This window comes from Phaeobacter sp. G2, assembly GCA_025163595.1.
Lineage (GTDB): Bacteria > Pseudomonadota > Alphaproteobacteria > Rhodobacterales > Rhodobacteraceae > Pseudophaeobacter.
Genome location: CP104100.1, coordinates 55,977 through 112,694, shown reverse-complemented (window position 1 = coordinate 112,694; position 56,718 = coordinate 55,977). Strand labels below are relative to the sequence as shown.

At 58.6% G+C, this 56,718-nt stretch carries 56 protein-coding genes and 1 tRNA gene (2 of these 57 running past the window's edge); 25 read left to right on the top strand and 32 right to left on the bottom strand.

Going from position 1 to position 56,718, the window contains the following annotated elements:
- Positions 1-689: the 5' portion of a molecular chaperone DnaJ gene (gene dnaJ / locus N1037_00570; GenBank protein ID UWS79543.1), read on the bottom strand. Its footprint begins 475 nt before the window's first position; the window shows 689 of its 1,164 coding nt (coding positions 1-689); its start codon is at positions 687-689; its stop codon lies off the left edge, out of view.
- A 78-nt stretch (positions 690-767) separates the two neighbouring features.
- A complete protein-coding gene (gene dnaK / locus N1037_00565; GenBank protein ID UWS79542.1) occupies positions 768-2,687 on the bottom strand; it encodes a molecular chaperone DnaK in 1,920 nt (639 codons plus the stop codon).
- A gap of 210 nt (positions 2,688-2,897) precedes the next feature.
- On the opposite strand from dnaK, the gene N1037_00560 reads away from it, so the two are divergent.
- Positions 2,898-3,500: an alpha-ketoglutarate-dependent dioxygenase AlkB gene (locus N1037_00560; GenBank protein ID UWS79541.1), complete on the top strand. Its 603-nt coding sequence runs from the start codon at positions 2,898-2,900 to the stop codon at positions 3,498-3,500.
- Here the strand turns inward: N1037_00560 and N1037_00555 are convergent.
- Positions 3,497-4,108 (bottom strand): SH3 domain-containing protein, encoded by a 612-nt coding sequence (locus tag N1037_00555; GenBank protein ID UWS79540.1) that lies wholly within the window; start codon positions 4,106-4,108, stop codon positions 3,497-3,499. The genes N1037_00560 and N1037_00555 overlap by 4 nt on opposite strands.
- A complete protein-coding gene (locus tag N1037_00550) occupies positions 4,105-4,926 on the bottom strand; it encodes an ABC transporter permease (protein ID UWS79539.1) in 822 nt (273 codons plus the stop codon). Before N1037_00550 ends, N1037_00555 begins: the two co-directional genes overlap by 4 nt.
- Positions 4,927-5,060: 134 nt before the next feature.
- On the opposite strand from N1037_00550, the gene cysQ reads away from it, so the two are divergent.
- From cysQ to N1037_00510, 8 genes are all read left to right on the top strand, one after another.
- Positions 5,061-5,858 (top strand): 3'(2'),5'-bisphosphate nucleotidase CysQ, encoded by a 798-nt coding sequence (gene cysQ / locus N1037_00545; GenBank protein UWS79538.1) that lies wholly within the window; start codon positions 5,061-5,063, stop codon positions 5,856-5,858.
- Entirely contained in the window at positions 5,858-6,658 is an 801-nt protein-coding gene (locus tag N1037_00540) for a 3-deoxy-manno-octulosonate cytidylyltransferase (GenBank protein ID UWS79537.1), read from the top strand. The genes cysQ and N1037_00540 overlap by 1 nt, the downstream gene beginning before the upstream one ends.
- A 241-nt stretch (positions 6,659-6,899) precedes the next feature.
- Positions 6,900-7,802, top strand: a complete 903-nt coding sequence (locus N1037_00535; GenBank protein UWS79536.1) for a UTP--glucose-1-phosphate uridylyltransferase — start codon at positions 6,900-6,902, stop codon at positions 7,800-7,802.
- 65 nt (positions 7,803-7,867) lie between these two features.
- Entirely contained in the window at positions 7,868-8,851 is a 984-nt protein-coding gene (gene galE / locus N1037_00530) for a UDP-glucose 4-epimerase GalE (GenBank protein ID UWS79535.1), read from the top strand.
- A gap of 1 nt (position 8,852) precedes the next feature.
- Positions 8,853-9,893 (top strand): glycosyltransferase family 2 protein, encoded by a 1,041-nt coding sequence (locus N1037_00525; protein ID UWS79534.1) that lies wholly within the window; start codon positions 8,853-8,855, stop codon positions 9,891-9,893.
- Between the two features lie 231 nt (positions 9,894-10,124).
- Entirely contained in the window at positions 10,125-11,111 is a 987-nt protein-coding gene (locus N1037_00520) for a glycosyltransferase family 2 protein (protein ID UWS79533.1), read from the top strand.
- Positions 11,108-12,811: a beta-1,6-N-acetylglucosaminyltransferase gene (locus tag N1037_00515; GenBank protein ID UWS79532.1), complete on the top strand. Its 1,704-nt coding sequence runs from the start codon at positions 11,108-11,110 to the stop codon at positions 12,809-12,811. The genes N1037_00520 and N1037_00515 overlap by 4 nt, the downstream gene beginning before the upstream one ends.
- Before the next feature lie 3 nt (positions 12,812-12,814).
- On the top strand, positions 12,815-14,248 hold the full coding sequence (locus N1037_00510; GenBank protein UWS79531.1) for a sulfotransferase family protein: 1,434 nt from the start codon (positions 12,815-12,817) through the stop codon (positions 14,246-14,248).
- Positions 14,249-14,722: 474 nt separating this feature from the next.
- Here N1037_00510 and N1037_00505 read toward each other — a convergent pair whose 3' ends face one another.
- From N1037_00505 to N1037_00465, 9 genes are all read right to left on the bottom strand, one after another.
- The gene (locus N1037_00505; GenBank protein UWS79530.1) at positions 14,723-15,187 is read right to left on the bottom strand and encodes a PTS sugar transporter subunit IIA; all 465 of its coding nucleotides are present in this window, start codon (positions 15,185-15,187) and stop codon (positions 14,723-14,725) included.
- Positions 15,188-15,232: 45 nt separating this feature from the next.
- Positions 15,233-15,802, bottom strand: a complete 570-nt coding sequence (gene raiA / locus N1037_00500) for a ribosome-associated translation inhibitor RaiA (protein UWS79529.1) — start codon at positions 15,800-15,802, stop codon at positions 15,233-15,235.
- Positions 15,803-16,123: 321 nt separating this feature from the next.
- Positions 16,124-16,885 carry an LPS export ABC transporter ATP-binding protein gene (lptB, locus tag N1037_00495; protein ID UWS79528.1) on the bottom strand — a complete coding sequence of 254 codons (762 nt, stop codon included), beginning with the start codon at positions 16,883-16,885 and terminating at the stop codon, positions 16,124-16,126.
- Positions 16,885-17,397 (bottom strand): LptA/OstA family protein, encoded by a 513-nt coding sequence (locus N1037_00490; GenBank protein ID UWS79527.1) that lies wholly within the window; start codon positions 17,395-17,397, stop codon positions 16,885-16,887. The genes lptB and N1037_00490 overlap by 1 nt, the downstream gene beginning before the upstream one ends.
- Positions 17,398-17,400: 3 nt before the next feature.
- Entirely contained in the window at positions 17,401-17,997 is a 597-nt protein-coding gene (locus N1037_00485; GenBank protein ID UWS79526.1) for a hypothetical protein, read from the bottom strand.
- Positions 17,998-18,014: 17 nt separating this feature from the next.
- Complete coding sequence (locus N1037_00480; GenBank protein UWS79525.1) at positions 18,015-18,983, bottom strand: KpsF/GutQ family sugar-phosphate isomerase; 969 nt, start codon at positions 18,981-18,983, stop codon at positions 18,015-18,017.
- The gene (locus N1037_00475; GenBank protein ID UWS79524.1) at positions 18,980-19,594 is read right to left on the bottom strand and encodes a ribonuclease D; all 615 of its coding nucleotides are present in this window, start codon (positions 19,592-19,594) and stop codon (positions 18,980-18,982) included. Before N1037_00475 ends, N1037_00480 begins: the two co-directional genes overlap by 4 nt.
- Before the next feature lie 398 nt (positions 19,595-19,992).
- Positions 19,993-20,079 (bottom strand) — tRNA-Leu (locus N1037_00470).
- Positions 20,080-20,200: 121 nt separating this feature from the next.
- Positions 20,201-20,632 (bottom strand): globin, encoded by a 432-nt coding sequence (locus N1037_00465; protein ID UWS79523.1) that lies wholly within the window; start codon positions 20,630-20,632, stop codon positions 20,201-20,203.
- A gap of 244 nt (positions 20,633-20,876) precedes the next feature.
- Here N1037_00465 and N1037_00460 point away from each other — a divergent pair, with 244 nt between their 5' ends.
- On the top strand, positions 20,877-21,866 hold the full coding sequence (locus N1037_00460; GenBank protein UWS79522.1) for a complex I NDUFA9 subunit family protein: 990 nt from the start codon (positions 20,877-20,879) through the stop codon (positions 21,864-21,866).
- 191 nt (positions 21,867-22,057) lie between these two features.
- On the opposite strand, the gene N1037_00455 is transcribed toward N1037_00460, so the two are convergent.
- Both N1037_00455 and N1037_00450 read right to left on the bottom strand, forming a co-directional pair.
- Positions 22,058-23,185, bottom strand: a complete 1,128-nt coding sequence (locus tag N1037_00455; protein UWS79521.1) for a hypothetical protein — start codon at positions 23,183-23,185, stop codon at positions 22,058-22,060.
- A 584-nt stretch (positions 23,186-23,769) separates the two neighbouring features.
- Positions 23,770-24,576, bottom strand: coding sequence for an undecaprenyl-diphosphate phosphatase (locus N1037_00450; protein UWS79520.1), 807 nt, complete (start codon positions 24,574-24,576; stop codon positions 23,770-23,772).
- Positions 24,577-24,828: 252 nt separating this feature from the next.
- Between N1037_00450 and N1037_00445 the strand changes: the two genes are divergently transcribed.
- The 8 genes from N1037_00445 to N1037_00410 all read left to right on the top strand — a co-directional run bounded on the left by N1037_00445 (position 24,829) and on the right by N1037_00410 (position 37,015).
- Positions 24,829-26,274 (top strand): NAD(P)-dependent oxidoreductase, encoded by a 1,446-nt coding sequence (locus N1037_00445; GenBank protein ID UWS79519.1) that lies wholly within the window; start codon positions 24,829-24,831, stop codon positions 26,272-26,274.
- Between the two features lie 33 nt (positions 26,275-26,307).
- A complete protein-coding gene (locus N1037_00440; protein UWS79518.1) occupies positions 26,308-26,748 on the top strand; it encodes a GFA family protein in 441 nt (146 codons plus the stop codon).
- A gap of 26 nt (positions 26,749-26,774) precedes the next feature.
- Positions 26,775-27,611, top strand: coding sequence for a hypothetical protein (locus N1037_00435; GenBank protein ID UWS79517.1), 837 nt, complete (start codon positions 26,775-26,777; stop codon positions 27,609-27,611).
- A 12-nt stretch (positions 27,612-27,623) separates the two neighbouring features.
- Positions 27,624-32,156: a glutamate synthase large subunit gene (gene gltB / locus N1037_00430; protein UWS79516.1), complete on the top strand. Its 4,533-nt coding sequence runs from the start codon at positions 27,624-27,626 to the stop codon at positions 32,154-32,156.
- A 152-nt stretch (positions 32,157-32,308) separates the two neighbouring features.
- Positions 32,309-33,049 carry a monofunctional biosynthetic peptidoglycan transglycosylase gene (mtgA, locus tag N1037_00425; GenBank protein UWS79515.1) on the top strand — a complete coding sequence of 247 codons (741 nt, stop codon included), beginning with the start codon at positions 32,309-32,311 and terminating at the stop codon, positions 33,047-33,049.
- A 69-nt stretch (positions 33,050-33,118) separates the two neighbouring features.
- Positions 33,119-33,784 carry a glutathione S-transferase family protein gene (locus N1037_00420; protein ID UWS79514.1) on the top strand — a complete coding sequence of 222 codons (666 nt, stop codon included), beginning with the start codon at positions 33,119-33,121 and terminating at the stop codon, positions 33,782-33,784.
- 102 nt (positions 33,785-33,886) lie between these two features.
- Positions 33,887-34,939, top strand: a complete 1,053-nt coding sequence (gene queG, locus N1037_00415) for a tRNA epoxyqueuosine(34) reductase QueG (protein UWS79513.1) — start codon at positions 33,887-33,889, stop codon at positions 34,937-34,939.
- Between the two features lie 69 nt (positions 34,940-35,008).
- Entirely contained in the window at positions 35,009-37,015 is a 2,007-nt protein-coding gene (locus tag N1037_00410) for a hydantoinase/oxoprolinase family protein (GenBank protein ID UWS79512.1), read from the top strand.
- A gap of 70 nt (positions 37,016-37,085) precedes the next feature.
- On the opposite strand, the gene msrA is transcribed toward N1037_00410, so the two are convergent.
- The 7 genes from msrA to N1037_00375 all read right to left on the bottom strand — a co-directional run bounded on the left by msrA (position 37,086) and on the right by N1037_00375 (position 44,054).
- Complete coding sequence (gene msrA / locus N1037_00405; GenBank protein UWS79511.1) at positions 37,086-37,595, bottom strand: peptide-methionine (S)-S-oxide reductase MsrA; 510 nt, start codon at positions 37,593-37,595, stop codon at positions 37,086-37,088.
- A complete protein-coding gene (msrB, locus tag N1037_00400; GenBank protein UWS79510.1) occupies positions 37,592-38,041 on the bottom strand; it encodes a peptide-methionine (R)-S-oxide reductase MsrB in 450 nt (149 codons plus the stop codon). Before msrB ends, msrA begins: the two co-directional genes overlap by 4 nt.
- Before the next feature lie 133 nt (positions 38,042-38,174).
- Positions 38,175-39,047 (bottom strand): DMT family transporter, encoded by an 873-nt coding sequence (locus N1037_00395; protein UWS79509.1) that lies wholly within the window; start codon positions 39,045-39,047, stop codon positions 38,175-38,177.
- A gap of 218 nt (positions 39,048-39,265) precedes the next feature.
- Complete coding sequence (locus N1037_00390) at positions 39,266-39,559, bottom strand: HU family DNA-binding protein (GenBank protein ID UWS79508.1); 294 nt, start codon at positions 39,557-39,559, stop codon at positions 39,266-39,268.
- Positions 39,560-39,701: 142 nt separating this feature from the next.
- Positions 39,702-41,186 carry an AMP nucleosidase gene (locus N1037_00385; GenBank protein UWS79507.1) on the bottom strand — a complete coding sequence of 495 codons (1,485 nt, stop codon included), beginning with the start codon at positions 41,184-41,186 and terminating at the stop codon, positions 39,702-39,704.
- Complete coding sequence (ade, locus tag N1037_00380) at positions 41,183-42,997, bottom strand: adenine deaminase (GenBank protein UWS79506.1); 1,815 nt, start codon at positions 42,995-42,997, stop codon at positions 41,183-41,185. The genes N1037_00385 and ade overlap by 4 nt, the downstream gene beginning before the upstream one ends.
- Before the next feature lie 127 nt (positions 42,998-43,124).
- On the bottom strand, positions 43,125-44,054 hold the full coding sequence (locus N1037_00375; GenBank protein ID UWS79505.1) for a LysR substrate-binding domain-containing protein: 930 nt from the start codon (positions 44,052-44,054) through the stop codon (positions 43,125-43,127).
- Positions 44,055-44,168: 114 nt separating this feature from the next.
- Between N1037_00375 and N1037_00370 the strand changes: the two genes are divergently transcribed.
- Complete coding sequence (locus N1037_00370) at positions 44,169-44,924, top strand: class II aldolase and adducin N-terminal domain-containing protein (protein ID UWS79504.1); 756 nt, start codon at positions 44,169-44,171, stop codon at positions 44,922-44,924.
- Between the two features lie 61 nt (positions 44,925-44,985).
- Here N1037_00370 and N1037_00365 read toward each other — a convergent pair whose 3' ends face one another.
- Positions 44,986-45,942: a helix-turn-helix domain-containing protein gene (locus N1037_00365; GenBank protein UWS79503.1), complete on the bottom strand. Its 957-nt coding sequence runs from the start codon at positions 45,940-45,942 to the stop codon at positions 44,986-44,988.
- 78 nt (positions 45,943-46,020) lie between these two features.
- Between N1037_00365 and N1037_00360 the strand changes: the two genes are divergently transcribed.
- From N1037_00360 to N1037_00345, 4 genes are read left to right on the top strand one after another with little or no spacing between them, the layout of a single operon-like run.
- The gene (locus N1037_00360; protein UWS79502.1) at positions 46,021-47,184 is read left to right on the top strand and encodes an acyl-CoA dehydrogenase family protein; all 1,164 of its coding nucleotides are present in this window, start codon (positions 46,021-46,023) and stop codon (positions 47,182-47,184) included.
- Between the two features lie 6 nt (positions 47,185-47,190).
- Positions 47,191-47,499 carry a SelT/SelW/SelH family protein gene (locus tag N1037_00355; protein ID UWS79501.1) on the top strand — a complete coding sequence of 103 codons (309 nt, stop codon included), beginning with the start codon at positions 47,191-47,193 and terminating at the stop codon, positions 47,497-47,499.
- 6 nt (positions 47,500-47,505) lie between these two features.
- The gene (locus N1037_00350) at positions 47,506-49,542 is read left to right on the top strand and encodes an acetate--CoA ligase family protein (protein ID UWS79500.1); all 2,037 of its coding nucleotides are present in this window, start codon (positions 47,506-47,508) and stop codon (positions 49,540-49,542) included.
- Between the two features lie 11 nt (positions 49,543-49,553).
- Positions 49,554-50,339, top strand: a complete 786-nt coding sequence (locus tag N1037_00345) for a carnitinyl-CoA dehydratase (protein ID UWS81412.1) — start codon at positions 49,554-49,556, stop codon at positions 50,337-50,339.
- A 194-nt stretch (positions 50,340-50,533) separates the two neighbouring features.
- Here the strand turns inward: N1037_00345 and N1037_00340 are convergent, their stop codons facing one another.
- The 9 genes from N1037_00340 to N1037_00300 form a co-directional block, all read right to left on the bottom strand.
- Positions 50,534-51,058 carry a flagellar basal body-associated protein FliL gene (locus N1037_00340; protein ID UWS79499.1) on the bottom strand — a complete coding sequence of 175 codons (525 nt, stop codon included), beginning with the start codon at positions 51,056-51,058 and terminating at the stop codon, positions 50,534-50,536.
- Positions 51,059-51,066: 8 nt separating this feature from the next.
- Entirely contained in the window at positions 51,067-51,807 is a 741-nt protein-coding gene (flgH, locus tag N1037_00335; protein UWS79498.1) for a flagellar basal body L-ring protein FlgH, read from the bottom strand.
- Entirely contained in the window at positions 51,807-52,223 is a 417-nt protein-coding gene (gene flgA / locus N1037_00330) for a flagellar basal body P-ring formation chaperone FlgA (protein ID UWS79497.1), read from the bottom strand. The genes flgH and flgA overlap by 1 nt, the downstream gene beginning before the upstream one ends.
- Positions 52,223-53,008 carry a flagellar basal-body rod protein FlgG gene (gene flgG / locus N1037_00325; protein UWS79496.1) on the bottom strand — a complete coding sequence of 262 codons (786 nt, stop codon included), beginning with the start codon at positions 53,006-53,008 and terminating at the stop codon, positions 52,223-52,225. The genes flgA and flgG overlap by 1 nt, the downstream gene beginning before the upstream one ends.
- A 10-nt stretch (positions 53,009-53,018) precedes the next feature.
- A complete protein-coding gene (locus N1037_00320; GenBank protein ID UWS79495.1) occupies positions 53,019-53,735 on the bottom strand; it encodes a flagellar hook-basal body complex protein in 717 nt (238 codons plus the stop codon).
- Positions 53,735-53,947 carry a flagellar biosynthetic protein FliQ gene (locus N1037_00315; protein ID UWS81411.1) on the bottom strand — a complete coding sequence of 71 codons (213 nt, stop codon included), beginning with the start codon at positions 53,945-53,947 and terminating at the stop codon, positions 53,735-53,737. The genes N1037_00320 and N1037_00315 overlap by 1 nt, the downstream gene beginning before the upstream one ends.
- A 64-nt stretch (positions 53,948-54,011) precedes the next feature.
- On the bottom strand, positions 54,012-54,311 hold the full coding sequence (gene fliE / locus N1037_00310; protein UWS79494.1) for a flagellar hook-basal body complex protein FliE: 300 nt from the start codon (positions 54,309-54,311) through the stop codon (positions 54,012-54,014).
- 23 nt (positions 54,312-54,334) lie between these two features.
- A complete protein-coding gene (flgC, locus tag N1037_00305) occupies positions 54,335-54,727 on the bottom strand; it encodes a flagellar basal body rod protein FlgC (GenBank protein UWS79493.1) in 393 nt (130 codons plus the stop codon).
- Positions 54,728-54,742: 15 nt separating this feature from the next.
- Entirely contained in the window at positions 54,743-55,129 is a 387-nt protein-coding gene (locus N1037_00300) for a FlgB family protein (protein ID UWS81410.1), read from the bottom strand.
- Between the two features lie 88 nt (positions 55,130-55,217).
- Between N1037_00300 and N1037_00295 the strand changes: the two genes are divergently transcribed.
- Together N1037_00295 and N1037_00290 are read left to right on the top strand one after the other, a co-directional pair.
- Positions 55,218-56,546 carry a FliI/YscN family ATPase gene (locus N1037_00295; protein ID UWS79492.1) on the top strand — a complete coding sequence of 443 codons (1,329 nt, stop codon included), beginning with the start codon at positions 55,218-55,220 and terminating at the stop codon, positions 56,544-56,546.
- A gap of 24 nt (positions 56,547-56,570) precedes the next feature.
- Positions 56,571-56,718 carry the 5' portion of a hypothetical protein gene (locus tag N1037_00290; protein ID UWS79491.1) on the top strand. 20 nt of this gene lie beyond the right edge of the window, so 148 of the gene's 168 nt are visible here — the first part of the coding sequence; its start codon is at positions 56,571-56,573; its stop codon lies off the right edge, out of view.

Here is a 56,718-nt window from a genome sequence, read left to right as displayed (position 1 = left end):
ATGTTCACCGACAGAGAGCGGTCCTTTTCGATCCGGCCATGACCGTGGCAGGTTTTACACGGGTTCTTGATGATCTGGCCCAGACCGGAACAGGTCGGGCAGCTGCGTTCCACGGTAAAGAAGCCCTGTTGCGCGCGCACCTTGCCCATACCGGAACAGGTAGGGCAGGTGGTGGGCTCTACGCCACCTTCAGCACCGGAGCCGTCACAAGAGGTACAAGAGACCGACGTGGGCACCTTGATGGTCTTGTGCAGCCCAGAGAAGGCCTCTTCCAGAGAGACGCGCAGATTGTAGCGCAGATCAGCCCCACGAGAGGCGCGCTGACGCCCACCGCCGGCCTGACCACGGCCGCCCATGAAGTCCCCAAACAGATCATCAAAGACATCGGAGAAGGCCGAGGAGAAGTCCCCGTTGCCGCCACCGGGACCGCCGGGTCCACGACCGCCGCCGCTGCCCATGCCGTTTTCAAAGGCAGCATGACCAAAGCGGTCATATGCGGCCTTCTTCTCGGCGTTTTTCAGGACGTCATAGGCCTCGTTGGCCTCTTTGAACTGTGCTTCTGCATCCGGGTTATCGCTGTTGCTGTCCGGGTGCAGCTCTTTGGCCTTCTTGCGAAAGCCTTTTTTGATTTCATCAGCGCTGGCGCCTTTGGCCACACCGAGAATATCGTAATAATCGCGTTTCGACATCGGTTTACCCCTGCTGCCTCAACGACAACGAGCCGGTCCGTGGTCGGACCGGCCCGTTGCGGCCAAGTAGTTCAGACCTTAGCGCTTGTCGCCGTCCAGATCTTCGAATTCGGCGTCGACAATGTCGTCGTCACCGGGAGCGGCACTGTCGTCAGCGGCAGAAGGCTCATCGCCCGCGTCTTCCTGAGCAGCCTTGTAGATGGCTTCGCCCAGACGCATGGAGGCCTCGGTGACGTTCTGGACGCCTGCCTTGATCTTTTCGGCGCTGGCGTCGTCCCCTTCCAGATCATCCCGCAGCGCGGCCAGAGCCAGCTCGATGGCTTCGACAGTGGAGGGATCCACCTTGTCGCCATGCTCTTCGACGTGCTTTTCGGTCGAGTGGATCAGGCTTTCGGCCTGGTTCCGCGCTTCGATCAGCTCGCGACGCTCTTTGTCCGCCTCGGCGTTGTCTTCCGCGTCCTTGACCATCTGGTCGATGTCGGCATCGGACAGGCCACCAGAAGCCTGGATGGTGATAACCTGCTCTTTGCCGGTGCCTTTGTCTTTGGCCGAAACCGAAACGATGCCGTTGGCGTCGATGTCAAAGGTCACTTCGATCTGTGGCAGGCCACGGGGCGCTGGTGGGATCTCTTCGAGGTTGAATTGACCCAGCATCTTGTTGTCCGCCGCCATTTCGCGCTCACCCTGGAAAACCCGGATGGTCACAGCCGACTGGTTGTCTTCGGCGGTCGAGAAGACCTGAGACTTTTTGGTCGGGATGGTGGTGTTGCGGTCGATCAGGCGGGTGAAAACACCGCCCAGGGTTTCGATACCCAGCGACAGAGGCGTCACGTCGAGCAGAACAACGTCTTTGACATCGCCCTGCAGAACGCCGGCCTGAATGGCGGCACCCATGGCAACCACTTCGTCAGGGTTCACACCCTTGTGGGGCTCTTTGCCAAAGAATTTGGTGACCTCTTCGATCACTTTTGGCATCCGGGTCATACCACCAACCAGAACAACCTCGTCGATGTCAGAGGCCGACAGGCCAGCGTCTTTCAGAGCGGCAGCGCAGGGCTTCATCGAGGCTTTGATCAGGTCGTTGACCAGCGATTCCAGCTTGGCACGGGTCAGTTTCATAACCATGTGCAGCGGCTGACCCGAGGAGGGATCCATCGAGATGAATGGCTGGTTGATTTCTGTCTGGCTGGAAGACGACAGTTCGATCTTGGCTTTTTCAGCGGCTTCTTTCAGACGCTGCAGGGCCATTTTGTCTTTGGTCAGATCAACGCCGTGTTCTTTTTTGAACTCACCCGCCAGGTAGTTGACGATGCGCATGTCAAAGTCTTCACCGCCGAGGAAGGTGTCGCCGTTGGTCGATTTTACTTCGAACAAGCCGTCGTCGATTTCCAGGATGGTCACGTCGAAGGTACCACCACCAAGGTCATAAACCGCGATAGTCTGGGTTTCTTCCTTGTCGAGACCATAGGCCAGCGCGGCGGCTGTTGGCTCGTTGATGATGCGCAGCACTTCGAGGCCAGCAATTTTGCCGGCGTCTTTGGTGGCCTGACGCTGGGCGTCGTTGAAATAGGCAGGAACCGTGATCACCGCCTGGGTTACGTCTTCGCCCAGGTAGGATTCTGCGGTTTCTTTCATCTTGCCGAGGATGAAGGCGGAGATCTGCGAAGGAGAGTATTTCTCATCCTTGGCTTTGACCCATGCATCGCCATTGCCACCGCTGATCAATTCAAACGGCAGGTTCTTTTTGTCTTTTGCGAGGTCTGCATCGTCAAACCGGCGACCGATCAGGCGCTTGACGCCAAAGACGGTGTTGTCCGGGTTGGTGACGGCCTGGCGTTTGGCGGCCTGACCAACCAGACGCTCGTCGTCGGTGAAGGCGACGATCGATGGTGTGGTGCGTGCGCCTTCGGCGTTTTCAATAACGCGCGGCTGCGAGCCATCCATGATAGCAATACAAGAGTTGGTGGTTCCGAGGTCAATCCCGATAACTTTGCTCATTTTGATCCCTTTACTTACTAAGGCGATTACCCGCGGCCTGAACCCGTTGTGGCATCCAGGCCCCGATTTTGTTGCAGCGGGGTCTGCACCTCACTGCGTCACGGCGTATATAGGGAGCAGAAATTGACCCTGCAAGCGCCAGAACGCACCGAGAAATGCGATTCAGTGCGCTTTTTTGCATGTGATGTAGTTAAGAATGGAATAATCGGCATGAGCTTGTTGCGATTGCGTGGGTTTGAAATCCACAAGGGCTATCTGGATCTCGCCTCTCAGCGCGCCCTGATTGAGGTCCTGCGCCCGATTTTACGGACTGCCCCGCTGTTCTCTCCTACCGCGCCGGGGGGAAGAAAATTGTCGGTGCGTATGACATCGGCAGGGAAATTCGGCTGGATTGCGGATGAGACCGGCTATCGCTACGTCGAAAATCACCCCAAGGGCATGGGCTGGCCTGCGATCCCTGACAGGCTGCTGGAGCTTTGGCATGGGGTTACGGGTTTGCAGCGGCAACCGGAGTCCTGTCTGCTGAATTATTTTGGCCCGGATGCCAAGATGGGGCTGCACCAGGACAAGGATGAGGCGGATTTTTCTTTTCCCGTGGTGTCGGTCAGCCTGGGGGACGATGGGCTGTTTCGGATGGGTGACACCCGGCGCGGCGGCAAAACGGATAGTATCTGGCTCAATTCTGGCGATGTGGTGGTGATGGGTGGCGCGGCGCGGCTTGCCTATCACGGGGTGGACCGGATCCGGTTCCAATCATCGCGACTGCTGCCCAAGGGCGGGCGCATAAACCTGACCCTGCGGGTGGTAACCTAGTTAGAACTTAGCGAGCAACAACCCGAGTACTGAACCCATTCACCATTCTGGTTGATCAAGAAATCGGCCGTCAGGCCAAACACCCTGTCCGACATCCCGTCTGAACAGACCTGACGTGAGATTACGTAGTGGCCGGAAAGCGACTGCCCAGTGAAGCTGCCGCTTTCGCGCGTTTGATTGTTGCGCGAGCGACGCTCGATCAGCGGAACCGTCTCTTTTGGACCTCCGAGCAGCGAAAAGGTCAGCGTTCGGCCTTGATATTGCGAGAGGGCACGGGCTGACCAGAACGGTTCGGTGCCAAAACAGCTGGGGCCGTGATTGTTTGGTTGTGAAGCGGTGAGAAAACGCATGGAGACCCAGCCTGAGGTTTCACCAACATTCACCAGCCCCCAGTTTCCGGTCTCATCTTGGGTTATGACCTCGATTTGATCTTCAGCGGGAGCGAAGAAGCCAATGATCTGCGATTTTGCGGATGCAGTTGAGCGTATGTTCAGAACGTCATTATCAGCCACACCGACGACGTGAAACAGCGCCGGGAGATCTTGCGCTGCGACGGGAAAAGCCAGGCAGGTCAATCCAAAGAGGACGGCAGCCAGACTTTGCCTCATCGCCGCGCGCTCCAGCTGATCGAGACATGCCGACGGGTATAGAACTCTCCCATCAGGCCAATCACAACCAGGATCAGCGCCACCCAAGCGGCGTATTCCCAGTTGCTGTAATGGGGGTTGTAGTTGATAAAAACAAAGCCCCGCGCCTGATCAATACAGTGAAACAGCGGGTTCCAGTCAAACATCGCCAACATGAAACTGGGCAGGGTATTGGCCAGGAACATCTTGCCCGAAGCGATCATATTGGCACGTTGATAGATGGTGGTCATGATGCCCACTACGCCAGGCGCCCAGGGTTTCAGTACCAGAAACACCAAGCCAACAGCGGCCCCGGTGACCCAGGACAGCAAGATCATGCCGTAGGCCTGAATGGGCTGTTCGATCTCCAGCGGGGTAAAGGCCACATGGTAGACAAACAGGATCAGAAACAGCGACACCGTCTGGATGTAAAGCGAGCCAAGCGCTGCCGAGAGAATCGCCACCATTGTATTCATTGGTGCGTGTTGCATCATCGGGCTGGCAGGGCCTTCGGCGCCGGCAACGGCACCAACGGTTTTGGTATGGGTCAGGAACAGAAAGATACCCGACATCACATAGAGCAGGAAGTCGCCCCGAATAGCAGACCCGCGCATCCCCAGCACCGAGAACATAAAGTAGAAGACAGCGACAAACATCACCGCCTGCATAATATTCATTCCCAAAGCGATGAGCGCATTATTGTGTTTTGAACGGACACTGCGCACGACAGAATGAAACACCACCTCAAAGAGTGAGATGGCGCTGAAAATTCCTGTCGTTTTTGGACGGATCTGAAACATTTTGCCTGCGATCTGTATGGGGGCCAAAAAAGCTGACCGATATTCCAAGGGACTTCTTGATGATCCACCTGCGAGTCAGCATAAGGGGGCGGAGGCAAATTTTCAATTAACCCTTTCGAGCAAGGAGCGCGTGTGTGACCTACGAAGAGCTTATTCCAGTGATCCGCCGCCTGGCGATCGAAGCCGGCAACAAGATCATGGAAATCTACAACTCCGATGAGTTCGAGGTGAAGGTAAAGTCTGATGACAGCCCGGTAACGGCTGCGGATGAGGCTGCGGATGCTCTGATCTCGGCGGGGCTGCGCGGTGCATTTCCTGACGTGATGCTGGTCACCGAAGAGCAATCCGAATCGCACAAGGCACGCGGTGATACCTTCCTGATCGTGGATCCCCTGGACGGAACCAAAGAATTCATTCACCGGCGCGGCGATTTCACCGTGAATATCGCTCTGGTTGAGAAGGGCATGCCCACCCGCGGTGTGGTCTATGCTCCCGCCAAGAATCGCATGTTCTTTACTCTGGCGGATGGGTCCGCTGTGGAAGAAACTGGCGCCTTTGATCCGGCTGTGATGGGCGAGACGCGCCCCATCCGGGTTGCCAAAAGCGACAATGCAGCGCTGATGGTTGTGGCCTCCAAATCACACCGGGACCAAGCGACCGAGGACTACATCAATAAATACGCCGTCAAGGACAGCAAAAGCGCAGGTTCTTCGTTGAAATTCTGTCTGGTGGCTACTGGCGAGGCGGACATCTACCCCCGCGTTGGTCGCACTATGGAATGGGACACCGCAGCCGGCCATGCGGTGCTGTCTGGAGCCGGTGGCAAAGTGGTCCGCTTTGACGATCATTCGCCGCTGCTCTATGGCAAGGAAGACTATGCCAACCCCTTCTTTATTGCCCATGCACCTGATGTTGAGTTGAAAGAAGCTTGATGTCTGTTCTGATCGTTATTCCCGCCCGCTATGCCTCCAGCCGTTACCCCGGCAAACCGCTTGTCGAACTGACCGGCGCCAATGGAGATAAGCACACCTTGATTGAACGCTCCTGGCGCGCGGCCTGTGCCGTGCAGGGGGTTGATCGGGTGGTTGTGGCGACTGATGATGATCGTATCCAGACAGCAGCCCGAGGGTTTGGCGCCGAAGTTGTGATGACCTCGCAGAGCTGTGCCAATGGTACCGAACGCTGCGCCGAGGCCCATGCGGCGCTGGGCGGCGGCTATGAGGTGGTGGTGAACCTGCAGGGAGACGCGCCTTTGACGCCCCATTGGTTCATCGAGGATCTGGTGGCGGGGCTGCGTGCCGCCCCCGACATGGGGCTGGCAACACCGGTGCTGCAATGCGATGGAGAGACGCTCAACAGTCTGCTGGCCGATCGCGCAGCGGGGCGCGTTGGCGGCACCACAGCGGTTTTTGGCCGCGATCACAGCGGGCTCTATTTTTCTAAAGAGGTTATTCCCTTCTGCGCCGAGCACTTTGAGGGCGCGGCGCCAACGCCTGTTTATCATCATGTTGGGGTGTATGCTTATCGGCCTGATGCGCTGGCTGACTACCCAAGCTGGCCAGTTGGTCCGCTGGAGCAGCTAGAGGGCTTGGAGCAACTGCGGTTTCTGGAAAACAACCGCAAGATACTTTGCGTTCAGGTAGAGGCACGTGGCCGGGAATTCTGGGAGCTGAATAACCCCGAAGATGTGGCGCGTATTGAGGCAATGATGGTGAAAATGGGCAATAATTAGGCAAATTCCCCTATGCGACGCAGTCTTTATTCGACAGATCTCAAGTGCGGAGTTGAGCCACGTCATGAAAATTACCCAATTTGTAGTTATAATACTCCGTGTGGGAGCATCGCTATTTGATGCATTTGGGTCGGCTGCGCCCATGCCTGCCCCTAAGGGGTGACTGGCTAACGAACTAAAAGTCCAGGTGACTGCCTTTTGCAGACAAGTTCGCCTTAGACGTAGATGAGTGAGAAATTTGATGCGTAAAAAAGTGACAAAAGCGATATTCCCGGTTGCGGGTCTTGGCACCCGGTTCCTGCCCGCTACCAAATCGGTGCCCAAGGAAATCATGACCCTGGTGGATCGCCCCCTAGTGCAATACGCCATCGACGAGGCCCGCGCGGCGGGCATCAAGGAATTCATCTTTGTCACCTCCCGCGGTAAGGGCGCTCTGGAGGATTACTTTGATCACGCCCCGGTGCTGGAACAGGAGCTGCGCAAAAAAGGCAAGGATGATCTGCTGGAGATCCTCAAGAACACCTGTATGGACAGCGGCGCCATTGCCTATCTGCGCCAGCACAAGGCCCTGGGTCTGGGCCATGCGGTTTGGTGCGCCCGCCGTCTGATCGCCAATGAACCCTTCGCGGTGATCCTGCCCGATGATGTTATTGCCGCAGAAAAACCCTGCCTGCAGCAGATGGTCGATGCCTATGCTGACATTGGTGGCAATATGGTCGCCACCATGGAGGTTTCCCCCGCGCAGACCGCCTCTTATGGGGTTCTGGATCCCTGCGCCGGGGCCGAGACTTCCGGCGCGGTGGTTGCCGCCCGTGGCATGGTCGAAAAGCCCAAACCGGCCGAGGCGCCCTCGAACCTGGCGGTGATCGGCCGCTACATCCTGGCGCCTTCGGTGCTGCGCAATCTCAACAAGATGAAATCGGGCGCCGGCGGTGAGATCCAGCTCACCGATGCCATTGCCGAGGATATCGCCGCCCAGGTGCCGACCCATGGCTTCCGCTTTGAGGGCGAACGCTTTGACTGCGGTTCCAAGGCGGGTTTCTTGCAGGCAACGGTCTCATTTGCCCTGTCGCGCCCAGAACTGCGGGACGATCTGATGCAGCACCTCCACAAGGTCACCCAGATGGACCAGGCCGCCGAGTAAATCGACCATGGCCCTGCCGGGTGGGGGGCTTTGACGTTTGGGACCTTTGAAAAGGCAATATTGACGTGAAGACTGTTCTTGTGACCGGCGGTGCCGGATATATCGGATCACATGCCTGCAAGGCGCTCAAGGCGGCGGGCTATAGCCCTGTGACCTTTGATAATCTTGTGACCGGCTGGAAGGATGCGGTGAAATTTGGCCCCTTTGAGCAGGGGGATTTACAGGATCGTGCTCGGCTGGATGAGGTCTTTGCCAAGTATAAGCCAGTGGCGGTTATGCACTTTGCGGCGCTGAGCCAGGTTGGCGAAGCGATGAGCGAGCCGGGACGTTATTGGGCCAACAATACCGGCGGGTCGCTTAATCTGATTGAGGCCGCCGTGGCGGCGGGATGTCTGGACTTTGTGTTTTCCTCCACCTGCGCCACCTATGGAGAGCATGACAACGTGGTGCTCGACGAAAATACCCCACAGTTGCCGCTGAACGCCTATGGCGCCTCAAAGCGCGCGGTTGAGGATATTCTCAAGGACTTTGGCGCCTCTGACGGGCTGCGCTCGGTGATTTTCCGCTATTTTAACGTGGCAGGCGCGGACCCAGAAGCCGAAGTGGGCGAGTTCCACCGCCCCGAAACCCATCTGGTGCCACTGGTGCTGGATGCCATTGATGGCAAACGCGATGCCCTGACCATTTTCGGCACCGATTACGACACCCCCGATGGCACCTGCATTCGGGACTATGTGCATGTCTGTGATTTGGTGGACGCCCATGTTCTGGGCCTGAAATGGCTGGAAGAAGACAAGGGCAGCCAGGTGTTCAACCTGGGCACTGGCAGCGGGTTTTCGGTGCGCGAGGTCATGGACCGGGGCGCGGCTGTTACCGGGCGGCCGGTGCCCTGCAATACTGGCCCGCGCCGGGCCGGAGATTGCACCAAACTGGTTTCGGGGTCGACCCGCGCCATCACCGATCTGGGCTGGGAGCCAACGCGCTCTGACCTCGACACCATGATCGCTGATGCCTGGAAATGGCATCAGGCGGGTCATTACGAGGCCTGATGTGAAATCTACCGGTGCACCCGCTCTTTTGCCGCCGAACTGGCGACAACGGTATCGGTTGCGCCTGAAGCGGCGGCGGCTGTTGTGGCGGTCACTGCGCGCGCGTCACCAGCTGCGCAAGCTGGCGGACCGCAGTGACCAGATTACCGAGGGCGATCTGCTGGCTTTTGTGGTGTTGCGCAATGAAAGCACGCGGCTACCCTATTTTCTGGACTATTACCGCGCGCTTGGGGTGGCGCATTTTCTGGTGGTCGATAATGGCAGCACGGATGGCAGTGCAGACTATTTGAGAGATCAGCCAGATGTGTCGCTGTGGCAATCGTCGGCGGGCTATAGAGAGGCACGCTTTGGCCTGGACTGGAGCACCTGGCTGCAGATGCGCTACGGCCATGGTCACTGGTGCCTGACGGTCGATGCCGATGAGCTGCTGGTCTATGATGGCATAGAGCGACATGATCTGTGCGATTTGACCGCGCGCCTGGATCATCAGGGCCTGCCGGGGTTTGGGGCCATGATGCTGGACCTTTACCCCAAAGGGGCGCTTGGCGGTCAGCCCTATGCGCCGGGGCAGGATCCGCTTGAGGTGCTGAACTGGTTTGATGCCGGCCCTTACCGGGCGATACGGCAACCGCCCATGGGCAATCTCTGGCTGCAGGGCGGCGCGCGTGAGCGGGTGTTTTTTGCCACCGAACCAGAGCGCTCCCCCACCTTGAACAAGATCCCGCTGGTGAAGTGGAACCGGCGCTATGCTTATGTGAATTCAACCCATTCGCTATTGCCCCCTGATTTGAACCGTCTATACGCCGGGCCGGGCGGCACAGAGCCCGCCGGGGTATTGCTGCACACCAAATTCCTGCCCGAGATTGTTTCCAAATCAGCAACCGAAAAGCGGCGCCAACAGCATTTTCACACCCCGCAGGCCTTTGATCATTACTATGACGACCTCAGCACGGCGCCTGATCTTTGGCAGGAGCATGCGCAGAAATATAAGGGGCCTGCGCAGCTTTGTGCTTTAGGCTTGATGCCAGAACTGCGCTGGTAAAGACCTGAGCGGCGACAGGTGCCCGGGAAATTTAACGGTTTTCTGCGGCCAAGTTGGCCCATAACTGTTTCTAAATCCGTTGTTAGTAGTGTTTTTCCATGACATATTAACCGTTAAGGCAGGGATCAATTCACCGCCGAAATTGACACCTGAATTTAGCTGCGGCGTCTGCCACGGGGCATTCTGCAAAATGGGCATGGAGTTGTTGTGGGGCTTTGGGATTCTTACCGTATGCGCGTTCGGCGCAAGCGCTGGCTGGTCCGGGCCGTGCGCAAGTCGGGTGAGCTGACCTGTCTGCAGGACAATACCGGCACCATTCAACGTGACGATGTTTTGCTGGTCTCAACCATGCGCAATGAACAGATCCGGCTGCCTTACTTTCTCGAATATTATCGCAAACTGGGGGTGAATCACTTTCTCTTTGTCGACAACGGCTCGGATGATGACACCACGCAGTATCTGAGCGGCATGGGCGATGTGTCCTTGTGGCAGACCCATGCCAGTTATCGGCGCTCCCATTTTGGGGTCGACTGGATGAATTATCTCAAGCGCAAATATGCCCATGGGCATTGGGTGTTGGTGGTCGACCCGGATGAGTTCTTTATCTACCCCTTCTGCGATACCCGCCCCATTCAGGCCCTCACGGATTGGTTGGACAATTCGGCAATCCGCAGCTTTTCAGCGATGCTGATTGATACCTATCCCAAGGGACGTTTGGGCGATGTGCCCTATCAGGCCGGTCAAAACCCGCTGGAGATCGCCAATTGGTTCGACAGTGGTAATTACACCATCAGCAAGAACCTGATGTATGGCAATCTCTGGATCCAGGGCGGGCCGCGGGCGCGGGTGTTTTTTGCGGATGAACCAAAACGGGCGCCGGCGCTGAACAAGACGCCGCTGGTGAAGTGGGATCGCCGCTATGCCTATGTCAGCTCAACCCATTCCTTGCTGCCGCGCGGGTTGAACCAGGTCTATGAAACAGACGGCGGTGAAAAGGCCAGTGGCGCGCTGCTGCATACCAAGTTTCTAGATACCCTGGGGGCCAAGGCGGCAGAGGAGCTGGCACGCAGCGAGCATTACGCCAATTCGCGCGAATACAAGGCCTATGCCGAAGGTTTGGAGCAGCAGCCCGAGCTTTGGTGCAAATGGAGCGAGAAATACATCAACTGGCGCCAGCTGGAGATCCTGGGGTTGATGTCCAAAGGGAACTGGGCATGAGCGCCGTTGGCATTGTCATGCTGGTGCATACCGCACTGGACCGTGCTGCTCAGGTGGCGCGCCATTGGACGGCCAGCGGCTGCCCGGTGGTGTTGCATGTGGACAAGAATGTTGATGGGGCCGTCTTTCGCAAATTCCGCCAAAGCCTGGCGAAGGATCCGCTGATCAAGTTTTGCAAAAGGCATCGTTGCGAATGGGGCACCTGGGGCATTGTTGCAGCGTCGCAATCGGCCTCGGCGCTGATGCTGCAAGAGTTTCCAGTGGTGCGTCATGTCTATTTGTCCTCCGGATCCTGCCTGCCACTGCGCCCGGTTGAGGAACTGGTAGACTATCTGGCCGCCCGTCCGCGTACCGATTTTATCGAAAGCGCCACCACGGCGGATGTGCCCTGGATCGTTGGCGGGTTGGACTTTGAACGCTTTACCCTGCGCTTTCCCTTTTCCTGGAAAAAACACCGCTATCTGTTTGACCGCTATGTGGATCTGCAACGACGCCTCGGCATGCGCCGTCGCATTCCGGCGGGGCTGGTGCCGCATATGGGCAGCCAATGGTGGTGCCTGACGCGTCAAACCCTGTCAGCCATCCTGGAAGACCCCGAGCGGCCAACCTATGACGCCTATTTTCGAAAAGTCTGGATCCCGGACGAGAGCTATTATCAGACTTTGGCGCGGCAATACTCCACCAATATCGAAAGCCGCTCACTGACGCTGTCGAAGTTCGATTTTCAGGGCAAGCCGCATATCTTTTATGATGACCATTTGCAGCTGTTGCGACGCTCGGATTGTTTTGTTGCGCGCAAAATCTGGCCAAAAGCGGACCGGCTGTATCAGACATTTCTAACCGATAGCGCCGGGGCGATGAAAAAAACCGAACCCAACCCCGGAAAAATCGACCGCATTTTTGCCAAGGCGGTGGAGCGGCGGACCCGTGGCCGTCCGGGGCTGTATATGCAAAGCCGCTTTCCCGGGCGCTGGTCGGTCAATAGCGTCACCTCAAATCCCTATTCGGTGTTTCAGGGCTTTTCAGAGCTGTTTGAAGATTTTGAGAGCTGGTTGTCGCGGATCACTGGGGCAAGGGTGCATGGCCATCTCTTTGCCCCAGAGCGGGCCGAGCTGGCCGGGGGCGGCGCGATGATCAATGGCGCTTTGACCGACAATGCCAACACCCGCGACTACAACGTGCAGAGCTTTTTGACCAATCTGATCTGGAACACCCGTGGCGAGCGTCAGTGTTTTCAGTTTGGTCCTGGGGACAACCAGAAGATCTGCAAGGTACTGGCGCGCGATCAAAATGCGCAGATCTCGGTCATTAGCGGCGCCTGGGCGATTCCACTGTTCCGCTCGAATCAGAATTTTACCGATCTGCGCCGCGAGGCGGCCCGGCTGCAGCAGCTTGAGGCCAAATATCTGAACCTGCTGCGCGATCAGCAAACCAAGGCACGGGTGCGGATCTGGACGATGGCCGAATTCATCGAGGCGCCGATGGAGCCTTTGCAAACCATTCTTGATGAACTGGGCCCGCAGTTACCCCGGCATTTGAGCGAGGCCCCGACGATGGTCAACCTTGATGGTTTTGGTCAGTTCCTGCAAAATCTAAAGAACCAGGGGATGCACCCCTATCTGATGGGGGATTTCTCGGTGGAGCAAGGGCCGGTAAACATGCCAAAACCTCCCAGAAAACCCTATCTGGTGCGTAAATAGAATATGACAGCTTCTTTTGACTATTTCATTGTCTTTGCCGAAATGCGGACGGGGTCCAATTTTCTGGAAGCCAATCTCAACGCCTTTGATGGGGTAACCTGCCATGGCGAGGCGTTTAACCCACATTTCATTGGCTATCCCAACAAGGACAATATTCTGGGGATCACCCAGGACATGCGCGAAGACAACCCCGGTTGTCTGATCTCTCAGATCAAGTCCGAAGCGGGGGTATTGGGGGGGTTTCGCTACTTTCACGACCATGACCCACGGGTTTTGGATGTGGCGCTGGAGGATCCGCGCTGCGCCAAGGTAATCCTGACCCGAAATCCGTTGGACAGCTATGTCTCCTGGAAGATTGCCAAGGCCACGGGTCAGTGGAAACTGACCAATGTGAAACGTCGCAAAGAGGCCTTGGCGCAGTTTGATGGTGTTGAATTTGCCCAACATGTAGAGGCGTTGCAGGATTTTCAGATCACCCTGCTGAACCGGCTGCAGAAATCCGGACAGACGGGCTTTTACCTGGCCTATGAGGATCTTCAGAACCTTGAGGTGATGAACGGCCTGGCGCGCTGGCTGGGTGTAGGCTCCCAGCTTGAGGCTTTGGATGATAGTCTGAAACGGCAAAATCCGGCGCCGGTTGTGTCAAAGGTGGAGAACCCAGGCGTGATGGCAGAGGCGCTGGCGGAGATGGACCGTTTCAACCTGAGCCGCACCCCCAATTTTGAACCCCGCAGGGGGCCGTCGGTGCCGGGTTATGTGGCTGGGGTGGTGACACCGCTGCTGTATCTGCCCATCAGGGGCGGACCTGAGACGGAAGTGATGGCCTGGATGGCCGGGCTCGACAATGTGACGCCCGAGGGTTTGATCCAAAAAATGAACCAGAAACAGCTGCGCCAGTGGAAGCGGGGAAACCCGGGGTTTCGCAGCTTTACCGTCTTGCGGCATCCGGCAGCGCGGGTGCATTCCGTGTTCTGTCGCAGGATTTTGCAAAAAGGCGGCAGCAGCTATGGCAGCATTCGCGAGACACTGAGACGGCAGTTTAAGCTGCCGCTACCCAAGGATGGCCCGGATGACAGCTATAGCAAGGCAGATCACTATGCGGCTTTCTCTCAGTTTTTGACCTTTTTGCAGGCCAATCTGGCGGGACAAACCTCGGTGCGGGTGGATGCGGAATGGGCCAGCCAATCGCTGGCCCTGTCCGGACTGGCAGAGCTTGGCGCGCCAGATCTGGTGTTGCGCGAGGAAGAGTTGGCCGAGGCCCTGCCTGCTCTGGCGCAGAAACTGGGCCGTACAACACCGGGTCGGCCGACGCCTGCGCCTGAGGATTACCCCTATCGCCTAGGGGATATCTGGGATGCGGCGCTGGAGAAACAGGTGTCTTCTCTGTATCAACGTGACTACGTGATGTTTGGTTTTGCTCCGTGGCGCGCGCCCTAGGGTCTGCTCCAAATCAAAGACGAATGTCTCTCTGTTCAAACATGCAGGATCTGTCCTTTTGGGTGACGCAGCCTCTGGGTGAGAAAACTCTACAGGAGTGGCGCTGGCAAAGGGGGGCTCCCGCGCCCGTTGGTGTTTTGTAGGGCAAAACACCAAAACGGCCTTGGGCGTGGCGCCGCCTGGGGCGGCGCTGTACCGTGTACCAGCGGAGGATAGGTGACATGATTGGTGGTGGTCTGACAGGGCATCCAGAGAGGGGTGCGCAGATCGCCCCAGGTCCCATGCGCTGGCTGCCTGACCAGGCTGTAGCCCTAGGCGACGCGTGCAACCTCCATCGGAGGTGGCACGCCGGGCCCAACGGGAAGAGATCTTTGAAAAAGATCTCCTGACGGGCGGGAGCGTTTGGGGCGGTACAAATCGCTGACGCTCAATATCCGAGAGGTTTTGGAAAAAAAACGCCGGACTGCCGTGACCTTAGGCGGCTTGTACCGATTGTGCTTCAGTCAGGATGGTAAACAGCGTTGCCGGGTCGGGATTGGCGCGCAGTTTGGTGCAAAAGCTTTGCTCCCGCAGGGTGCGTGACACCAGGGCCAGGGCCTTCAGATGCTCTACCCCGGCGTCTTCGGGGGCAAAGAGAGAAAAGGCAATATCCACGGGTTGGCGATCAACGGAATCAAAATCCAGGGGTTTTTCCAGAATCAAAAACACACCGCGCACCATATCAAGCCCGTTGAGCCGAGCATGGGGCAGGGCGACGCCGTGACCAACCCCTGTGGGGCCAAGGCTCTCCCGGTCTAAGAGAGCCTCAACCGTTGACTGGGCGGACAGCCCATAGGCGGACTGCGCCACCTCGGCGACCTCCTGAAACAGGCGTTTCTTGCTGGATACGGCGCCAATAACCCGGACTGCGCCCGGCTTAAGGATGCTTGAAATCTGCATAGTGACCTGCTCCGTTCAGATGCCGTGGTTCGGCTTTGCTACAGCCTATGCCGTTGGGTCGATCCAACCAATGTTGCCATCTTCCCGGCGATATACCACGTTCACCCCGTTTTTGCTTTCATTGCGGAACACCAGCACCGGGGCGCCTGCAAGCTCCATCTGCATCACGGCTTCACCAACAGAGAGGGATTGAATCCTGGTCTCCATCTCGGCAACGATGATTGGCTGCAGCGTTTCAGGTTCGGCTACGGTTTCCGCGTTATCAGAGGCGAGGATATACGAGCTGCCGCCGAGAATTTCAACCGGTTCGCTGCGATCGCGATGGTGATCTTTCAATCGGCGCTTGTAGCGGCGCAGCTGTTTTTCCATCTTTTCGCAGCAGGCCTCAAAAGCTGAATAAATTTCAGTGGCATGCGCCTTTGCCTGCGCGGTCAGACCGGTTGAAAGGTGGATAGTGGCTTCGCAAACATATTCATGTGCAGACTTGGAAAAGACGACATTTGCGTCTGTTGGGCGTTCTGCATATTTCGAGACGACAGTCCCCAGCTCGGTCTGAACATGGGTCTGCAGGGCTTCGCCAATGTCGATCTGTTTACCGGTGATTTTGTAACGCATGTGATCTCCTTCACAAATTTCCACCCAAAACACCCTCCGGGCCGGGCCCGCAGGGGTGTCGTCAGTTCTGGGTCGGGGGATTAGGCTGGGCACAGGATTGCAACCCTCCGGGTCTTGTTGCCAAGGCCACGCGTCGGACTACCTCATACTGCACTTTTGCCATGTCTCAATTCGATGATAATCTGGGCAGAGAGTCAATGGAGTTGCGGCAAATTGATGGTCGCTAACCCCATTGCTTGGCAAAAAATGGCTGGCGAAAAAACTCTGGATTTGAGGCAAGTTTTTGCAGCCAGCTCAATGAAACCAGTGACTGCCAAATAGTTAAGATATGCGAAAATTGTCGCCCAGATAGACGCGGCGCACGTTCTCATTCTCGACAACTTCGGCAGGGCTGCCGGACATCAGAACCTGACCGTCATGCAGGATATAGGCGCGGTCCACGATTTCCAGTGTCTCGCGCACATTGTGGTCGGTGATCAAAACGCCAATTCCGCGCTTCTTCAGATCCGCAACCAGATGGCGGATATCGCCAACCGAAATAGGGTCCACACCGGCAAAGGGCTCATCCAGCAACAGGTATTTTGGATCGGCCGCCAGACAGCGGGCGATTTCAACCCGGCGACGTTCACCGCCCGACAGCGCCAATGCAGGCGCACGGCGCAGGTGCTCGATAGAAAAATCCGACAGCAGCTCTTCCAGGCGTTCGCGGCGGCGGTGGCTGTGTTTTACCGCAATGTCCAGCACCGCCATGATGTTGTCTTCGACTGAAAGGCCGCGAAAGATCGACATCTCCTGCGGCAGATAGCCAATGCCCAGCCGGGCGCGTCGATACATCGGCAGTGAGGTGACATTTTGCCCGTCAATGGTGACGGTGCCGGCCTCTGGGAAAATCAGCCCGGCAATGGCGTAAAAGCTGGTGGTTTTACCAGACCCGTTTGGCCCCAACAGCGCCACCACCTCACCGCGATCCAAGGAGATCGAGACGTCGCGGATGACGACTTTCTTGCTGTAGCTTTTGCGTATCTTTTCGATATGCAGACCCGAAGAGCCTTCGGTCAGTGTGAGATCAGGAGCTGGGGACATCAGTTGTTTTCGCTCGTACCTGAGCTTGGGTTCAGGATGGTTTTGACCCGCCCGGACATGCTGGCGGTCCCGGTGGTGAGGTTGACCACCATCCGCTGTGACGCCAGAGTACCCGCGCTTTGGTTCAGCAGGACATTTCCGCTCATGACGATGGTGCCTGAGTCGATGGTGTATTCTGCCCGCTGGGCTTCTGCGGCATCCGGGCCGCTCACCAAGATGACGTTTCCGGTGGCTTCGAGCCGTTCGATGGCGCGCTTGCCATCGGCGTCGGTTTTGTAAATCACCAGCACCCGATCGCCCGCCAGCCGCATTACCCCCTGTACAATCAACACGCTGCCAGTGAATTCAGCCGAGCCATCAGCCTGGTTGACGGCCAGGTTATCGGAGGTGACCTCAACCGGTAATGAAGGGTCTGCCTTGACCGCACCAAAGGCCACATTCTGCGCGGTTGCGGGCAGGGTAAACCACAGCGTGGAGATCAGGACAATGAAGAGGGCACGCAAATGAGTCACAATTTATCTTTCCAATTTTTGAGGAGCGTACACCAGCTTGACGCTATTGGTGAAGAGCAGATGCACCGGGCCACCGACAGTTTCTGAACTGATCTCCATATGTCCGGCGGTTAAATCTCCCAAATCCCCGGTGGCGCGAATGGCACCTGGGCTTTCGGCGTGCACCTTGCTCAGCTGGGTTTTCAACACCTCTGTTTCAACCACCATACCGTCGGTTGTGGTGATTTCGACATTGCCGACAAAGCGCGCGAGATCCTGATCGGGGTGCACAGTGCCACGATCCGAGGTCAGGGTGATTTGCCCGCCAGCGACCATGCGGATTTCCGCCCTGAGCGCATTGGCAATCACTGGCTGATCCGCGCTGGCGCTGGCTATTTCAGCGGTCACCCAGATTTCATCCCCTTGGGCCGTTGAACCGGAAAAAAACGGAGCGGTGACCTGTTGGCCACGCAGGCGTTCTTCTATTTCCCGGTCGGCAAAGGGAATAACCGTCTCGGTGTCAGATCCGGGCGAGATGAGAAACAGGGTCGACAACAAGGCAAGGGCTGCCAGCGGCAGAAACACCTTGAGATAGCTTACCATGCGGGAATACTGATCCATGACCGGGGTGCCTGCTCCTATCCGAGACCAGCGCGCAGACAGTCATGGATGTGCAACAGCCCCTCGGCGCGGTGTCCCTTGGCTGGATCCACCACAAACAGGCAGGTGATTTTGCGCTGGTTCATGATGGCCACGGCCTCCGCCGCAAGGGCCTCCGGCGCAATGGTTGTTGGGTCTTTGGTCATAACAGCGTCGGCCTGTTTTTGCAGCAGTCCGTCCATATGGCGCCGCAGGTCACCGTCGGTGATAATGCCCAGCAGATTGCCCTCCGCATCGGTCACGCCAGAAACGCCAAATCCCTTTTGGCTGATCTCGATCAGGGCGTCTGACATTGGCGTCGCAGCGGCCACAACTGGCAGGGCGTCACCGCCGTGCATCAGGTCGGAGACCTTGCTGAGCTGGGCGCCAAGTTTGCCGCCGGGGTGGAAGTCGCGAAAATTCTCGGGGCGAAAGTCGCGGTGTTTCATAATGGCAATGGCCAGGGCGTCGCCCATGGCCAGGGTCAATGTGGTCGAATTCGACGGCACAATTCCATAGCCACAGGCCTCGCCCATGGCGGGGATCTGCAGCTGCACATCGGCTTGGGTCATCAGGGTGCTGTCGGGTTTGCTGGAGAGGCCGATCAGCGGGATATCGAACCGGCGGGTAAAGGCCAGCAGGTTTGCCAGTTCCGGCGCTTCGCCGGAGTTGGAGATCGCGATCACCACATCGCCCTTGGACAACATGCCCAGGTCGCCATGGCTGGCCTCGGCGGGATGAACAAAATAGGCAGGGGTGCCGGTGCTGGCCAGGGTGGCCGCAATCTTGCGTCCGATATGGCCGGATTTGCCAATGCCGCTGATGATGATACGCCCGGTTGCCGCCAGAACCAGATTGGCGGCTTCAACAAAGCGCTCATCAAAGCTATCGGCCAGGGCCTCCAGGGCGCGGGCCTCGTCTGTGGCCACCTGACGGGCGGTGGCGAGGAGTTTTTCAGAAGCGGTCATGAGTGCGCAAAAATATCTGTTTCGGGCCAACCGGCCAGGTCAAGTTTGGCACGCATCGGCAAAAAGTCAAAACAAGCCTGGGCCATTTCCATGCGTCCTTCGCGTTCCAGCCTCTTGTTCAGGGCTTCGCGCAGGCGATGCAGGTACAACACATCCGAGGCCGCGTAGTCCAACTGCGCATCCGACAACACCTTTGCGCCCCAGTCACTCATCTGTTGCTGTTTGGAGATATCCACACCGATCAGCTCATGGGTCAGGTTCTTCAACCCATGGCGATCCGTATAGGTGCGCACCAGGCGGCTTGCGATCTTGGTGCAATAGACCGGCGCGGTAAGGGCGCCAAAGGCATGATACATGGCGGCAATGTCAAAGCGGCCAAAGTGGAACAGCTTGAGCGTGTCTGGGTCTTCCAGCATGGCGCATAGATTGGGCGCCTCGGTTTGCCCTTTGGCAACCTGCACAATATGGGCATTGCCATCGCCGTCTGACAATTGAATGACGCAGAGCCGATCTCGATGAGGGTTCAACCCCATGGTTTCGCAGTCAATCGCCACCACCGGGCCGAGTTGTAGATCATCGGGCAGGTCGTTTTGATACAGGTGATTGGCCAATGCAGAAATCCTTTGCCGGTAGCGGACCCGTGGCGGGTCTCATCCTGGTCGCAGTCTGGGTCGTCGTTTGGGTCAGTCTTTGACGCGATGCGCCGATGAATTCGAAATAAGGGCAATACGGCGCGAACTCAACTCCCAGGCTGCCGTTACCCCCTGTTGGAGCGTGCATTTTTGCGGCGCTACCGGCTCCTCCCCATTCAGGTCTACTATAAGGTCGGCGGAAACGGACATACCTCAGGGGCGAGCACGCCCGCAGCCTGACTCTAAGGGCCTGGCCTGAAGGGGAGGTTAAGCCGACACAGGCATGCCGTTCGGCGTGATGGGTTTGGGGGCGATTTACCTTGCACGCCTCCCTGCTGGAGCATGGGGGGGAAGTTTTCCAGAAAGGGAGAAAAGCGTGGTGCCCAGGAGAGGACTCGAACCTCCACATCGTTGCCAATACTAGCACCTGAAGCTAGCGCGTCTACCAATTCCGCCACCTGGGCAGGTGTCGTGAGGGGCGTATAGGCTGCAGCGTCGGGGGCGTCAAACGGATTTTTGACATTTTTGCAAAAACTCTGTCACGGCCTGAATGTCCCACATCTGTGCACTGGTCTGGTCAGGGTATCAGAACACTTCGCCTGCAGGTTCTGAGGCTGCAAAGAAGCTCATTCTTTTGGCGACAAATCTTAGAAATTGTGTCCAGGCTTCTTCGGTATCCTGGCTCCACTCGGACCCCAGGATCGCGGCAAGCGTGCTGGTGAAGCTGGAAATGAATTGGCCAAAATGCGCATCGGAAATTTCCATTTTGCGATGCATATTACCCAGCTTGATGAGAATGCCATCCAGTCTCTCGGTACTCTCCAGGGCTTCGGCCAGATGGGTCAGAGAAGCGAGTATCTTTGCCTCAAGTCGTGCAGTGTCGGTTGGGAAAATGGCGCGGGCCTCGGGGCAAACCTCAAAGAAGCGCTGATAAAAAGCAGGGATGAAAGTGTCGAGGTCCATTCGATCACTTTCAAGGCTGCGAAGCACCAGAGTTTTGCAGGCGTTGGCTTCCATCGGAGTCGTCCTCGGCTATCGTAAATAGGTATTTTAATTACATGTTTAAGTCTGTTGCGCGGTATTTTGCTGAACTTATTGCTAGTTTGGAATGTGTGACAGAGGAAACTGGATCTCAGGGCATTTTTGTTAACGTCAAATGCAGTTTCTGGCCCCATTGTACCTGTGGCTTCGCGTTTTGCGCCTTGTTTGAAAAGCGCAGGAACGGTAGATCGGAGCCATAGCTATTTGCAGGAGCCAAGAGATGTCCAAACTGGTCACGATTTATGGCGGGTCTGGTTTTGTCGGCCGCTATATCGCGCGCCGCATGGCAAAAGAGGGCTGGCGGGTACGGGTTGCCGTACGCAGACCCAATGAAGCCATGCATGTCAAACCCTACGGCGTGCCGGGCCAGGTTGAGCCGGTTCTGTGTAACATCCGTGACGATGCCTCTGTGGCTGCGGCGATGCAGGGGGCGGATGCAGTGGTAAACTGCGTTGGTGTTCTCAATGCCCATGGCAAAAACAGCTTTGAAGCGGTGCAGGTTGACGGTGCTGCGCGGGTGGCGCGGATTGCCCATGACCAAGACATTGGTCAGCTGGTACATGTCTCGGCGCTGGGGGCGGATGCAGAAGGCGACAGCGACTATGCCCGCACCAAGGCGCAGGGCGAAGAGGCTGTCCGCAGCCACTTCCCCAATGCAGTGATCCTGCGCCCTTCGGTTATCTTTGGCACCGAAGATGAATTTTTCAATCGCTTTGCAGGCATGGCGAGCCTGTCGCCGATCCTGCCGATTGCCAAGGGCAAGACCCTGTTCCAGCCGGTCTATGTCGACGATGTGGCCCGCGCTGCAGTCAAGGGGATCCTGGGGGAAGCCGCGCCCGGCACCTATGAATTGGGCGGCCCAGAGGTAAAGAGCTTTGCCGCGCTGATGCGTCAGATGTGTGATGTGATCCTGCGGCGTCGTGTGATTGTCTCGCTGCCTGGTTTTGCGGTCTGGCCGCTGGCCTTTGGCTTTGACATGCTGCAAGCGATTAGTCTGCAACTGATCGAAAACAAAGTTCTGAGCCGGGATCAGCTGAAAACCCTGGGCACTGACAATGTGGTTTCTGAGGGCGCCAGGGGCTTTGCCGATCTGGGGATCACGCCAGAACGGATGGGGCCGATCCTGCCCAGCTATCTGTGGAAGTTCCGTCCCTCGGGTCAGTATGATGAGATGACCGCCTCGGCGCGCAACTTAAAGGGCGATGCCTGATCTTGAGCGGCTGATACCAAAACCATCGGTAGCGGAATGACTAAAGGGCGCGGAGAAATCCTGACTCATTCCGCTCAGTGGGACAAAGATCGTAAGAACTGGCTCGAAAAAAGTGGCCGTGATGAGAACCGTCGCGGCCATTTCTTGTGGCGGGAGATGAGACTCTTACAAGATGATGGGCTATTGCAGGGTCAGGTCCAGCCCGTCGTCCTCTCCTCTTCGGACGGTAAGTCGGGCTGACTACCCATGATCTCAGGAAACGGCGCGACTTCCGTCTCTTGGAATCTGTATTCCGAGTGGTCTGTTGGTGGGGCAGTTGCCTCGGTCGCAGGAGGTTTCCACGATCGGTCCAGCTTGGCGCCTACCTTTGTGTCGGCAAAAAGCCAGGGCCGATAGAGCACGCAGTAGAGATCAGGCACATCATCGCCCCCGCCCTTCCGGAGCTTGCGCGCATCCATACCGTGGCGCATTGTCGGCATGCGCTGCTGCGGCGAACGGCGGGCGCGCGGTATCAGCTTTCCTGCCTTCGTGAAGTCGTCGATTTCTTCGTATGGTGGCGTATAGACCCTGGACTCGGAGAAGTTGTAGTTGATCCGGAAGATGTTGATGATCGAGATTAGCATCACAGGATTGAAGATTGCTCCCAGAACATACGATCCTCCGATCCGTGCTCCCCCGCTGCCAGCTCTGTCCGCCAGGCTGAGGCGTTCTCGGAGCGAGTTCATTAAGGTGCTCGCCGGTTGCAGGGGGGCTTTGTAGACCCGCGGCGCCAGTTCCCCGCGGACATCGGTATCGAGTAGGCCGTCGAACGGGATGTTCTTCACCTCACGACGCAGATGTCGCGGCAGGATCGGGAACCCGACGACCTTGTCGAGTTCTCCGCTCGCTTGCGTCGGCGCAGACACCCATAGGCGAGAAACACGCCTTCCAACCAGGCGATACGATCGTAGATCCGGGAGAAACCGATCGTCTTGCCGGTGGCTGCTGTCCCGCGTCCGCTGATGTGCGCCGTTCAGCGAGAATTCCTCCGGAGCGGCAAGGAAGCGGGTGCCACAGGCGCCACAACCTGGACCATCCGGCATGCCGTTGTGATTGCGGAGGTGGGCAACCTCCTCATCGAGATGCGCCGGGGATTTGATGGAGAACGCGCTGTTGCAGACCTTTCCCTCGACGGTGTGCCCCTGGCAACGCACAGTTCGCTGGTCGGCCCATACATGAGGGGCCCGCTGATACTGGAACGCGCAACTGACCCGTCGTTGCTTCTTGCCCGCTACCGAGAGCTTGTAAGCGCTTGGACCGTGCTTGGCGACCACCTCCATCTGGTCTGCCGTGAGATCTAGGCGTTTTTCTTCCCAGGTCTTCCGTCGCTCTGCAGAGTCCGTAAGGTTTGCCCAAAGTTGGAGCAGTCCGGGTTGGCGCAAGTGTTGAGGTGGTATTCGCCCGCGCCTGGATAGAGCTGGGAGAGCTTGAAGTTGCAAGTCGCCAAACTTGCCATTCGGAACCTCGTTTTTCGCGGTTCCGCCTTGAGTCACTTTTCTGACCAAAGAACAGATTTCTCGCGGGATTAGGAGGCTCACGATGTGGAAATCTCCGCGTGTCCGCTGGAGAGGACAGTCAAGCTTGCTGGACAAGAATATTGGCCCTCTATTCTGAACCAGAAGGAAAAAGAGTCAGAAGGGCTCGTTTTTTTGGTGGCGGGTGGCTGCCAGATATCTGCGAGACTTTTTTCTCGCACTTCTTTCGGCTGATGCAGTTCGGGCTGCGCTAAAAAGTATTGTAAATCAATAGATTAATGCGTTGTAGCGACAGGCTTGGTTGTGTCAATGTCCCACTGGGCGGAATGCGTCAGAGAAATCCAGCGCCCTTTTACTTTTGCCATGTGCCCATGAATAGGGGTCAGCCCCTAGGCTCCGTAAGCATAGCCGAGCAGAACCAGGCCCAGAATCACCCGGTAGATGACATAGGGGGTAAAGCTGACCGAGCGCAGCAGCCGCATCATCAGGCTCAGCGCTGCCAGCGCCGAGAGCATCGCCAGAAGCGCTGCAATGCCCGCGTCGCGGATCAGCGCCATATTGGCCTCTAGCGCCACTTCTGTGCCCAGCAGCACGCCCGAGGCGATAATGGTGGGAATTGACATCAGCATGGCGATGCGGGCGCCATCTTCACGTTTGTAGCCCAGCTGACGCGCACCGGTGATGGTTATACCAGAGCGCGAGGTGCCTGGGATGAGCGCGATCATCTGCCAAAGCCCCATGATCAGCGCATCCCGTATTCCCCAGTCACTGGCGATCTTTTGCTCGCGGCCTTTTTGATCGGCGATATACAGCACGATGCCAAAGACCAGCATTGTCCAGCCAATCACCGCTGGTGAACGCAGCGCGTCGCTGAGACCGGAAAAATGCAGGAAAGCACCAAACAGTACCGTGGGGATGGTGGCGATGATCAATCCCAGGGCCAGCCGGGCCCCTTCGGTATCGGCCCGCCCGCAGGCAAGGCGGGTCAGTCCAACCAGACCCATGCGCACATCGCGCCAAAAAAAGATCACCACCGCCGCCAGAGTGCCGAGGTGGACGGCGACATCGATCACCTGGCCCTGATCTGAATAGCCGGTCAATCCAGGCAGGAGAATCAGGTGGCCGGAGGAGGAAACCGGGAGAAATTCGGTAATCCCCTGGATCAGCGCGACAAGTACAAGCTGTAAAAATGGCATAAAATAAAGTCCTGGACTGAGGTTCCCTGGCTGAGTCGGGGCAGGGCCGGGGTAGCATGTCTCTGTATAAATCTTGCTGTTGGATAGGGAAGGGAGCTTTTAGGACCGAATCGGACTCAAAATTACTGTACATTCCGGCGATAAGCAGTATCAGGGGTAGAAGCTGGTCATTTTAGGTCAGCATTGTTGACCAATATACCGCAGCGCTCTTATTCGGGCCTGTCGCAGCCAGCTAAACTAGGGAGTTCGCCCATGGCCAAGCAACCGATGCTCAAATTCGTGAAGATTGATCGCGATATGCCGCAAAAGCGTGCCGCTGACACCCGTCGCGAAGACTTTGACGAGATCTATTCGGAGTACGCTGCGGCCAAGGCAGAAGAGCAGGCCAGTCGCTGCAGCCAGTGTGGTGTGCCCTATTGCCAGTCTCATTGCCCGTTGCACAACAATATTCCTGACTGGCTGCGTCTGACCGCTACTGGCCGTCTGGAAGAGGCGTATCAGACCTCCCAGGCCACCAATACCTTCCCCGAGATCTGCGGTCGCATCTGCCCGCAGGACCGGCTGTGCGAAGGCAACTGTGTGATTGAACAGTCCGGCCATGGCACCGTCACCATTGGCGCTGTTGAGAAATACATCACCGATACTGCCTGGGACAAAGGCTGGGTCAAAGCCAACGCCCCAGCGCAGGAGCGCAGCGAAAGCGTTGGCATCATCGGTGCCGGCCCTGGTGGTCTGGCGGCAGCGGACATGCTGCGCAAGGCTGGCATCCAGGTGACTGTGTATGACCGCTACGACCGCGCGGGTGGCTTGCTCACCTATGGTATTCCCGGCTTCAAGCTGGAAAAAGACGTGGTGATGCGCCGCAACCAGCTGCTGGCGGATGGCGGCGTCACCTTTGTGATGAACTGCAACATCGGCACCGACATCACCTTTGATGAGATTCGCGCCAAACATGACGCCGTGATCATCGCCACAGGCGTGTACAAATCCCGCGATCTGGAAACGCCGGGCTCGGGGGCCACTGGCATCGTCAAAGCGATTGATTTCCTGACCGCAGCCAACCGGGCCTCGAATTTTGGCGATACTGTTGCAGAGTTTGAAAACGGCACCCTGAACGCAAAGGGCAAAAAGGTTGTGGTTATCGGCGGTGGTGACACCGCGATGGACTGCCTGCGGACCTCGATCCGTCAGGGCGCGACCTCGGTCAAATGTCTGTACCGTCGTGACCGCGCCAATATGCCCGGCTCGCAGCGTGAAACCCAGAACGCCGAAGAAGAAGGCGTACAGTTTGAATGGCTGACCGCGCCCAAGGGCTTTACCGATGACAGTGGCAAGGTTGCTGGTGTCATGGTGCAAAAGATGCGCCTGGGCCAGCCCGATGCAACGGGCCGTCAGGCTCCTGAAGTGATCGAGGGCGCGGACTACGTCGAAGAGGCCGATCTGGTGATCAAGGCGCTGGGCTTTGAACCCGAAGACCTGCCCACTCTTTGGGGTCAGCCCGACCTGCCGGTGACCCGCTGGGGCACAGTCAAGGCCGCGTTCCGCACCGGAGCCACCGATCTGGACGGCGTCTATGCCATTGGTGACATCGTGCGCGGTGCCTCGCTGGTGGTCTGGGCCATCAAGGACGGCCGCGACTGCGCTGATGCTCTGGTTGAGCGTTTCAACAGTGCTGCTGCACAGGTTGCGGCCGAGTAACCTGGAAAAGCCACCGCAAGGGAGCCATGGGTCATGAGTGAATTGAAGGGCAATTGCATGTGCGGCGCCGTCACTGTCTCGATGACACCGGCGCAAAATACCTTGCGTGCCTGTCACTGCGACATGTGCCGCCGCTGGACCAGTTCGGCTCTGATGACCATCCCGGCGGCCTCTGGCTATGCTGCTTTGGGGCCGGTAAAGACCTTTGTCTCATCAGACTGGGCAGAGCGCGCCTTTTGTTCTGAGTGCGGTTCGATGCTTTGGTATCGGATGACGGTCCCCGGTGAGCTCCACGGCCAAACCAATATGGCGGCTGGCCTCTTTGACAATGCAGGCGGGACCACGCTCGACCTGGAGTTTTTTATCGACAAGAAACCCGAAGGCTACGCCTTTGCTGGAAACCAACGGCAAATGACCGAAGCAGATGTAATGAAAGCCTTTCGGGCGGCAGCAGAAGAAGAAGGGGATAGCTAGGTCACTGTGATCTTTGCTGACTGACTATGAAAATCGGGATCCGCAAATCACTCCGTCAGGCAATGTTTCGCCTGAAGTCACGCAGCCTCTGTGATGAGGCTGGGGCGGATATTCGCGCGCTTGCGGGCCGCGAAGACGGTGTAGAAGGCGGTGGGATTGTGGTTTTCACCAGCTATCACGCCAATGCGGCGAAGCGCGGCCTGCTGGAATTTGCAGCCAGTGCTTCAAACCAGGGCGCGCGCCATTGTATATTTGTGACCGACCGTCGTCAGGGGTGGTTTCAGGGGCGCGATTTCTCATCGGCGGTTCTGCGGGCGATTTCTGAGTATGTCGCGCGCCACCGGCTGACACGGTTGATGACAGTCGGCGTTTCCATGGGCGGCTATGGTGCAATGTCCTATGCGGCCGAGATCGGAGCCGATTGTGCCCTGGCCTTTGCACCGCAGTATTGCCCGCGCCCGGAGACCTTTCCCACCGATCTTCGCTGGGCTGAGGCCCGTGCACGGATCCCCGAGTTTTCCCGCCCCTCACTGAATGAGACCTTGGGGTCTCAGATACAGTATACCCTGTTGCATGGCCGCTGGAATGCAGAGGATAGCCTGCACTGGCAGGCCTTTGCTCAGGGGGCCCAAATTGACCATTTCCTGGCCGATCGTAGCAGCCATGATGTCATCGATCCTCTACGAGAGGCAGGTGTGTTGTATCCGATTGTCGATGCAGCCTGGATGAATGATCGAACGAGAATGCGCAGTCTGATGCAGAAAATCAGCGCCCTACCACGAAGGCTGGGAGAGCGCGCTGAAGACCTTAACAACAATCGGGCAACACATGCCCAGCTTGCGACAAGCTATGCCACTAATTGATCGGAGAACCTCATGACCAAATTTGATGCTGACTGGGTCCGCGCCGAGGAAACCAAGCGCAAGTGGATGGCCGACAATGGTCTTTATACTGAGGAAGAAGAACATTCCTCCTGTGGTGTGGGCCTGGTGGTTGCCGTTGAAGGCAAGGCCAGCCGCAGTGTGGTTGAAGCTGGTATTGATGCGCTGAAAGCGATCTGGCACCGTGGCGCCGTTGATGCCGACGGGAAAACCGGCGACGGCGCTGGGATCCACGTGCAGATCCCGGCTCCCTTCTTTTATGATCAAATCAGACGTACCGGTCATGAGCCCCGCGAAGATCAGCTGATGGCGGTTGGTCAGGTCTTTCTGCCACGCACAAATTTTGGTGCCCAGGAAACCTGCCGGACCATCGTTGAAACCGAAGTGCTGCGTATGGGCTATTACATCTATGGCTGGCGTCATGTGCCCGTTGATGTGACCTGCCTGGGCGAAAAAGCTAACGCCACCCGCCCCGAGATCGAACAGATTCTGATCTCGAACTCCAAGGGGGTGGACGAGGATACATTCGAGCGCGAGCTTTATGTGATCCGTCGCCGCATCGAAAAGGCCGCCGCCGCAGCAGGCATCGGCGAGCTTTATCTGGCGTCGCTGTCTTGTCGCTCGATCATCTACAAAGGCATGATGCTGGCTGAACAGGTTGCGGTCTTCTACCCCGACCTGATGGATGAGCGTTTCGAGAGCTCCTTTGCGATTTATCACCAGCGCTATTCTACCAATACCTTCCCGCAGTGGTGGTTGGCGCAGCCTTTCCGCATGCTGGCCCATAACGGCGAGATCAACACCCTGAAGGGCAACGTCAACTGGATGAAGAGCCATGAAATCCGCATGGCCAGCGCCACTTTTGGCGACCACGCCGAAGACATCAAACCGATCATCGCAGGCGGTGCTTCTGATTCGGCGGCTTTGGACGGCGTGTTCGAGGTTCTGGTGCGCGCCGGTCGCTCTGCGCCGATGGCCAAAACTATGCTGGTGCCCGAAAGCTGGTCGAAACAGGCGGTCGAGCTGCCACAGGCCTGGCGCGACATGTATTCCTACTGCAACTCGGTGATGGAGCCCTGGGATGGCCCTGCTGCCCTGGCGATGACCGATGGTCGCTGGGTCTGCGCTGGCCTGGACCGGAACGGTCTGCGCCCAATGCGCTATGTGGTGACCGGTGATGGCCTGCTGATTGCCGGTTCCGAGGCGGGCATGGTGCCAATCGACGAAGCATCGGTGGTGGAAAAAGGCGCGCTTGGCCCCGGCCAGATGCTGGCTGTGGATATGAAGAAGGGCAAGCTCTACCACGATACCGCGATCAAGAATAAACTCTCTGCGGCGCTGCCCTTTGGTGACTGGGTAAGCAAGATCAACGATGTGGATTCCACCCTTGCCACTGTGACCGAGGTGCCGATCTTTAGCGGTGATGAACTGCGTCGCCGTCAGGTGGCCGCTGGCTATACCATCGAAGAGCTGGAGCAGATCCTGTCTCCGATGGCCGAAGATGGCAAAGAGACCTTGGCCTCGATGGGGGATGACACGCCCTCGGCTGTGCTGTCCAAACAGTACCGTCCACTGTCGCATTTCTTCCGCCAGAACTTTAGCCAGGTGACCAACCCGCCCATCGACAGCTTGCGGGAATTCCGGGTGATGTCGCTGAAGACCCGCTTTGGCAATCTCAAGAACGTGCTGGATGAAGACAGCAGTCAGACCGAAATTGTGGTGCTGGAAAGCCCCTTTGTCGGCAATGCCCAGTGGGACAAACTGGCTGATCAGTTCAACGCGCCCCTGGTCGAGATCGACTGCTCCTTTGATCCCGCCGAAGGATCGCTGAGCAAGGCCCTGGACCGTATCCGCGCCGAGGCCGAAGACGCGGTGCGCTCGGGGGCTGGTCACTTGGTGCTGACCGATCAGTTCTCGGATGCAACCCGTGTGGCGATGCCGATGATCCTGGCGACCTCTGCGGTGCATTCGCATCTGACCCGCAAGGGGCTGCGCACCTTCTGCTCGCTCAATGTGCGGGCGGCGGAATGTGTCGATCCCCATTACTTTGCCGTGCTCATTGGCTGTGGCGCCACCGTGGTGAACGCCTATCTGGCCGAGGATTCGCTGGCGGATCGCATCGAGCGCGGATTGCTGGATGGTACTCTGACTGAAAACGTGGCGCGCTACCGCGATGCCATCGACCAGGGTCTGCTCAAGATCATGGCGAAGATGGGTATCTCGGTGATCTCCTCCTATCGCGGTGGTCTGAACTTTGAGGCCGTTGGCCTGTCCCGTGCTATGTGTGCTGAGTTCTTCCCTGGTATGACCAGCCGGATTTCCGGCATCGGTGTCAGCGGTATTCAGGTCAAGGCTGAGGAGATTCATGCTAAGGGCTGGAAGGGTGCAGAAAACATCCTGCCCATCGGTGGGTTCTACAAGGCCCGCAAGTCGAGCGAGACACATGCCTGGGAAGCAAGCTCGATGCATATGCTGCAAATGGCCTGCAACCGTGCCTCGTTTGAGATGTGGAAGCAGTATTCCGCAAAGATGCAAAGCAACCCGCCAATCCATTTGCGTGATCTCTTGGACATCAAGCCCATGGGCAAAGCCGTGCCGATTGAAGAGGTGGAAAGCATCACCTCGATCCGCAAACGGTTTGTCACGCCGGGCATGTCCTTGGGCGCCCTGTCGCCTGAGGCCCACAAGACCCTGAATGTTGCGATGAACCGCATCGGCGCCAAGTCCGATTCGGGCGAAGGCGGCGAAGATCCGGCGCATTTTGTACCGGAGCCCAATGGCGACAACCCGTCTGCCAAGATCAAACAGGTGGCCTCGGGGCGCTTTGGCGTCACTGCTGAATATCTGAACCAGTGCGAAGAGCTGGAGATCAAGGTGGCCCAGGGGGCCAAGCCCGGTGAGGGTGGCCAGTTGCCAGGGATGAAGGTCACCGATCTGATTGCCCGTCTGCGCCACTCGACCAAGGGTGTGACCCTGATCTCACCACCGCCGCACCACGATATCTATTCGATCGAGGATCTGGCGCAGCTGATTTACGATCTGAAACAGATCAACCCGCGCTGCAAGGTGACCGTGAAACTGGTGGCCTCTTCCGGGGTCGGCACCATCGCGGCTGGCGTGGCCAAGGCCAAGGCCGACATCATCCTGATCTCGGGCCACAATGGCGGTACCGGGGCCTCGCCTGCGACCTCGATCAAATACGCGGGTCTGCCCTGGGAAATGGGCCTCACCGAGGCGCATCAGGTGCTGGCGATGAACAACCTGCGTGAACGCGTCACCCTGCGGACCGATGGTGGCCTGCGCACCGGGCGCGACATCGTTATGGCGGCGATGCTGGGCGCCGAGGAATACGGCATTGGCACCGCGGCGCTGATTGCCATGGGCTGCATCATGGTGCGTCAGTGCCAATCCAACACCTGTCCTGTGGGTGTCTGTACCCAGGATGAAGCACTGCGGGGCAAGTTCACCGGCAATGCGGATAAGGTTGTCAATCTGATCACCTTCTATGCGCAGGAGGTGCGGGAAATTCTCGCCTCTATCGGCGCGCGCAGTTTGGATGACATCATCGGTCGTGCGGATCTGCTGGCGCAGGTGTCGCGTGGCTCGGCCCACCTCGATGACCTCGACCTGAACCCGCTGCTGATCACTGTCGATGGCGCGGCTGATATCGTCTACAATCGCGATAAGGAGCGCAACGCGGTGCCGGATACGCTGGACAGCGAAATTGTCCGCGATGCGGCGCGTTTCTTGCAGGATGGCGAAAAGATGCAGCTGTCCTATGCGGTGCAGAACACCCATCGTTCCGTGGGTACCCGCACCTCGAGCCATATCGTGCGCAACTTTGGCATGCGCAATGCCTTCCAGCCGGATCACCTGACGGTGAAACTGCAGGGCTCTGCCGGGCAGTCGCTGGGGGCCTTTGCGGCACCGGGGCTGAAGCTGGAAGTCTCTGGTGATGCAAACGACTATGTTGGCAAAGGCCTGTCAGGGGGGACCATTGTGGTGCGCCCGCCGATGTCTTCGCCGCTGACGGCCAGCGAGAATACCATTGTCGGCAATACCGTTCTTTATGGTGCCACCGATGGGTATCTTTTTGCGGCGGGCCGTGCCGGTGAACGCTTTGGGGTGCGCAACTCCGGTGCGTCGGTGGTGATCGAGGGCTGTGGCGCTTGCGGCTGTGAATACATGACCGGTGGTGTAGCAGTGATTTTGGGCTCGATCGGCGCCAACTTTGGCGCTGGTATGACCGGTGGCATGGCCTATCTCTATGATCCAGAAGGCAAGGCACAGACCATGATGAATATGGAAGGTCTGGTAACCTGTGCGGTGACTGTGGCGCATTGGGAAAGCCAGCTGAAAACGTTGATCGAGCGGCATCTGGAAGAGACCGGAAGCGGCAAAGCAGCAGAGATCCTGCAGAATTGGGATCTGGAGAAGGGCAACTTCCTGCAGGTCTGCCCAACCGAGATGCTGGACAAGCTGGCGCATCCTTTGAGCCTGGAACAATCAGCGGTTCCGGCTGAATAAGCCCAGACAGATCTGCTGTTACAAAATTGTCCCGCAAGCTGGTCGCTTGCGGGGCTTTTTGTTTTTGGGCTGCGCTTCCTCGCGGCGGAGCCCACAAGAACGCGCCGCGATTCTTGGTTGGTTTTGGGGGCTTGGCTATCTTATAGAGAGACATGGCAAAGGCAGCGAAAAAGACCAAAAAGAACAAATCAGGCCAATCCTGGATCAAAGCCCGTTTGGCGCAGCCTCTGCGCTGGTTTCGGCGGTGGATCCTGCGGGGGGTGTTTGCATTTGCCCTAGGGGCGGTGCTTTTGGTCACGCTGTTTTCGGTGGTGAACCCACCAACCACCCATACAATCTGGAGCGAAAAGCGCCGTCTTGGCGATGTCGACCAGGAATGGGTACCCCTGGAGGACATGGCTCCGGTTTTGGCGCGGTCGGTTGTGGCGGCAGAGGATGCGCGGTTTTGTCAGCACTGGGGCATTGATGTGCGGGCGATTCGCGCTGCCCTTGCCGAGGGCGGCCAGCGTGGCGGCTCTACCTTGTCGCAGCAGGTGGTGAAAAACGTCTTTCTATGGCAGGGGCGCAGTTGGGGGCGCAAGGCGCTGGAAACCCTGCTGACACCCGTGGTGGAAGCGATCTGGAGCAAGCGGCGCATTCTGGAAGTCTATTTGAATGTGGCGGAGATGGATGAAGGCATTTTTGGTGCGGAGGCGGCGGCGCGGCACTATTTTGGAGTTGGTCCAGATGAATTGAACGCGCGTCAGGCGGCGTTGATCGCTGCGGTTTTGCCAAATCCAAAACAACGTTCTGCGGCGCGGCCGAGCCAGAATCTCAAACGGCGGGCCGCAAAAATTCGAGATGGAGCGGCCACCATCCGCGCAGATGGGCGTGCGGGCTGTTTCGAGCATTGAAGTTTTGCCGCGCACAGGGCATTGCTGGATCAGTCCCTCGCAGTCCGACCCGGAGTTCCAAAAGACCATATGGCACGTCTCTATCATGTCCCGCTTTCCCCGTTTTGTCGGAAAATCCGTCTATCCCTGGCGGAGAAGAAGATCGAAGTAGAGTTGGTTGAAGAGCGGTACTGGGAAGCAGACCCGGACTTTTTGCGCCGCAACCCGGCGGGCAAGGTGCCGGTCATCCGTCTGGATGGCAAAATGATGTCCGAGAGTGCTGCCATCTGCGAGTATCTGGAAGAAACGCGGCCGACACCTTCGCTGATGCCCAGTGACCCGGATGGCCGTTATGAGGTGCGCCGCATCGTCAGCTGGTTTGACGATAAATTTCATTCGGAAGTGACCTCCAAGCTGCTCTATGAGCGGGTCAACAAGAAGGTCACCGGTGAAGGCTACCCGGACAGCAAGAACGTCAAGGCCGGGGCCAAGGCGATCAAATACCATCTCGACTATATGACCTGGCTGCTGGACCATCGGCGCTGGCTGGCAGGGGATCAGATGAGCCTGGCAGATTTTGCCGCTGCGGCGCATCTGTCGTCATTGGACTATATCTCGGATGTGGATTGGAACCGCTCGGCTGTGGTCAAGGACTGGTATGCCAAGATCAAATCCCGTCCGGCTTTTCGGTCCATTCTGGCGGATCAGATTTCGGGCTTTCGTCCGCCCGCCCATTACGCCGATCTCGATTTCTGAGAGACTGGCGTTTTGCTGCAGCGGCTGGCACAGTAAGGAGGCTGTCTGCCCCCTTTTGCCTGTTGGCGTAGGCAATTCACCCCCGAGGATATTATTGGCCAAATGAAACACGGTGCTGATCTGAAGGCGCGATTGGTGGCGCAGGCCCTTGCTGAAGGGTTTGTCGCCTGCAAGATCTGTCGCCCCTGGGATGTGCCACTGGTGCCAGATCGGCTGCAGCAGTTTCTCGACAAGGGCTATCATGGGCAGATGGGTTGGATGGCAGAGCGCAGCCATTGGCGCGGCGATCCAAGTGTGCTGTGGCCGGAGGCGCGCTCGGTCATCATGCTGGCAGAGAGCTACACCCCGGAAGAAGACCCGATGGCGGTGGTTGGCTGTGCCGACCGAGGCGCGGTTTCGGTCTATGCCCGCAACAAGGACTATCATGATCTGGTCAAAAAGCGGCTGAAGCGTTTGGCGCGTTGGCTGATTGAAGAGGCCAAGGCCCAGGATGAGGTGGCACAGGTTAAGGTCTTTGTTGATACGGCTCCGGTGCCGGAAAAGCCTTTAGGGCAAGCGGCGGGGCTTGGGTGGCAGGGCAAGCATACTAACCTGGTGAGCCGAGACTGGGGAAATTGGGCTTTTTTAGGCTCTGTTTTTACCACGCTGGATCTGCCAGCAGATCCAGCTGAAGTGGACCGCTGCGGATCCTGCACCTCTTGTTTGACGGCCTGTCCGACAGAGGCCTTTACCGCGCCCTATCAGATGGATGCGCGGCGGTGCATTTCTTATCTGACGATTGAGCACAAAGGTCCAATTGACGAGGAGTTGCGCAGCAAGCTGGGCAATCGGATCTATGGCTGTGATGACTGTCTGTCGGCCTGCCCATGGAATAAATTTGCCGTTGCCGCCAGTGATCTGCGCTATGCCGCCCGCGCCGAGCTGGAGGCGCCAAAGCTGGCAGAGCTGGCGGTATTGGATGATGCAGGGTTTCGGACATTTTTTGCCGGTTCACCGATCAAACGGGTGGGGCGAGACCGGTTTGTGCGCAATGTGCTGTATGCCATTGGCAATTCTGATCTGCCGGCCCTGCGCAGCGTGGCAGAGGGGTTGACCCAGGATCCGGATGCAACGGTGGCCGATGCGGCACGATGGGCGGTTCAGCGGCTGTCATGACGCAAACAGGATGGACCTGTCTCAAATAGGCGTTAGACCAGTTGAGCGAACGGCTTGGAGACGATTGAAATGACGGTGCTTCTGGGGGTGGATACAGGCGGAACCTACACGGATGCGGTTTTGATCCGTGACGAGAAAGAGGTGATTGCCAGCGCCAAATCACTGACCACGCGAGCGGATCTTGCCATCGGGGTTGGTGGCGCCATTCGGGCGGTTCTCGAGCAATCTGGCTGTGCGGCAGCAGAGGTGTCGATGGCGGCGCTGTCGACCACGCTGGCAACCAATGCTCTGGTCGAAGGCCAGGGTGGCCGGGTGGCGTTGATCTACGTGGGATTTAGCGGGGCCGACCTGGATCGCCACGGGCTGCGGGATGCCTTGAAGGGCGATCCCGCATTGATCCTTGCCGGGGGGCATAATCATGCCGGGGCCGAGGCATGCGCCCTGGATGTAGATGCACTGCGCGCCTTTTTAGAGACAGATTCGGCGGGGGTTTCGGGGTTCGCCGTGGCCTCTGTATTTGCCACCCGGAACCCGGCGCATGAGCTGGAGGTGGCGCGTATCATCGCAGAGATGACCCAGGCGCCAGTTACCTGCTCGCACCAGCTGTCGGCAAAGCTGAACGGCCCCAAACGGGCGGTGACTGCGGTGCTGAATGCGCGGCTTATTGGGATGATCGACCGGTTGATTGGCCGGGCGCAGGATGTGCTGGTGGAGCTTGGGGTGACGGCTCCGATGATGGTGGTGCGTGGCGATGGCGCCCTGATGTCGGCAGCGCAGGCCCGCGAACGCCCGATCGAGACTATTCTCAGCGGGCCTGCGGCCTCCATCGTCGGGGCGCGCTGGATGACCGGGGTAGAGAATGCCCTGGTCAGCGATATCGGTGGCACCACCACGGATGTGGCCCTGATCCGCGACGGCAAGCCGGCGATTGATCCGGCGGGTGCGCGGGTGGGTGACTTTCGCACCATGGTCGAGGCAGTGGCCATGCGCACCACTGGTCTGGGCGGTGACAGCCAGGTGCACCTGCAGTCTAGTGGACTGCAGGGCGGGGTGACGCTGGGCCCGCGCCGAGTAGTGCCGGTGTCTTTGATCGCGGCAGAGGCCCCTGAGGTGGTGCATGCGGCGCTGGACAAGCAACTCAATGCGCCAGTGGTAGGGGAATATGACGGCCGATTTGTGCGTGCTGTGATTGGCCTGCCTGCTGTCGGTCTGGGGGAGCGCGAACAGGCCCTTTTGGGGCGCATTGGCACCCAAGTGCACCCTTTGGGCGCTATTCTGCGGACCCGGATGGAACAGGGCGCGCTAAGCCGCCTGCTGGATCGCGGTTTGGTGCAGGTTGCGGGCGTTACCCCATCGGATGCCAGCCATGTATTGGGCTGGGTTCAGGCCTGGGATGCCGAGGCCGCTGAAAAGGCCCTTACCCTGTTCGCCCGGCGGCGGGTTGGCAGTGGAGAGGGGCTGGCGCCGGATGCGGAAACCCTGGCGCGGATGATTGTGGATCAGCTCACGGAACAGACCTCTTTGACCCTGTTAGAGTCTGCTTTTGCCGAGGAGGCTGCGGATTTTCCTTTGCCGCCCGCGGATCTGGCGCGGCATGTTCTCACCCAGCGGGGGCTGGTCTCGCATCGTGGGATTCTGTCGTTGGACCTGGCGGTAAATTCTGATGTGGTGGGGCTGGGGGCCTCGGCGCCGTGCTATTACCCGGCGGTTGGAGAGCGGCTGAAATGCCGAATGCTGTTGCCGGAACACGCCGGGGTGGCCAATGCCATTGGTGCTGTGGTGGGCCGTATCACCATGCGACGCAGTGGCAGCGTAACCGCGCCGGCTGAGGGCAAGTTTCGGGTTCATCTGGACAGCGCGCCGCAGGATTTTTCAGCCTCACAGGAGGCCCTGCAGGTGCTTGAGCAAGCCCTGGGGGATCAGGCCCGCGCCGCTGCCGAAGCGGCGGGGGCGGAGGATATCCATATCCATGTCACCCGCGATATTCGCATGGCTGAGGTCGAGGCGCGTGAGGTCTTTGTCGAGGCGATGCTGACGGTCGAAGCCAGTGGCCGCCCCCGTGTGGCCAAGGGTTAAGCGCGGGGGAAACCAAAAGACCCGCCCCAGAATGGCGCGGGTCTTGGTTCAATTTTGGCTCTAACTTGGGTTATTGTGCTGCTGCGCTGCGTTTGGGCAGCACCCAGTCGGGGCGGGCAAAATGGCAGGTGTAGCCATCCGGGCGGCGTTCCAGATAGTCCTGGTGCTCGGGCTCGGCCTCCCAAAAATCGCTGACGGGTTCGACTTCTGTCACCACCTTGCCGGGCCAAAGCCCGCAGGCTTCGACATCGGCGATGGTGTCCAGCGCCACGGCTTTTTGCGCCTCATCGACATAATAAATTGCCGAGCGATAGCTTAGCCCGAGATCATTGCCCTGACGGTTTTGCGTGGTGGGGTCATGGATCTGAAAGAAGAACTCCAGCAGCTCGCGGTAGGAGGTCTGGCTGGGATCAAACAGGATCTCGATGCCTTCGGCATGGGTACCGTGGTTTTTATAGGTGGCATTGGCCACATCGCCGCCAGTGTAGCCGACACGGGTTTCCAGCACACCTTTGCGCTTGCGGATCAGATCCTGCATGCCCCAGAAACAGCCCCCAGCGAGTACAGCGCGTTCGCTCATGCTTTTACCTCCACTTGATTGATGTAGTCTGCATAGCCTTCGGCCTCCATTTCAGCCAGTGGAATAAACCGTAACGAGGCAGAGTTGATGCAGTAGCGCAGGCCACCGTGTTCGACTGGCCCGTCGGGGAAGACATGGCCCAGGTGACTGTCGCCATGGGTGGAGCGCACTTCGGTGCGGATCATGCCAAGGGTCCGGTCTTCCAGCTCGCTGACATAGGCGGGTTCGATCGGTTTGGTAAAGCTGGGCCAGCCGCAGCCGGAATCGTATTTGTCCCCGGATGCAAACAGCGGCTCGCCCGAGACGATATCGACATAGATACCAACCTCTTTGTTGGCGAGCAGCTTGCCGGTGCCGGGGCGTTCGGTGCCCGCGTTCTGGGTAACGTAGAATTCCTCTTCCGAGAGGGCGGCGATGGCGGTGGGGTCTTTGGTATATTTGGTCATGCAGGTCTCCGACTTGTTGCGGTCTTGTGCCTAGGGCCGCTCTGTTCGCTATTGTGGCAAAGATGGGGTGTCGCGGGCAAAATGCAAAGAGCATTTCACCCGGCTCGCGGCTCTGTGTGCGGGAAACTGCGGGTTACTTGGGGGCGGCCTGCCGGGACAGCTGCACGGCCAGAATGCCTAAGGTCACCACCGCGACACCGATCAGGTCAAGCAGGCCCAGGTGCTCCCCCAGCAGCAGGCTGGCAACCGCGACGCCAAAAACCGGGTTGAGAAAGTGAAAGGTGGCAGCGCGAATGGCGCCAATCCGGTTGAGCAACAGCACCCAGATAAAGGTCGCCATCAGGCCGGGAACAACGGTGGTATAGGCAAATGCCAGCCCCAACCGGAGGGTCGGGTGTACAAAGATATCTTCGCTCAGTGGGGCGGCGACAAACAGAATGGCGGATCCAATCAACATCTGCAGGCCGACAACCATCATGAAGTTGCCGCCAGAGGTGGCGCCGCGCAGGGCCAGGGTGGCTACGGTCAAGGCCGCGACCCCGACAAAGCAGAGGATAAGGCCAAAGAGATCAACCCCGGCATTGATCCGGGTGCCCATGATCAGCGCCACACCGGCCACCCCCGCCATCAGGCCAAGAAGGCCCAGTGGTCTGATCCGGTCGCCAAAGATCAGCCAGGAGGCCAGCGCCACACAGAGCGGCATGGTGGAGGCGATAATGGCCGCGAGGGAGGCTTCGATCCACTGCATGGCGACAAAGTTCAGCCCCAAATACAGCGCATTCTGGCAGAGACCAAAGATCATGGTGGCCCGCCACTGGCTGCGGGTCAGCCGCCAGGTCTGTCCCAGAGCCAGGGCAATTCCGACGCCGATCAATCCTGAAATCAAAAACCGCACCGCCAGAGAAAACAGCGGCGAGGCATCCATCACGATGATCCGGGCGGAGGTGAAAGCCGAAGACCACATGAGGGCAAAGGTGAGCCCCATGGCAACTGCGCGTAGATCCATAACGATGTCTCCAGAGGGCTGGTGGTGTCTTCAGGTCTTTAGCAAGGCAAGTACCTACTGGGAATGCCCATTCGATGTGCGCTCACGCGATTGGCATCCGGATCCAGCCCGCGCATGACGGGGAGGCGTGAAAAGGGCAGGCACGCTAGGGGCAGGCATGAAAAAAGGGCCGCCAAAGGCGACCCGATCTCGATAGCAGTAATCCGGAAATTCCTAGATTAGGCTTCGCCGTTGACGCTGTCTTTCAGGGCTTTGGCAATGGTCATTTTCACAACCTTGTCCGCTTCCTTCATGAACTTTTCGCCTGTGGCAGGGTTGCGCACTTCGCGCTCGGGGCGCTCGCGGCAATAGATTTTGCCGACGCCAGGCAGAGTGACAGCACCGCCTTCGGAAACTTCGCGCGTGATCAAGGCACAGACGGCTTCAAGAGCAACGCCTGCGGTCTTTTTATCTTCGCCCATTTCCTCAGCCAGAGCGGCAACAAGCTGGGTTTTTGTCATCGGTTTGGACATTCTCAGATCTCCTTAAAACTGCCCGAACTGTGGGGCCTCATCGCGCAACATTATCGTTATGTTGTGTAGGAACACAACGCGTTGTGGAACAAAAGACTATAGAAACCAGCGGTTTTTTGCAGAAAACAGTGGAAAACTCGGCCTAAAGGAAGGCGGTTTCGTCAAAGGAGCGCAGTTTTCGGCTGTGCAACCGTTCCAGCGGCATCGATCTGAGCTGTTCCATCGCCTTTATGCCGATCTGCAAATGACGCGCAACCTGTGTTTGATAAAAGTCAGAGGCCATGCCTGGCAGCTTCAGCTCCCCATGCAGTGGTTTGTCGGACACACAGAGCAGGGTGCCGTAGGGGACGCGAAAGCGATAGCCATTGGCGGCGATGGTGGCGCTTTCCATATCCAGGGCGATGGCGCGGGACTGGCTGAGCCGCTGCACCGGGCCGGATTGGTCGCGCAATTCCCAATTGCGGTTGTCGATGGTGGCGACGGTGCCGGTGCGCATGATCCGCTTCAGATCATAGCCCTCAAATTTGGTGACTTCGGCCACGGCCTGTTCCAAAGCGATCTGGATTTCTGCCAGGGCTGGAATCGGCGTCCAGACCGGCAGGTCATCGTCCAGCACGTGATCTTCGCGCAGGTAAGCATGGGCCAGCACAAAATCCCCCAGCGCCTGGGTATTGCGCAGGCCGGCACAGTGGCCAACCATCATCCAGGCATGTGGGCGCAGCACCGCTATATGGTCGGTGGCGGTTTTGGCGTTTGACGGTCCGACACCGATATTGACCAGGGTGATGCCTTTGCCGTCAGCGCGTTTCAGATGGTAGGTCGGCATCTGCGGCAGCTTGGCGATCGCAGGGATCTCTGCCTCTGGGGCGGTGATCTCGTGATTGCCGGTGCTGACAAAGCTGGTGTAGCCGGAGGTCGGATCCGCCAGTTGGGCGCGGGCGTAGGCCTCGAACTCGGCCACATAGAACTGATAGTTGGTAAACAGAACGTGGTTCTGGAAATGCTCAGGTGCGGTGGCGGTGTAATGAGACAGCCGCGCCAACGAGTAGTCAATACGTTGCGCGGTAAACAGCGACAGTGGGCCGATGCCGTCTTCGGGTTGGTAGGTGCCATTGACGATATCGTCATTGGTGGTGGCCAGATCCGGGACATCAAAGATATCGCGCAGGGTGAACCCGGCAGCGCCGTCCTGCGGTACGGTAAGATCAGGTCGGGAACCAACGGCAAAATGCACCGGGATTGCGGTGGTTGAGGCGCCAATGGTGACGGGTTGACCGTGGTTTTTGATCAGCAGGGCGATTTGCTGGGTCAGATAGTGGCGAAACAGATCCGGCCGCGTCACCGTGGTGGCATAGGTGCCCGGCGCCGAAACATGGCCAAAGCTGAGGCGGCTGTCCACCTGGGCAAAGCTGGAGGTGGTAAAGCGGATCTCGGGATAAAAGGCGCGAATGCGCTGGGTGCCTTTTGTCCCTGTCGCCATGCTGGCAATAAACTCATCACATAGGAATGTGGTGGCCTGAGCGTAAAGCTCTTCCAGCCGGGCCACGGCGGCGCTGGCGTCGGAAAAGCTCTCGGGGGCGGGGGCCTGGGGCTGTTTGATCTGGGTGATCGGTGTGGCGGGCGTCATGTGAGCGGCTCAATCACGGGGATCATTTCAAAGGTGCGCACGTCCACCAGCCCAAGGTCCGAGATCCTGAGTTCAGGGATCACCACCAGAGCCAGCAAGGAGTGCTGCATATAGGCGTTGTTGAGCGAGCAGCCGCAGGCCTCCATCGCTTCGCCCAGTTTTTGCGCCTTGGCGGCAACCTCGGTGGCGGGGCTGTCGGACATCAGCCCTGCAATGGGCAGCTCGACCAGGGCCAGCTCTGCGCCATCGCGGAAGATGGTGACACCGCCGCCGACCTCGGCCAGGCGATTGGCGGCCAGCTCCATCTGGTCCCGGTCGGTGCCCACCACAATCATGTGGTGGCTGTCATGGGCCACGGTGGAGGCCATGGCCATTTTGCCCTGATAGCCAAAGCCCGAAACAAAGGCATTGGTGACGCCGCCAGTGGCCTGATGGCGCTCTACCAATGCGATCTGGCAGGTCTCGCCCTCGGCGGCCATGGTGGCCTCTACCAGCCCGTCATGCACCGGCAGCTCGGCCTTCAGCGCCTTGGTTGGGGCCTGGTTTTCCACCATGCCAATGACATTGGCGGTGACGGCATTGGCACCCTCGGGGGCCTGGATTTCAAAATCTTTTGCCGTCAGAACATGGCCCAGATGGATGGTGCCACGGGCGCTGTCAGGCCAGTCAAGATGCGGACAATCCACCGTAATAGAGCCTGATTCAGCGACGATCTGCCCGCGTGCTATGACCAGCTCGATCGGCAGCTCGGTCAGATCCGAGGTGAGGATCACATCGGCGCGCCGTCCCGGCGTTATCGAGCCGATATCGCGCTCCAGCCCAAAATGAGTGGCGGTGTTGATCGTTGCCATCTGCAGCGCGATCAGCGGATCACAGCCGCAGGCAATGGCATGGCGCACCACCCGGTTCATGTGGCCGTCATTCACCAGCGTGCCAGAGTGGCAATCATCGGTGCAGAGGATAAAGTTGCGTGGATCCAGGCCTTTTTCGGTGATGGCGGTGATCTGTGCCTCAACGTCGTACCAGGCAGACCCCAGCCGCACCATGGCGCGCATACCCTGGCGCATTCGGGCGATGGCGTCTGCTTCGCAGGTGCCCTCGTGGTCATCCGCCGGGCCACCGGCGACATAGGCGGCAAAGTCCCGCCCCAGATCCGGCGAGGCATAATGCCCGCCAACGGTTTTACCTGCCCGCTGGGTGGCGGCGATTTCGGCCAGCATCTTGGGGTCGGCATTGGCCACACCGGGGAAGTTCATCATCTCTCCGAGGCCAATAATACCGGGCCAGTGCATGGCTTCGGCGACGTCTTCGGCAGTGATTTCAAACCCGGTGGTTTCCAGCCCCGGCGCCGAGGGCGCACAGGAGGGCATCTGGGTGAAGATATTGACGGGCTGTAGCAACGCCTCGTCATGCATCAGCCGCACGCCCTCAAGCCCCAGAACATTGGCGATCTCATGGGGGTCGGTGAACATCGAGGTGGTGCCATGGGGGATTACCGCGCGGGCAAATTCCGCCGGGGTCAACATGCCGGATTCGATATGCATATGGGCATCACAGAGGCCGGGAATCATATAGCGTCCCTGTGCTTCGATCACCTGGGTATCCGGCCCGGTGCAATAGCTGGCATCGGGGCCAACATAGGCGATACGACCGGATTTGATGGCAATGTCGTGATTGTCCAGCACCTCGCGGGTGTGGACATTGACCCATTTGCCCTGACGAATGACCGTATCGGCAGGCGCGCGGCCTGCGGCGACATGGATCAGGTCTGGGGCGATATCGGGCCAGCTGGGGAATGCTTTATCTGTCATGTGCCAATTGTTCTGATTGCGCGCGTAAGTGCAAGCCCTGGGATCTGTGCTTGGCCTAGAAACACCTATAGGCAGGACAAGAGGGTGTTTTGTGACAGCTCTCCCGGATGAGATCGCAGGGCGGGTGCTAATTGTCTGGGTGGGCTTGGGGTGTGCGCTTGAACGCCTTTGGCCAGACCTTACCGCCGCAGTGGTCCTGCGCCATCTCGGCCCGCAGCCAGTTGGCAAAAGCCTGGGCGCCCGGGGCGTGTTCTGCCTGGGGGGAAAGCAGGAGATAGTAGGCCTCTGGCACCGGGGCGCGGTGGTCAAACGGGGCAATCAGCTGCCCCTGCAGGATCAGGTCGCTGACCAGGATGTCATGGGCCAGCCCCAGGCCGGCCCCCGCAGCCACTGCGGGCAGGCAGGCCATATAGGTGGTGGCATAGCTCACCGGTGGGTTGGGCCAAGGCAGGCCCTGATCCTCGGCCCAGGCGGGGAAATTTGCCATCAGATTGGAACAGTCAAACAGTCGGTGCTGATGCAGCTCTGTCAGGGTCACCGCATAGTCCGGGGCGCAGACCGGATAGTAATGATCGCGGTGCAACAGCTCACCCCGCACCGTATCCGCCAGCCCCAGGGAAAAGCGGATCTCGACATCGGCGCCTTCGGCCATGTCGCGGGGTTCCCAGATTTCGGTAGAGATGTTCAGCAAAACATCCGGGTGCGCATCGTAAAACCTGCCCAGCCGGGGCGACAGCCATTGCACCGCAAAGGACATATTGCACTGCACCTGCACCACATTCTTTTGTGATCCGGAAATGGCGCGGGTGCCATTGGTCAGGGTGCGAAAGGCCTCGCGCACCACTGGCAGATAGGTGGTGCCGGTTGGGGTCAGCTCCAGGGCGCGGGGGCGGCGATGAAACAGGGTTTTGCCCAGATGTGACTCCAGCCCCTTGATCTGCTGACTGACCGCGCTTTGGGTCATGTTCAGATCATTGGCGGCGCCGGTAAAGGACAGATGCCGGGCTGCGGCCTCGAAGGTCCGTAGCCAGCCGAGCGGGGGCAGGGAGGTTTTCATTGCATAAGTTTGGCATAAGCTCAGCTAATGGCAAGGTGCCATTTTTTTCGCTGGTCAAACAGACCTCTGCGGCACAGGTTCTGGGCAATCAGAAATTGTTTCAGGAGCATCAAAATGAGCGTTGCAGAATTGCGCCCCAATATGGACCATTGGCAGGAACGCGTGGACATGGCGGCGAGCTTTCGCTGGGTGGAGCGGCTTAATATGCACGAAGGTGTCGCCAATCATTTCAGCCTGGCGGTGAACGCAGACGGCAGCCAGTTTTTGATGAATGCCAATCAGATGCATTTTGCCCGGATTACCGCATCAAACCTGTTGCTGCTGGACGCCAATGACCCCGAAACCATGACCAAACCCGGTGCGCCGGATCCCACCGCCTGGGGGCTGCATGGCTCGATCCATCGCCTCTGTCCGCAGGCGCGTTGCGTGATGCATGTGCATTCGATTTTTGCCACGGTTCTGGCCTCTTTGGCCGATAGCAGCCTGCCGCCGATTGATCAAAACACCGCCACCTTTTTCAACCGCTATGTCATCGACGATGGTTATGGCGGTTTGGCCTTTGAGGACGAAGGCGCGCGTTGTGCGGCGATGCTGACCGATCCCAAACAGAAGGTGATGATCATGGGCAACCACGGGGTGCTGGTGATCGGCTCTGACCCGGCGGATACCCTTAATAGGCTCTATTATTTTGAACGCGCCGCCGAGACCTATATTCGGGCCTTGCAGACCGGGCAGCCCCTGCGCCTGTTGTCGGATGAGATCGCCGAGAAAACCGCGCGCGAGCTGGAGGACTACCCCTCCCAGGCCGAGGCACACCTGCGCGAGATCAAACTGATCCTGGATGGTGAAGGCTCGACCTACGCCAGCTAGAGCCGTTTCCAGACCGCTATCAGGCCCTTGTTAAGGCCTCTGGCTAAGCCACCAGATCGTGTCACCCCGTGCTGTTGCGCATCTGGCGCGGGGGGACGCCAAATTCGGCGCGATAGGCGCGGGTCATGGCGCTGGGGTCTTCATAGCCGCTGCGCAGGGCGATCTCTGCGATGGACAAGTCAGTCTCTAATACAAGCTTTCGAGCCTGTATAAGGCGCAGATGCCGGTAGATTGCCTGCGGGGTGGCCCCCAGTTGTGCCTTCATGCGCTGTTCCAGATCTTTGCGGTTACGGCCAATCTGGCGGGCGATTTCCATCACCGAAAGTGGGGCCTCGATATTGGCTTGCATCAGCGCCAAGGCCCTGGCGACAGAGCGGCTGCGCGCAGAGCCTATGGCGAGAGGGGCAGGCTCTGCCTCGGTGACTTCGGGGCTCATGAACAGGGCGGCGACCTCCAGCCGCAGGGCCTGCCCATGGGCCTGACCGATGAGATCCATCATCAGGTCAAAGGCCGCCAAGGCCCCGGTACAGGTGATGCGATTGCCGTCCTGCACATGGCGTAGGCGCTGGGCATCGATCTGGGGGAAATCCTCGGCAAAGCCTGCCAGTTCCTCCCAGTGAATGGTGGCGCGGCGTCCATCAAGCAGGCCGGCTGCGGCCAAAAGCCAGGCCCCGGCATCAAAGCCTGCCATCACCTCGTAGCGACCTGCAGCCGCGCGCAAAGACTTTTTCGCCGCCTCCGTTGCCAGCGGGCGATAGCGATACGAGGGCATGGCAATCAACATGTCGCCGCGACACTTGGCCAGCTGGTCATGGGGGTTCACCTCCATCCCGGCGGAGGAGGTGACGGGCGTACCTTCCAGGGTGAGAAACCGCCAGGCATAGATCTGCCGCCCCGCCAATGTATTGGCCGCGCGCAAAGGTTCGACCGTATTGGCAAGGCAATGGCCGGAAAAATCATCAAACAACAGCAAATCAACCTGCTGCGCTGCGGCGTCTTCTTTTACCCAACTCTGCATGATTTTTTCCATCTTTGCATGAAGTATCCCTAGCTCAGCGCTAGACTGTTGGGCAAGTCAAAGAGAAGGATGCGCGCGATGCAGTTTGGCATGACAGAAGAGCAGGCAATGATCGTCGAGACGACTCGTGCCTTTGTGGAGAACGAGCTTTACCCCCACGAGCAGGAAGTCGAACGCTCTGGGCATCTGGACATGGATGTCATCAAGGACATCCAGGCAAAGGCGATGGCGGCAGGGCTTTATGCCGCAAATATGCCCGAAGAGGTGGGCGGCGCCGGGCTCGATACGCTCAGCTGGCTGATGTATGAAAAGGAGCTGGGCCGCGCCAACTATGCGCTGCACTGGACCGGGGTCGCGCGCCCGTCAAATATTCTACTGGCCGGCACCGAAGAGCAGAAAGAGAAATACCTGTTCCCCTGCATGAAGGGCGAAAAATGGGATTGTCTTGCCATGACGGAGCCGGACGCGGGCTCTGACCTGCGCGGCATGAAGGCCACGGCGCGCAAAGATGGCGATGACTGGATCCTGAACGGCACCAAACATTTTATCAGCCACGCCGATATCGCGGATTTTGCCATCTGCTTTATGGCGACGGGTGTCGAAGACACCCCGCGCGGGCCAAAGAAAAAGATCACCGCCTTCTTTGTCGACAAGGGCACACCGGGATTTGCGGTGCGCGATGGCTACGGCAATGTTTCGCACCGGGGCTATACCAATGCTGTGTTGGAGTTTGACGACTGTCGCCTGCCATCCTCAGCCATCCTGGGTGAGGTCGACAAGGGCTTTGACGTGGCCAACACCTGGCTGGGGGCGACCCGTTTGCAGGTGGCGGCAACCTGCCTGGGTCGCGCTGATCGCGCCTTGCAACACTCGGTTGAATATGCCGCTGAACGCAAACAATTTGGCCAGCAGATCGGTAAATTTCAGGGGGTCTCCTTTAAGTTGGCCGATATGGCGCTGGAGCTGAAGGCGGCAAATTTGCTGACCTGGGAAGCCGGTTGGAAATTTGATCAGGGCACGGTCACCGAGACTGACATGTCGATGGCCAAGCTGAAAGCGACCGAGATGCTGGCCATGGTTGCGGATGAGGCAATCCAGATCCATGGCGGCATGGGCCTGATGGATGAGCTGCCGCTGGAACGCATTTGGCGCGATGCCCGAGTTGAGCGCATTTGGGAGGGGACGAGCGAGATCCAACGGCATATCATCAGCCGTGAAATGTTACGCGCCCACGGAGCCTGATGAACCATGCCAACGACCTCTCCTTTGAAGCCCAAGATCACCATCACCTATTGTATCGGCTGCAACTGGATGCTGCGCGCCGCCTGGATGGCGCAGGAACTCCTGTCGACCTTCCAGGATCAATTGGCGGCAGTGACCCTGGTGCCGGGGGAGGTAGGAGGCATCTTTGAGATCGCGCTCAATGAAGAGCTGATCTGGGAGCGCAAGCGCGACGGCGGATTTCCCGATGTGAAAGAGCTGAAGACCCGCGTGCGCGACCGGATCAACCCGCAACAGGACCTTGGCCATCTGGACCGGGCCACAAGGGATGAATAAATCGAAATGAAGTCTCTAAACAGGCTGTTTAGGCCCAAAACCATCGCCGTTGTGGGCGGTGGAGCCTGGTGCCGTCTGGTGATTGAACAGTGTCAGAAGATGGGGTTCGACGGCGAGATCTGGCCGCTTCACCCGAAGGCAGAAGAGCTGGCAGGCCTGCCGGTCTATCGGGATGTCGCCAGTCTGCCGCAGGCGCCGGATGCTACCTTTGTCGGGGTAAACCGCTTTGCCACAATTGAGGTGGTACGGGACCTGGCGGCGCGGGATGCGGGCGGTGCGGTGTGCTTTGCCTCTGGCTTCCTGGAGGCCCAGGCCGAGGATGCTGAGGGCGCAGATCTTCAGGCGCAGCTGTTGCAAGCGGCGGGGGAGATGCCTTTCCTCGGGCCCAATTGCTATGGCTTTATCAATTACCTGGATGGTGCCCTGTTGTGGCCGGACCAACACGGTGGAGCGCGGGTAGAGAGGGGCGTGGCTCTGATCACCCAAAGCTCCAACATTGCCATCAATCTGACCATGCAGACCCGGGGCCTGCCCATCGCCTATGTGGTGGCGGCGGGCAATCAGGCGCAATCCGGCATTGCCGCCATCGGAGAGGCGCTGCTGGACGATGATCGCGTCACCGCGCTGGGCCTGCATATCGAAGGCTTTGGCGATCTGCGCGCCTTTGAGGCACTGGCAGCCAAGGCGCGCGCCTTGGGCAAGCCAATTATCGCGCTTAAGGTGGGCAAATCCGTTGAGGCACAGGCGGCGACCATTTCGCATACGGCCTCACTTGCGGGTGGTGATGCGGGGGCTCAGGCTTTGCTTTCGCGTCTGGGGATTGCGCGGCTTGACGATCTGCCAGCGTTTCTGGAAACGCTGAAACTGCTGCATGTGACAGGGCCATTGGCCAACAACCGGTTGGGATCGATCAGCTGTTCGGGAGGCGAGGCAAGCCTTGCTGCCGATACCGCGCATGATCTTCCGGTGGTGTTTCCGCCTTTGAATGACACCCAGACAGCCGACCTGCGTGCGGCCCTGGGGCCGATGGTGGCGCTGGCCAATCCGCTGGACTACCACACCTATATCTGGCGCGACACGCCGGCGATGACGCGGGCCTGGTCTGCGATGATGGATCCCTCCCTGGCGATGACCCTGCTGATCGTTGATTTTCCGCGCCCCGATCGCTGCTCTGCCGGTGACTGGGACTGTGCCATTGAGGCCGCCATTGGCGCGCGTCAGGCCACAGGGGCAAATGTTGCGCTGGTGGCCACCCTGCCGGAACTGTTGCCTGAGGCGGTCTCCGACCAGCTGATGGCAGCTGGCGTGGTGCCCTTTTGTGGGCTGCGCGAGGCCCTGGTGGCCTGTGCGGCCTCCGCTGCGCCAGAACCAGAGATCGCAGAGCCTGTGTTACTGCCGACCACGGTGGTAGAGCCTAGTCTGGTCTCTGAGGCGGAAGCCAAGTTTCGCTTGGCGCAGTATGGCCTGCGGGTTCCCAAATCCATCCGCGCCAAATCTCCCGGCATGGCGCGGGCGGCAGCGGCGGATATTGGCTATCCGGTGGTGCTGAAAGGCGAAGGGGTTGCCCATAAAACCGAAGCCGGCGCGGTGGTGCTGGGGTTAAATTGTGGCGGCGACGTCAGCGCGGCGGCAGCTGCGATGCCGACAGAGCGGTTCTTGGTTGAGGAAATGGTTGGCGGCACCGTGGCAGAACTGCTGATCGGGGTGGTGAAAGACCCGGCGCATGGCTTTGTTCTGACACTGGCGGCGGGCGGCACTTTGACTGAGATCCTGCAAGACAGGTGCTCGCTTTTGCTGCCCGCCAGTGATGCGGCAATTGATGCGGCCCTCGATGGCTTGAAGATCGCAAAAATACTGGCAGGCTATCGCGGCAAACCAGCCGCGGATCGCGGTGCCATTTTACGCGCGGTGCGATCGGTGCAGGACTATGTGCTGGCCGAGGCCGAAGGTCTGGAAGAAATTGAAATCAACCCGCTGCTGTGTACGCCCGAGGATGCGGTGGCGGCAGATGCGCTGATGCGACGAAAGGATATGATGAGATGAGTGGACAGGACATGACGGATGGACCGGTAAAAACCCGGCGCGACGGCGCCATTCTGGAAGTCACGCTGGACCGGCCCAAGGCCAATGCCATTGATTTGGCCACCAGCAAGGTGATGGGCGAGGTGTTTCGCGATTTTCGCGATGATCCGGATTTGCGGGTGGCGATCCTGACGGGTGGCGGCGACAAGTTCTTTTGCCCCGGCTGGGACCTAAAGGCGGCGGCTGATGGTGATGCGGTCGATGGCGATTATGGTGTCGGCGGTTTTGGCGGCTTGCAAGAATTGCGCGACATGAACAAGCCAGTGATTGCTGCGGTGAACGGCATCGCCTGTGGCGGTGGATTGGAGCTGGCCATTTCGGCCGATATGATCCTGGCCGCAGATCACGCAACATTTGCCCTGCCCGAAATCCGCTCAGGCACCGTGGCCGATGCGGCGTCGATCAAGCTGCCCAAACGCATTCCCTATCATATTGCCATGGAGCTTTTGCTCACCGGGCGCTGGTTTGACGCCGAAGAAGCCAACCGCTGGGGGCTGGTGAACGAGATTGTGCCCGGCGACCAGTTGATGGATCGCGCCTGGGAGCTGGCACGCCTGCTCGCCTCTGGGCCGCCGCTGGTCTATGCGGCGATCAAAGAGGTGGTGCGCGACGCGGAAGATTGCAAATTCCAGGATGCGATGAACCATATCACCCAGCGCCAGTTGCGCGCGGTGGATGTGCTTTATTCCAGTGAGGATCAGCTGGAAGGTGCCCGTGCCTTTGCCGAGAAACGCGACCCGGTCTGGAAAGGCCGCTAAGTAACAGCGCTAAGAAGAGGCAGGGGGGGCTCCCGCCCCTGCCGCAGCAGTCACAGCCTGCCGCTTTAGGGTTGGCCCTATTCGGAGTGTGCAGGCCGCGCGCGCTGCCGACCGGGCGCATACCCCATACATGTTGAAACGGGCCCGCTGGAGAGAGCAGGCCCGCTGGAGCATTTGGAATTTTCAGTCAGTTCCTAGACGTCCTGGCGCGAGATTTCCACGATCAATACATCATAGACGCCCTTGCCCAACTCCCGTTGTGCGGCCTCCCGTAGGGCGGTGCGCAGCGGGTTGAGAACATCTGAGCGGGTAAAGGCACCACGAAAGCCGCCCATATTGGCATGATCAAACAGCACCTGCAGGAAGGCATCGCGCAGCTTGGGCTCATAGAGGTGGACCTTGTCACTCATGCCGGTTTTGACCTCAAGGCTGAGCGCGATGACCACCAGAGAAGACAGGTTTTCGCGCTCCACCACCGGGATAACAAACTGGTTGTCGATCTTGATGTATTCCCGGTTTGGATCCGGCCCCAGCCCATCTTCGCCAGCCTCTTGGGCGTGCTCAGCCTCTTCGCCATCAGCGTGATCAATGTCATCGCCCATGTCGCCTGCGGCCTGTTCCGCCTTGGGCTCTGGGGAGGGGGCCAGCATGATACCGGCCCCAATCCCAGCAGCAGTGCCGACAATCAGCAATATGACAGGAAGTAATTTAGCGATCATGTGTCACCTCAGAATGGTAGGATCGCGTCCAGCACTTGCTGGCCGTATCGCGGTTGTTGCACATCGGTGATCTGACCACGGCCACCATATGAGATCCGCGCCGAGGCGATTTTGTCATAGGTGATCTGGTTCTGACGGCTGATATCTTGGGGACGCACATAGCCCGAGACCAAAAGCTCACGCAGTTCGAAGTTGACCCGAACCTCCTGTTTGCCGCTGATAGCTAGCACCCCATTGGGCAGCACATCGACCACGGTTGCAGCAACACGCATTTCCAGCTTTTCGTTGCGCTTTACCGATCCGTTGCCCTTGGAGCTGCTGGCCCCGGTCAGATCAACGGCGTTTGCCATCGAGGCACCTTCGGGAAGTTTGCCATCAATGCGCTGCGGCAGGCCAAAGAGCTGCGGAACCCCCATGCTTTCTGCGCTAGAGCGCGAGCGGCTGGTGCCGTTGGAAATTTCGGCCTCTTCGTCGAATTCAATGACAACAGTCAGGATGTCGCCGCGGTTCACGGCACGACGATCCCCCAACAGCGAGTTTTGCGAGCCGCTCCACAAAGAAGCTCCATCCACCGCGCGCTGGTTCTGGACCTCTGTCGGTAGCCCCTGCCACAGCATGGCAACATGTTCCGGCGACTCGGTGGTTTCGGACAGGGTTGGTGGTTTGCCAAGATGATCCATGCGGCCACAGGCCCCCAGCAAGACCAGACCAGTCAGCGCAAGTTTGGTGGCAATTGATTTCGTGTTCATTATTTTACCTCTACTGACCCGTCTGCGTTTACACGCCCGGTCACGGTGCTCCGTGATGCCAAGTTCATAACCTTGATCCATTCCCCTTCGGATCCTCGTCCCAGGGCGCGGCCCTCTGCCATGATGGTCAGCCCATTGCGGCGAAAGGCGAGTGTGACAAGGTCGTTTCGGTCGACGATGGCGGGTGGGCCGATATCGCTGGGCCGCATGGGGCGACCAGGATAAAGCGGCACACGTGCTTCCATTCCCACCACTTCGTTTGCATCTGACAATGCCCCAGCCACATTGACCGGTTTGAAGGTCAGATCGGTGGCAAGGATGATCTCTTTGGCCCGAATGGTCCGTAGGGGCACCAGAATTTCGGCCCAGGCGGTCTGAGCTGTCAGGGCGATGAGAAGGGCGAGAATGTGTTTCATTAGCGGATCTGTGTCGTCGCAGACATCATCTGATCGACTGCAGAGATGACTTTGGAGTTCATTTCATAGCCACGCTGTGCCTCGATCAACTCGGTGACTTCGCGGACTGAATCGACAGAGCTGCCTTCGAGATAGCCCTGGCGGAAGGTGCCAAGTCCGTTTTCGCCGGCGGTTGATACATTTGGAGCGCCTGAGGCCTCGGTTTCGGAAAAGAGATTGCTGCCAATGGCTTCCAGACCCTTGGGGTTGGTAAAGCTGGCAAGGTTGAACTGGCCCAGAAGCTGGCCTTCGGCGGTCTCTTCAAAATAGGCGTAGACTTCGCCGGAGCCATTGATCGAGATGCTGATTGCGTCGTCAGGAACGGTCACATCCGGGGCTACCGTATAGCCGTCAGAGGTGACAATCAGCCCCTCGGCCGAGCGTTTCAGCGAGCCATCGCGGGTATAGCCGCTTTGACCCGACGGCAGGGTGACTTCCAGGTAGCCCTTACCCTCGATGGCAACATCCAGATCATTGCCTGTCTGTTCCGGGGCACCCTGTTGCAGATGCACGGAAATGGCGGCGGGACGAACACCCAGACCCACCTGAACACCGGTGGGCAGGATGGTCCCATCAGAGGCATTCACGGTGCCGGCACGGGTGACTTGCTGGTAGTGCAGATCGGCAAATTCGGCGCGGCGTGGATTGTAGGCCGTGGTGTTCATGTTGGCCAAGTTGTTCGCGATGGTTTCAACACGCAGCTGCTGCGCGCTCATACCTGTTGCGGCGATTTTTAGGGCACGCATGGGTGGTCTCCTATGACTTGATCAGTTTTTCAATGGCGTTGCGGATGCGCTGGTCTTCTGTTTCCAGAAAACTTTGGCCCATTTCATAGGCGCGCTGGATTTCAATCATTCGGCTCACCTGGGTGATGGCATTGACGTTGGATCCCTCCAGAAATCCCTGCACCACTTTGGCGGTTTCGGACTCTACAATTTCGCCCTCGGCGCGGAACATCACGCCATCCTCGCGCATCAAGGTGGTTTCTTCGTCTGGCTGGAACAGGCCAATCTGACCGACGGTATTACCATCGGCGGTAATGGTGCCATCGGCCCCGACGTGAATGGATTCAGCGGTGCCCGGAATAAAGACCGGCGCGCGGCCTGCATCCAGAACCTTGTGGCCGTCCATGGTCACCAGATCGCCGGCCGCATTGGGAGAAAAAGCGCCTGAGCGGGTCAGCCGTTCCCCAAGCGGGGTTTCGATCATGAAATAGGCGTCGCCCTCGATTGCAAAATCAAAGGAGCCCCCGGTCTGGGTCAGCTGGCCCTGTTCCATGGAGGTGTTGAAAATATTCGCTCGCGCCATCGATAGGGATTGCTGGCCCGGAGAGGATTGGACAAATTCGGAAAAAATCAGCCCTTCAGAGCGGTAGCCCGTGGTGGCAGCGTTTGCGATGTTATTCGCCACCACACGCATTTCGCGCATCAAACCGGTCTGCCGGGAGAGGGTTGCGTAGCCTACGTTTCCCATCAAGAAACTCCTGCGATCAAAGGAATGATATGGCCGTTAAAAAAGGCCACGAGTGTTTGAGTCATGAACCCCATGGACATCCAGAACACGACGACAATCGCCGCCAGTTTGGGGACAAAGGTGAGGGTCATTTCCTGTACGGATGTCAGAGCCTGAAACAGGCCAATGGCGAGACCGACGACCAGGGCCACCGCCAGGATCGGCGATGACATGGTGACCCCGGCCCAAAGAGCCTGTCGTAGGGTATCGTAGAATTGGCCTTCGCTCATCATTGGCTTAGACCGGCATCCGCAGGATTTCTTGATAAGCTTCGACCACCTTGTTGCGCACGGTCACTGCGGTCTCAACCGCCAGCTCGGTCTGGGCCAGAGCCTGAACCAGCGCGTGGGGATCACCACCGCCAGTCATTGACTGAACGGCGGTCTGTTCACCAACCTGCATGGTGTTGGCAAAATTGGCAAAGCTTGAGCGCAGCTGATCGGTGGGGCTGGGGCCAGCAAATTCCGGGTCCGCTTTGGTGGCGGGACGGGCGGCAGCATAGCCACCAGCGGCGGCAGTGATAGAGCGAATATCCATTCTGGATCTCCTCGGGTGTTAGATTATTTTCTCAGAAGGTCCATCAGCGAAGCTGACATTCCACGGGTTTGTTCGAACATTTTCAGGTTTGCGTCATAGCTGCGTTGCGCCTCGCGGGCGTCGGCGATCTCGATCATCAGATCTACGTTCGATCCCTCGTAGTGACCGCTTTCATCCGCCAGGGGATGCGAAGGGTCATAGACATTTTCCAGGTCACTGCGATCGAGGACGACGCGACCAGTCTTGACCCGTTCCACATCGTTCTCCAGATCGCGCGCTGCCTCAAAAGGCACGCTCTTGCGGCGATACCCAGGGGTGTCGGCGTTGGAGATGTTTTCAGAGACGTGACGCAGCCGGGTCGCCTGTGCTTTCAGGCCGCTGGCGGTCACACTCAGGGAATTGGAAAATTCACTCATGGCTCATGTTCCCCTTTAGCGCCCCAAACTGGTGCGCAGAATGTTCATTGATGATTTATAGATGGCAAGCGCCCGGCTATGCTGGCGCTTGACCTCAACCCCATTAAGGATTTCGGTCTCAAGCGAGACGGAGTTGTCGTTGGGGTCGGCGCCGCTGGGCGACGTGGTCACGGCCCAATTCATGTTGGAGCCGTTGATGCCATTCAGATGCGAGCCGCGTGAGGCCACCATATCGCCCGGGCGCGGCCCGGCGGCATAGACCTCTTTAAAAGGTTTGATATCCTTGGCGTGATATCCAGGCGTATCCGCATTGGCGATGTTTTCCGCCACCAGCGCCTGACGCTTACCTGCGTGGCTGGCCATCGAATATGCAATTTTAAAAACGTTCAGTTCGGTGAACACCGGGGCTTCTCCCTCGATCAATTTCAATCAAGGCTTAACCCTGATTCCTTTAGAAATTGTTTCAGGAACTAGTTGGAGGCCTCAGGCCATGATTCCAGAGCTGAAAGCTTTGACCGAACAAATCGCCAGTAAGAAATTGGCAACTTCCATGGGGCGCGTCAGCGGAATTTCCGGGGGAGAAATCGAAATATCCGGCCTGGAACGCGAAGCGCGAATCGGCGATCGCCTGGTGCTTGTGCGGGGGCCGGGTGATGAATTGCACGGCGAAGTCCTGAAGATTAGTGATAGTAAAATCAGTATGTTACCTGATCGTGCGCCAGATCGCGTCGCGATGAACGATCGTGTGATGCTGCGCCCGGCGCCAGCATTTGCCCCGGGTGATAACTGGATCGGCCGGGTGATTGATCCCTTTGGCGAACCCCTGGATGGCAGGCCCATGCTGCGCGGAGAACAGGCGCGGGATCTGATGGCGCCGCCTCCAAAAGCGGCAGGACGGCGTCATATGGGGGCGCGTTTGGAGACCGGGCTGTCGGTGTTCAATACGATTCTCCCCATCGTACAGGGCCAGCGTATTGGTCTTTTTGCGGGCTCTGGTGTTGGTAAATCGACTTTGCTCGCAAAAATGGCGCAATTTATGCAGGCCGATGTCGTGGTCATGGCGCTGATTGGCGAACGTGGACGCGAAGTGAATCACTTTGTCGAAGAGGTTCTGGGGCCAGAAGGCATGAAACGGGCGGTTGTTGTGGCTGCCACCTCTGATCAGTCGGCGCTGGTGCGCCGTCGCAGTGCCTGGGCTGCTATGACCATCGCTGAACATTTCCGCGATCAGGGTAAAAACGTCCTGTTCATGGCCGACTCGGTGACGCGTTTTGCCGAGGCCCACCGGGAGATTTCCGCGGCTTCGGGCGAGGCCCCATCGTTGCGCGGCTACCCGCCCTCTGTCACGCCTCTGATCACCGGGCTCTGCGAACGGGCTGGTCCTGGCGCTAATGGCCAGGGCGACATCACGGCGGTGTTCAGCGTTCTGGTGGCGGGCTCTGACATGGATGAACCCATCGCGGATATCCTGCGTGGTGTTCTGGACGGGCATATCGTGCTCAACCGGGAGATCGCCGAGCGCGGACGGTTCCCGGCGGTTGATGTCTCGCGCTCGGTCTCGCGGAGTTTGCCAGCGGCGGCAACAGAAGAAGAGAACGCTGCCATTCTGGAGGTCCGCAAATTCCTGGGATCTTATGAGCAATCCGAAGTGATGATCCGCGCGGGCCTGTATTCCGAAGGCAATGATGCAGTTTTGGATCAGGCGGTGAAGATCTGGCCGGAACTGGATGCCTTTTTTGGCAAAGAAGATCCTAGCGGGATTTCCAACAGCTTTAACCGCCTGCAGCTGATGCTGCGCCGCGCCACCAGAGGGCGCTAGGGGCAGGTCCCTAGAGGGGAGCTGATGTCGAAAGGGCAAGAAGTTGAACAGCTTTTTGCCCTTTATGCGGGCGCACAGCCCTGCATTATTGAGCATCATGTCGGCCAAAACGGGCTGAAAACAGAAAGAAACGGCGGAAATAGAAAAAAGGGCGTGTTCCAGTCTACCTGGA

What these genes read in the sequence shown, in the direction of transcription:
- dnaK (UWS79542.1), bottom strand. Translation starts at nt 2,687, where the DNA reads ATGAGCAAAGTTATCGGGATTGACCTCGGAACCACCAACTCTTGTATT.
- N1037_00560 (UWS79541.1), top strand. Translation starts at nt 2,898, where the DNA reads ATGAGCTTGTTGCGATTGCGTGGGTTTGAAATCCACAAGGGCTATCTG.
- N1037_00555 (UWS79540.1), bottom strand. Translation starts at nt 4,108, where the DNA reads ATGAGGCAAAGTCTGGCTGCCGTCCTCTTTGGATTGACCTGCCTGGCT.
- N1037_00550 (UWS79539.1), bottom strand. Translation starts at nt 4,926, where the DNA reads ATGTTTCAGATCCGTCCAAAAACGACAGGAATTTTCAGCGCCATCTCA.
- N1037_00540 (UWS79537.1), top strand. Translation starts at nt 5,858, where the DNA reads ATGTCTGTTCTGATCGTTATTCCCGCCCGCTATGCCTCCAGCCGTTAC.
- N1037_00535 (UWS79536.1), top strand. Translation starts at nt 6,900, where the DNA reads ATGCGTAAAAAAGTGACAAAAGCGATATTCCCGGTTGCGGGTCTTGGC.
- N1037_00520 (UWS79533.1), top strand. Translation starts at nt 10,125, where the DNA reads ATGCGCGTTCGGCGCAAGCGCTGGCTGGTCCGGGCCGTGCGCAAGTCG.
- N1037_00515 (UWS79532.1), top strand. Translation starts at nt 11,108, where the DNA reads ATGAGCGCCGTTGGCATTGTCATGCTGGTGCATACCGCACTGGACCGT.
- N1037_00510 (UWS79531.1), top strand. Translation starts at nt 12,815, where the DNA reads ATGACAGCTTCTTTTGACTATTTCATTGTCTTTGCCGAAATGCGGACG.
- N1037_00505 (UWS79530.1), bottom strand. Translation starts at nt 15,187, where the DNA reads ATGCAGATTTCAAGCATCCTTAAGCCGGGCGCAGTCCGGGTTATTGGC.
- raiA (UWS79529.1), bottom strand. Translation starts at nt 15,802, where the DNA reads ATGCGTTACAAAATCACCGGTAAACAGATCGACATTGGCGAAGCCCTG.
- lptB (UWS79528.1), bottom strand. Translation starts at nt 16,885, where the DNA reads ATGTCCCCAGCTCCTGATCTCACACTGACCGAAGGCTCTTCGGGTCTG.
- N1037_00485 (UWS79526.1), bottom strand. Translation starts at nt 17,997, where the DNA reads ATGGATCAGTATTCCCGCATGGTAAGCTATCTCAAGGTGTTTCTGCCG.
- N1037_00480 (UWS79525.1), bottom strand. Translation starts at nt 18,983, where the DNA reads ATGACCGCTTCTGAAAAACTCCTCGCCACCGCCCGTCAGGTGGCCACA.
- N1037_00465 (UWS79523.1), bottom strand. Translation starts at nt 20,632, where the DNA reads ATGGAAGCCAACGCCTGCAAAACTCTGGTGCTTCGCAGCCTTGAAAGT.
- N1037_00460 (UWS79522.1), top strand. Translation starts at nt 20,877, where the DNA reads ATGTCCAAACTGGTCACGATTTATGGCGGGTCTGGTTTTGTCGGCCGC.
- N1037_00455 (UWS79521.1), bottom strand. Translation starts at nt 23,185, where the DNA reads ATGGAGGTGGTCGCCAAGCACGGTCCAAGCGCTTACAAGCTCTCGGTA.
- N1037_00450 (UWS79520.1), bottom strand. Translation starts at nt 24,576, where the DNA reads ATGCCATTTTTACAGCTTGTACTTGTCGCGCTGATCCAGGGGATTACC.
- N1037_00445 (UWS79519.1), top strand. Translation starts at nt 24,829, where the DNA reads ATGGCCAAGCAACCGATGCTCAAATTCGTGAAGATTGATCGCGATATG.
- N1037_00440 (UWS79518.1), top strand. Translation starts at nt 26,308, where the DNA reads ATGAGTGAATTGAAGGGCAATTGCATGTGCGGCGCCGTCACTGTCTCG.
- N1037_00435 (UWS79517.1), top strand. Translation starts at nt 26,775, where the DNA reads ATGAAAATCGGGATCCGCAAATCACTCCGTCAGGCAATGTTTCGCCTG.
- gltB (UWS79516.1), top strand. Translation starts at nt 27,624, where the DNA reads ATGACCAAATTTGATGCTGACTGGGTCCGCGCCGAGGAAACCAAGCGC.
- mtgA (UWS79515.1), top strand. Translation starts at nt 32,309, where the DNA reads ATGGCAAAGGCAGCGAAAAAGACCAAAAAGAACAAATCAGGCCAATCC.
- N1037_00420 (UWS79514.1), top strand. Translation starts at nt 33,119, where the DNA reads ATGGCACGTCTCTATCATGTCCCGCTTTCCCCGTTTTGTCGGAAAATC.
- queG (UWS79513.1), top strand. Translation starts at nt 33,887, where the DNA reads ATGAAACACGGTGCTGATCTGAAGGCGCGATTGGTGGCGCAGGCCCTT.
- N1037_00410 (UWS79512.1), top strand. Translation starts at nt 35,009, where the DNA reads ATGACGGTGCTTCTGGGGGTGGATACAGGCGGAACCTACACGGATGCG.
- msrA (UWS79511.1), bottom strand. Translation starts at nt 37,595, where the DNA reads ATGAGCGAACGCGCTGTACTCGCTGGGGGCTGTTTCTGGGGCATGCAG.
- msrB (UWS79510.1), bottom strand. Translation starts at nt 38,041, where the DNA reads ATGACCAAATATACCAAAGACCCCACCGCCATCGCCGCCCTCTCGGAA.
- N1037_00395 (UWS79509.1), bottom strand. Translation starts at nt 39,047, where the DNA reads ATGGATCTACGCGCAGTTGCCATGGGGCTCACCTTTGCCCTCATGTGG.
- N1037_00390 (UWS79508.1), bottom strand. Translation starts at nt 39,559, where the DNA reads ATGTCCAAACCGATGACAAAAACCCAGCTTGTTGCCGCTCTGGCTGAG.
- N1037_00385 (UWS79507.1), bottom strand. Translation starts at nt 41,186, where the DNA reads ATGACGCCCGCCACACCGATCACCCAGATCAAACAGCCCCAGGCCCCC.
- ade (UWS79506.1), bottom strand. Translation starts at nt 42,997, where the DNA reads ATGACAGATAAAGCATTCCCCAGCTGGCCCGATATCGCCCCAGACCTG.
- N1037_00375 (UWS79505.1), bottom strand. Translation starts at nt 44,054, where the DNA reads ATGAAAACCTCCCTGCCCCCGCTCGGCTGGCTACGGACCTTCGAGGCC.
- N1037_00370 (UWS79504.1), top strand. Translation starts at nt 44,169, where the DNA reads ATGAGCGTTGCAGAATTGCGCCCCAATATGGACCATTGGCAGGAACGC.
- N1037_00365 (UWS79503.1), bottom strand. Translation starts at nt 45,942, where the DNA reads ATGCAGAGTTGGGTAAAAGAAGACGCCGCAGCGCAGCAGGTTGATTTG.
- N1037_00360 (UWS79502.1), top strand. Translation starts at nt 46,021, where the DNA reads ATGCAGTTTGGCATGACAGAAGAGCAGGCAATGATCGTCGAGACGACT.
- N1037_00355 (UWS79501.1), top strand. Translation starts at nt 47,191, where the DNA reads ATGCCAACGACCTCTCCTTTGAAGCCCAAGATCACCATCACCTATTGT.
- N1037_00350 (UWS79500.1), top strand. Translation starts at nt 47,506, where the DNA reads ATGAAGTCTCTAAACAGGCTGTTTAGGCCCAAAACCATCGCCGTTGTG.
- N1037_00345 (UWS81412.1), top strand. Translation starts at nt 49,554, where the DNA reads ATGACGGATGGACCGGTAAAAACCCGGCGCGACGGCGCCATTCTGGAA.
- N1037_00340 (UWS79499.1), bottom strand. Translation starts at nt 51,058, where the DNA reads ATGATCGCTAAATTACTTCCTGTCATATTGCTGATTGTCGGCACTGCT.
- flgH (UWS79498.1), bottom strand. Translation starts at nt 51,807, where the DNA reads ATGAACACGAAATCAATTGCCACCAAACTTGCGCTGACTGGTCTGGTC.
- flgA (UWS79497.1), bottom strand. Translation starts at nt 52,223, where the DNA reads ATGAAACACATTCTCGCCCTTCTCATCGCCCTGACAGCTCAGACCGCC.
- flgG (UWS79496.1), bottom strand. Translation starts at nt 53,008, where the DNA reads ATGCGTGCCCTAAAAATCGCCGCAACAGGTATGAGCGCGCAGCAGCTG.
- N1037_00320 (UWS79495.1), bottom strand. Translation starts at nt 53,735, where the DNA reads ATGGGAAACGTAGGCTACGCAACCCTCTCCCGGCAGACCGGTTTGATG.
- N1037_00315 (UWS81411.1), bottom strand. Translation starts at nt 53,947, where the DNA reads ATGTCATCGCCGATCCTGGCGGTGGCCCTGGTCGTCGGTCTCGCCATT.
- fliE (UWS79494.1), bottom strand. Translation starts at nt 54,311, where the DNA reads ATGGATATTCGCTCTATCACTGCCGCCGCTGGTGGCTATGCTGCCGCC.
- flgC (UWS79493.1), bottom strand. Translation starts at nt 54,727, where the DNA reads ATGAGTGAATTTTCCAATTCCCTGAGTGTGACCGCCAGCGGCCTGAAA.
- N1037_00295 (UWS79492.1), top strand. Translation starts at nt 55,218, where the DNA reads ATGATTCCAGAGCTGAAAGCTTTGACCGAACAAATCGCCAGTAAGAAA.